Annotated in this window: 44 protein-coding genes, 2 pseudogenes and 1 CRISPR repeat array (1 of these 47 running past the window's edge); of the genes and pseudogenes, 29 read left to right on the top strand and 17 right to left on the bottom strand. The window is 39.4% G+C overall.

The genetic code is table 11. From position 1 onward, the window contains the following. The 7 genes and pseudogenes from A7A69_RS05815 to A7A69_RS05785 form a co-directional block, all read left to right on the top strand. A pseudogene (locus A7A69_RS05815) lies at positions 1-875 on the top strand (lysine N(6)-hydroxylase/L-ornithine N(5)-oxygenase family protein) (its annotated part extends 427 nt beyond the left edge of the window); the annotation flags it as partial. 173 nt (positions 876-1,048) lie between these two features. After that, a complete protein-coding gene (locus A7A69_RS05810) occupies positions 1,049-2,875 on the top strand; it encodes an IucA/IucC family protein (protein ID WP_152876571.1) in 1,827 nt (608 codons plus the stop codon). A gap of 13 nt (positions 2,876-2,888) precedes the next feature. Beyond that, complete coding sequence (locus tag A7A69_RS05805; protein WP_152876570.1) at positions 2,889-3,524, top strand: GNAT family N-acetyltransferase; 636 nt, start codon at positions 2,889-2,891, stop codon at positions 3,522-3,524. Continuing rightward, a complete protein-coding gene (locus A7A69_RS05800) occupies positions 3,521-3,910 on the top strand; it encodes a hypothetical protein (RefSeq protein ID WP_152876569.1) in 390 nt (129 codons plus the stop codon). The genes A7A69_RS05805 and A7A69_RS05800 overlap by 4 nt, the downstream gene beginning before the upstream one ends. After that, positions 3,889-5,136 (top strand): MFS transporter, encoded by a 1,248-nt coding sequence (locus tag A7A69_RS05795; protein ID WP_152876568.1) that lies wholly within the window; start codon positions 3,889-3,891, stop codon positions 5,134-5,136. The genes A7A69_RS05800 and A7A69_RS05795 overlap by 22 nt, the downstream gene beginning before the upstream one ends. An 8-nt stretch (positions 5,137-5,144) precedes the next feature. Then, positions 5,145-7,415: a TonB-dependent receptor gene (locus tag A7A69_RS05790; protein WP_152876567.1), complete on the top strand. Its 2,271-nt coding sequence runs from the start codon at positions 5,145-5,147 to the stop codon at positions 7,413-7,415. 121 nt (positions 7,416-7,536) lie between these two features. Beyond that, positions 7,537-7,953 carry a GFA family protein gene (locus tag A7A69_RS05785; RefSeq protein ID WP_171500787.1) on the top strand — a complete coding sequence of 139 codons (417 nt, stop codon included), beginning with the start codon at positions 7,537-7,539 and terminating at the stop codon, positions 7,951-7,953. Here the strand turns inward: A7A69_RS05785 and A7A69_RS05780 are convergent. Further along, entirely contained in the window at positions 7,942-8,871 is a 930-nt protein-coding gene (locus A7A69_RS05780; RefSeq protein WP_152876566.1) for a LysR substrate-binding domain-containing protein, read from the bottom strand. The two genes, A7A69_RS05785 and A7A69_RS05780, sit on opposite strands and share 12 nt — an antisense overlap. 176 nt (positions 8,872-9,047) lie before the next feature. On the opposite strand from A7A69_RS05780, the gene A7A69_RS05775 reads away from it, so the two are divergent. From A7A69_RS05775 to A7A69_RS05765, 3 genes are all read left to right on the top strand, one after another. Further along, positions 9,048-9,836 (top strand): alpha/beta fold hydrolase, encoded by a 789-nt coding sequence (locus A7A69_RS05775; RefSeq protein WP_152876565.1) that lies wholly within the window; start codon positions 9,048-9,050, stop codon positions 9,834-9,836. Between the two features lie 53 nt (positions 9,837-9,889). Continuing rightward, positions 9,890-11,116 (top strand): MFS transporter, encoded by a 1,227-nt coding sequence (locus tag A7A69_RS05770; protein ID WP_152876564.1) that lies wholly within the window; start codon positions 9,890-9,892, stop codon positions 11,114-11,116. Between the two features lie 237 nt (positions 11,117-11,353). Beyond that, a complete protein-coding gene (locus A7A69_RS05765) occupies positions 11,354-11,638 on the top strand; it encodes a helix-turn-helix domain-containing protein (protein ID WP_120369402.1) in 285 nt (94 codons plus the stop codon). A 214-nt stretch (positions 11,639-11,852) separates the two neighbouring features. On the opposite strand, the gene A7A69_RS05760 is transcribed toward A7A69_RS05765, so the two are convergent. The 5 genes from A7A69_RS05760 to A7A69_RS05740 form a co-directional block, all read right to left on the bottom strand. After that, entirely contained in the window at positions 11,853-14,660 is a 2,808-nt protein-coding gene (locus tag A7A69_RS05760; RefSeq protein ID WP_187349187.1) for a 2-oxoglutarate dehydrogenase E1 component, read from the bottom strand. Between the two features lie 432 nt (positions 14,661-15,092). Beyond that, positions 15,093-16,280, bottom strand: coding sequence for a CaiB/BaiF CoA transferase family protein (locus A7A69_RS05755; protein WP_151980962.1), 1,188 nt, complete (start codon positions 16,278-16,280; stop codon positions 15,093-15,095). Between the two features lie 12 nt (positions 16,281-16,292). After that, entirely contained in the window at positions 16,293-17,156 is an 864-nt protein-coding gene (locus A7A69_RS05750; protein ID WP_152876562.1) for an HTD2 family dehydratase, read from the bottom strand. Positions 17,157-17,181: 25 nt separating this feature from the next. Continuing rightward, positions 17,182-17,985, bottom strand: a complete 804-nt coding sequence (locus A7A69_RS05745; RefSeq protein ID WP_152876561.1) for an HpcH/HpaI aldolase/citrate lyase family protein — start codon at positions 17,983-17,985, stop codon at positions 17,182-17,184. Positions 17,986-18,003: 18 nt separating this feature from the next. Next, complete coding sequence (locus tag A7A69_RS05740; RefSeq protein WP_044434458.1) at positions 18,004-19,164, bottom strand: acyl-CoA dehydrogenase family protein; 1,161 nt, start codon at positions 19,162-19,164, stop codon at positions 18,004-18,006. A 105-nt stretch (positions 19,165-19,269) separates the two neighbouring features. Between A7A69_RS05740 and A7A69_RS05735 the strand changes: the two genes are divergently transcribed. The 5 genes from A7A69_RS05735 to A7A69_RS05715 all read left to right on the top strand — a co-directional run bounded on the left by A7A69_RS05735 (position 19,270) and on the right by A7A69_RS05715 (position 26,294). Next, a complete protein-coding gene (locus A7A69_RS05735; protein ID WP_004987227.1) occupies positions 19,270-20,205 on the top strand; it encodes a LysR substrate-binding domain-containing protein in 936 nt (311 codons plus the stop codon). A 242-nt stretch (positions 20,206-20,447) separates the two neighbouring features. Continuing rightward, positions 20,448-21,761 (top strand): MFS transporter, encoded by a 1,314-nt coding sequence (locus A7A69_RS05730; protein WP_152876560.1) that lies wholly within the window; start codon positions 20,448-20,450, stop codon positions 21,759-21,761. Positions 21,762-21,857: 96 nt separating this feature from the next. Further along, complete coding sequence (locus tag A7A69_RS05725; protein WP_152876559.1) at positions 21,858-23,252, top strand: FAD-binding oxidoreductase; 1,395 nt, start codon at positions 21,858-21,860, stop codon at positions 23,250-23,252. Positions 23,253-23,720: 468 nt separating this feature from the next. Next, on the top strand, positions 23,721-25,031 hold the full coding sequence (locus A7A69_RS05720; RefSeq protein WP_152876558.1) for an MFS transporter: 1,311 nt from the start codon (positions 23,721-23,723) through the stop codon (positions 25,029-25,031). A gap of 159 nt (positions 25,032-25,190) precedes the next feature. Beyond that, positions 25,191-26,294 (top strand): FUSC family protein, encoded by a 1,104-nt coding sequence (locus A7A69_RS05715; protein ID WP_152876557.1) that lies wholly within the window; start codon positions 25,191-25,193, stop codon positions 26,292-26,294. Between the two features lie 111 nt (positions 26,295-26,405). Here the strand turns inward: A7A69_RS05715 and A7A69_RS05710 are convergent, their stop codons facing one another. The 4 genes from A7A69_RS05710 to A7A69_RS05695 form a co-directional block, all read right to left on the bottom strand. Further along, positions 26,406-27,677 carry a Glu/Leu/Phe/Val family dehydrogenase gene (locus tag A7A69_RS05710; RefSeq protein ID WP_120369412.1) on the bottom strand — a complete coding sequence of 424 codons (1,272 nt, stop codon included), beginning with the start codon at positions 27,675-27,677 and terminating at the stop codon, positions 26,406-26,408. Positions 27,678-27,687: 10 nt separating this feature from the next. Beyond that, entirely contained in the window at positions 27,688-29,001 is a 1,314-nt protein-coding gene (locus A7A69_RS05705) for a cation:dicarboxylate symporter family transporter (RefSeq protein WP_241675217.1), read from the bottom strand. A gap of 138 nt (positions 29,002-29,139) precedes the next feature. Then, positions 29,140-30,351 (bottom strand): pyridoxal phosphate-dependent aminotransferase, encoded by a 1,212-nt coding sequence (locus A7A69_RS05700; RefSeq protein ID WP_152876556.1) that lies wholly within the window; start codon positions 30,349-30,351, stop codon positions 29,140-29,142. Continuing rightward, complete coding sequence (locus A7A69_RS05695; RefSeq protein ID WP_120369414.1) at positions 30,351-31,013, bottom strand: RraA family protein; 663 nt, start codon at positions 31,011-31,013, stop codon at positions 30,351-30,353. The genes A7A69_RS05700 and A7A69_RS05695 overlap by 1 nt, the downstream gene beginning before the upstream one ends. A gap of 256 nt (positions 31,014-31,269) precedes the next feature. On the opposite strand from A7A69_RS05695, the gene A7A69_RS05690 reads away from it, so the two are divergent. Beyond that, a complete protein-coding gene (locus A7A69_RS05690; protein WP_120369415.1) occupies positions 31,270-32,175 on the top strand; it encodes a LysR family transcriptional regulator in 906 nt (301 codons plus the stop codon). Positions 32,176-32,301: 126 nt separating this feature from the next. Then, positions 32,302-32,646, top strand: a complete 345-nt coding sequence (locus A7A69_RS05685; protein ID WP_152876555.1) for a hypothetical protein — start codon at positions 32,302-32,304, stop codon at positions 32,644-32,646. A gap of 67 nt (positions 32,647-32,713) precedes the next feature. Here the strand turns inward: A7A69_RS05685 and A7A69_RS05680 are convergent, their stop codons facing one another. After that, a complete protein-coding gene (locus A7A69_RS05680) occupies positions 32,714-34,543 on the bottom strand; it encodes a monovalent cation:proton antiporter-2 (CPA2) family protein (RefSeq protein ID WP_152876554.1) in 1,830 nt (609 codons plus the stop codon). A gap of 573 nt (positions 34,544-35,116) precedes the next feature. Here A7A69_RS05680 and cas1f point away from each other — a divergent pair. Genes cas1f through cas6f form a run of 6 tightly spaced genes read left to right on the top strand, consistent with a single transcriptional unit; the run spans position 35,117 to position 43,259 of the window. Continuing rightward, positions 35,117-36,082: a type I-F CRISPR-associated endonuclease Cas1f gene (gene cas1f, locus A7A69_RS05675; RefSeq protein ID WP_152876553.1), complete on the top strand. Its 966-nt coding sequence runs from the start codon at positions 35,117-35,119 to the stop codon at positions 36,080-36,082. Then, on the top strand, positions 36,079-39,468 hold the full coding sequence (gene cas3f / locus A7A69_RS05670; protein WP_152876552.1) for a type I-F CRISPR-associated helicase Cas3f: 3,390 nt from the start codon (positions 36,079-36,081) through the stop codon (positions 39,466-39,468). The genes cas1f and cas3f overlap by 4 nt, the downstream gene beginning before the upstream one ends. 23 nt (positions 39,469-39,491) lie before the next feature. Further along, the gene (gene csy1, locus A7A69_RS05665; protein ID WP_152876551.1) at positions 39,492-40,742 is read left to right on the top strand and encodes a type I-F CRISPR-associated protein Csy1; all 1,251 of its coding nucleotides are present in this window, start codon (positions 39,492-39,494) and stop codon (positions 40,740-40,742) included. Then, positions 40,742-41,626 carry a type I-F CRISPR-associated protein Csy2 gene (gene csy2 / locus A7A69_RS05660; RefSeq protein ID WP_152876550.1) on the top strand — a complete coding sequence of 295 codons (885 nt, stop codon included), beginning with the start codon at positions 40,742-40,744 and terminating at the stop codon, positions 41,624-41,626. The genes csy1 and csy2 overlap by 1 nt, the downstream gene beginning before the upstream one ends. Positions 41,627-41,649: 23 nt before the next feature. Beyond that, positions 41,650-42,663 carry a type I-F CRISPR-associated protein Csy3 gene (gene csy3 / locus A7A69_RS05655; protein ID WP_152876549.1) on the top strand — a complete coding sequence of 338 codons (1,014 nt, stop codon included), beginning with the start codon at positions 41,650-41,652 and terminating at the stop codon, positions 42,661-42,663. Positions 42,664-42,665: 2 nt separating this feature from the next. Then, complete coding sequence (gene cas6f / locus A7A69_RS05650; protein WP_152876548.1) at positions 42,666-43,259, top strand: type I-F CRISPR-associated endoribonuclease Cas6/Csy4; 594 nt, start codon at positions 42,666-42,668, stop codon at positions 43,257-43,259. A 132-nt stretch (positions 43,260-43,391) separates the two neighbouring features. Beyond that, a CRISPR array of direct repeats spans positions 43,392-43,899; the repeat unit is 28 nt; unit sequence GTTCATGGCGGCATACGCCATTTAGAAA. A 144-nt stretch (positions 43,900-44,043) separates the two neighbouring features. On the opposite strand, the gene A7A69_RS05645 is transcribed toward cas6f, so the two are convergent. Beyond that, positions 44,044-44,733 (bottom strand): pirin family protein, encoded by a 690-nt coding sequence (locus A7A69_RS05645; protein WP_152876547.1) that lies wholly within the window; start codon positions 44,731-44,733, stop codon positions 44,044-44,046. A gap of 235 nt (positions 44,734-44,968) precedes the next feature. After that, the gene (locus tag A7A69_RS05640; RefSeq protein ID WP_152876546.1) at positions 44,969-46,303 is read right to left on the bottom strand and encodes a L,D-transpeptidase family protein; all 1,335 of its coding nucleotides are present in this window, start codon (positions 46,301-46,303) and stop codon (positions 44,969-44,971) included. Between the two features lie 204 nt (positions 46,304-46,507). On the opposite strand from A7A69_RS05640, the gene hemE reads away from it, so the two are divergent. Then, positions 46,508-47,581 (top strand): uroporphyrinogen decarboxylase, encoded by a 1,074-nt coding sequence (hemE, locus tag A7A69_RS05635; protein ID WP_120369427.1) that lies wholly within the window; start codon positions 46,508-46,510, stop codon positions 47,579-47,581. A 7-nt stretch (positions 47,582-47,588) separates the two neighbouring features. Next, entirely contained in the window at positions 47,589-48,392 is an 804-nt protein-coding gene (locus tag A7A69_RS05630) for a DUF817 family protein (protein ID WP_187349178.1), read from the top strand. A gap of 83 nt (positions 48,393-48,475) precedes the next feature. Here the strand turns inward: A7A69_RS05630 and A7A69_RS05625 are convergent, their stop codons facing one another. The 3 genes from A7A69_RS05625 to folE all read right to left on the bottom strand — a co-directional run bounded on the left by A7A69_RS05625 (position 48,476) and on the right by folE (position 51,137). Beyond that, positions 48,476-49,690 carry an MFS transporter gene (locus tag A7A69_RS05625; RefSeq protein WP_152876545.1) on the bottom strand — a complete coding sequence of 405 codons (1,215 nt, stop codon included), beginning with the start codon at positions 49,688-49,690 and terminating at the stop codon, positions 48,476-48,478. A 192-nt stretch (positions 49,691-49,882) separates the two neighbouring features. Further along, the gene (locus tag A7A69_RS05620; RefSeq protein WP_187349177.1) at positions 49,883-50,434 is read right to left on the bottom strand and encodes a VTT domain-containing protein; all 552 of its coding nucleotides are present in this window, start codon (positions 50,432-50,434) and stop codon (positions 49,883-49,885) included. Between the two features lie 154 nt (positions 50,435-50,588). Beyond that, on the bottom strand, positions 50,589-51,137 hold the full coding sequence (gene folE / locus A7A69_RS05615; RefSeq protein WP_171063284.1) for a GTP cyclohydrolase I FolE: 549 nt from the start codon (positions 51,135-51,137) through the stop codon (positions 50,589-50,591). Positions 51,138-51,499: 362 nt separating this feature from the next. Between folE and xdhA the strand changes: the two genes are divergently transcribed. The 3 genes from xdhA to xdhC are packed head-to-tail and all read left to right on the top strand — an operon-like array spanning position 51,500 to position 56,390. Next, positions 51,500-52,999, top strand: a complete 1,500-nt coding sequence (gene xdhA / locus A7A69_RS05610; protein WP_152876544.1) for a xanthine dehydrogenase small subunit — start codon at positions 51,500-51,502, stop codon at positions 52,997-52,999. 1 nt (position 53,000) lies between these two features. Further along, complete coding sequence (gene xdhB, locus A7A69_RS05605) at positions 53,001-55,379, top strand: xanthine dehydrogenase molybdopterin binding subunit (RefSeq protein ID WP_152876543.1); 2,379 nt, start codon at positions 53,001-53,003, stop codon at positions 55,377-55,379. A gap of 12 nt (positions 55,380-55,391) precedes the next feature. Beyond that, positions 55,392-56,390 (top strand): xanthine dehydrogenase accessory protein XdhC, encoded by a 999-nt coding sequence (xdhC, locus tag A7A69_RS05600; RefSeq protein ID WP_152876542.1) that lies wholly within the window; start codon positions 55,392-55,394, stop codon positions 56,388-56,390. 127 nt (positions 56,391-56,517) lie between these two features. Here the strand turns inward: xdhC and A7A69_RS05595 are convergent, their stop codons facing one another. Beyond that, entirely contained in the window at positions 56,518-57,225 is a 708-nt protein-coding gene (locus A7A69_RS05595; RefSeq protein ID WP_120369434.1) for a Smr/MutS family protein, read from the bottom strand. A gap of 54 nt (positions 57,226-57,279) precedes the next feature. Between A7A69_RS05595 and A7A69_RS16995 the strand changes: the two are divergent. Next, positions 57,280-57,414: pseudogene (locus tag A7A69_RS16995) on the top strand (IS256 family transposase); the annotation flags it as partial. Positions 57,415-57,671: the final 257 nt, after the last annotated feature.

Genomic DNA, 57,671 nt, shown 5'->3' with positions numbered 1-57,671 from the left:
AACTCGTGCTTGGAACAGGTCATGTTCCTCACTTACCGGCTTGCTTATCAGCCATTGCTGAAATTCGTCCTGAACAATGCTTACATTCGGCGCATTATCTTTTTAAAAATAAAGCAGATTTGAATGGCAATGTGGTGGTCTTAGGTTCTGGACAGTCTGCGGCTGAAGTATTTCTGGATTTATTTGAGCTGCAAAATAATCGGCCAGATCAAGATATTGAATTGCATTGGTTTACCCGTTCCAGTGGTTTTTTTCCAATGGAATATGCACCGTTGGGTCTGGAGCATTTCAGTCCAGATTATCTGCAACATTTTTATCAACTCGATGAAAAAGTGAAGAGCAGTCAATTGGCTCAACAAGCTCTGCTTTATAAAGGCATTAGTGCCAAAACCATTCGTGAGATTTATCACAAACTCTATCAGCGCAGCATTTCTGGACAGGCTCTTGCGACTCATTTGCATAGTTGCTGTGAGTTAATGGATGCAACTCTTTTACAGAATGAGCAAGTCCGTTTACATTTTGTACATAAGACCACTCAGCAGGCTTTTTATCTGGATGCCGACAGTGTGATTGCAGCAACAGGTTATCGCACACCTCAGTTGAGCTTTATGGAAAAAATTTCTCCTTTGATTGAACGAGATTTGAAACATCGCTGGCAGATTACTCAGGATTACCAGCTTGTACATTCAGCCAAGGGAAATATTTTTGTGCAAAATCTGGAAATGCATAGTCATGGTGTGGGAACACCTGACTTGGGCTTGGGTGCTTATCGTGCCGCAGTCATTGCCAATCAACTTGCAAGCGAAACGATTTATGAGTTGGGAGATCAGCCGCAAACTTTCCAACATTTTCACTTAAATCAAAATCCAAATATTCAATTTACCCCCTCTGTTACAAACACGGTTGAGACTTGTCAGGACAAATCAGATCACAGAGGAGTGGAGGTGAGTCAGTATCATCGCCCCATAAACCATCTGCTGCATCTTCAAAGAAATAAATCCAAGCTGAAACAAGTCTTGTCCCATGTTTTTCAGTACGAGAAATCCCTATGAGTTTTGCACAGTTACAAATTAACCAGCAGCAATGGAGAGCGGCTGGACAGCGTTTAATTGAAATGGCGATTGCCGAATTTTTATATGAAGAAATTATAGAAGTTCAGGCATTAGGCAATGGATTGTATCAATTACAGTTGGCAGATCGAACCTATCAATTTAATGGTTATCGTTATTTATTGGGTCATTGGTATATTCAGGCTGGTTCTGTAAGAGATTTAAGTCAGGTCGAAACCCATCAAGCGGCGTGGAACTTACATGAATTTATTGTTGCGGCAGCGCAAGCGACTCAGGTTAAGCCATTCACCCAAGCTTATCTGATCAAGGAAATGAACAATACTTGGTTGGCAGAAGCACATCTTTTCGATGAAAATCGTTTAAATAGCGAAGCCGTTTTAACTGAATCGCATCATCGAATTGAAGGAATGTTGCGTGGACATCCGTGGCTCATCATGAGTAAAGGTCGTATGGGCTTTGGTTATGATGACTATCTCAATGCCGCGCCTGAATTGTCGCCTGAAGTGAAAGTATTGTGGTTGGCGGTACACCGCGATCTTGCCAATTATCGATTTAGCGAACACTGGAATGCTAAAGCACTTTATCAACATGAATTTGATGCTAAGGAACTTGAGCACTTTGCACAGAAGTTGTCCGAAAAAGATTTGAATGTAGAGGATTATTACCTTATCCCTGTACATGCATGGCAGTGGCATCAATGGTTAGTTGCAACTTATGCCAATGAAATTGTCGATCAAAAGATTATTGAACTGGATATAAGCTCAGACAGTTTTGTACCGATGCAATCGATTAGAACCCTATGTAATATTTCTAACCCGAAACGGCATTATATCAAGCTTCCAGTCAGTATTTTTAATACGGCAGTTTATCGAGGCTTACCTTCAAAACGAAATTTGGCTGCACCTGCTGTTACTGGTTGGCTTAAAAGTATTTTGGCCAACGATTCAGACTTGCAAGCAAGCGGTGTCGTGTTTTTGGGAGAAGTTGCCACTTTAACTATTCATCAGCCATGTTTCGATCGTATAGAAGGTGTGCCATATCAATTTAAAGAATTGTTTGGCTGTTTATGGCGAGAAAGTATTGATCCGTATATTTCTTCCGATCAGCAAGTATTGTCACAAGCCGCATTATTGCACCGCGATTTATCTGGTCGTTCTATCCTTCAAACCTTAATTGAAGCGTCTCATTTAAAACCGCTAGACTGGTTGGCGCAGTTCGCAAAGGTATGTTTGACGCCGCTTCTGATCTGTCTTTATCGTTATGGATTGGCGTTTTCCCCACATGGTGAAAATACCATGTTGATACATGAAAATGGTGTTCCAAAAGCTTTAGTTCTTAAAGATTTTATTGATGATGTGAATTTGGTTGATGAAGATTTCCCTGAGCTTGACGCTTTACCTGAAGAAGGAAATATTTTATTACGTCACAGTGCATTAGAGCTGAGTCATTTTATCTTTACTGGCTTATTCATGGTGCATTACCGCTATATCTGTAATGTGTTTTTAGAGGATTTTTCAGAATATAGCGAACTAGATTTCTGGCAAACCATCCAAAACAGTATTCTTGATTTGCATCAATCGCATCCAGAATTATCAGAAAGAATTGAAAAGTTTTCCATGCTTCGTCCTGAGTTCGAAAAAATTTGTCTTAATCGGGTGCGCTTATTTACGACCAGTTATAACGATGAGGCAGAACGTCCTGTTCCAGTTTTTCTTGATCCTATTCCAAATCCTGTCAGTAAAGAAACTTTGGCAAACTGGCAACATCAGTTAAATGCTGAATCTAGACACATTCATATTGCTTAGAGATGAGATAAAAATGAATACGATTTCAAAAAAACTTCCTGATTATTATGAATATTTTGAAGAAGGTACTCAGTATTATTTGCGTCAGGTGCAATATCCACAGGATATAGCATTGCTACATAAATGGATGCATGAACCGCATGTGATTCCACAATGGCAACTCAATAAAACTGAATTAGAGCTACATGTTTATTTTGACAAAATGCTGGCTGATGATCATCAACGCTTATTAATTGTTGGAATTGATGGGCAGGATGTCGGTTATACCGAAATTTATGAAGGCAAGCGTGATCGTTTGGGACGCTATTATGATGGTCACGAGCATGATTTGGGTTGGCATTTGCTATTTGGTGAAAAATCAGCTTTTGGTAAAGGATATTTACGTCCGACCATTCGATTATTAAGTTTTTATATTTTTGAAAATGCTCAATCGATCAAGATCGTGGGTGAACCTGATCATACCGTTAAACCCTATGCGGCTGTTGTAGAGGAACTGTGTTATGAAGCGCAGGGTCTAATTCCAATGGCTGAAAAAACAGCGATGCTGTATTACTGCTATCGCGATAAATTTTATCAGAAATTTAAAGATGAACTGATTCGCTCGCAATCATTTAAAAAACAAAATCTGGCGGCAGAATATAGCTCATGACCTTAAGTAGTCATTATATCCAGATCCTTGATATGCAGTTTTCAGGTCATGTTTCGAGTCGCGAATTTGAAGATTGGCTGTCGCAGATACAGTTTTTTCTGGATCAGGGACGTGCTTTTGTCCTCATTATGCAAACTTTACCACAGACTGAATTTCCCGAGGATTATCGGGAAATTCAGTCACGTTGGTACAAAAGCTATAAGTCACTTTTTTTCCAATATTGTTTGGGACTGGCTCGTATTGCACAGGATGAAGATGATCGTATTCGTCTGGATACACCAGCTTTGCAGCAGGCTTGGCGAGTGCCTTATTTTGTAAGTTTATCTAAAACAGATGCACTGGATTGGGCCGTGCAGAGGTCATTATGCAAGACGCAAATCACATGACAAACCAAAAACAAATAACAGCAGTCTCGGCATTGGGACTGGGCGTAATTGTCATTTTATATCTAGCGCATGCTTTACCATTGTATTTTTACAATGTGGCATTACCTGCCATTTTGAGACATCAAGGTGTAGATTTACGATGGATTGGGATGTTGTCACTGCTCTATATTCCGTGGGCTTTTAAATTTTTCTGGGCACCAGTACTGGATCGTTTTTATCTGAAAAAACTGGGTAAACGCAAAACATGGTTGTTGTTTACGCAACTTGCATTGGTTGCAGGAGTGATCATGCTCGCGATGACTCAGTTTAATTATGGTATCTGGGTCTTTGTAATCATTGGTCTGTGGATTTCTACTTTTGCTGCCACACAGGACATTGCGATAGATGGCTATACCGTAGAAACGCTAGCTGAGTCTGAGTATCGTTTGGGCAGTATGGCACAAAGTATCGGCGTGGCTTTAGGCAGTATGATTGGTGGTGCTGCAACTTTATGGCTCTATCAACATTATGGCTGGCAAGTTGCCTTGCTTACTTTGGCGGTATTAACCGCGCTCACCATGTTGGCTATATCGCAAATTAAAGAACGTCCACAGCAGACGACATTCAAACAACCGCCAAGTTTAAAAAATGCTTTTAAGCGATCCGAAATTCGGTGGGCCTTGTTACTGATTCTATGTTATCGCTTTGTTGAAGCACCTGCCATGGCCATGCTCAATCCTATGCTGATAGATCAGCAATGGTCTTTGACTGAAATTGGGGTGTTGATGTCGGTGTTCGGCGCATTAGTCGGATTGTTGGCTGCGGTAACGGCGGCATTTTTACTCAAAAAATTGGCAGCAACCCAACTGTTAATATGGGCGGGTTGGTTAAGAACTTTTGTCTATGCCGTCATTGGCATAGCTATTTTACTCAGTTGGTTTGAAGTCTGGCACGGCTTATTGGGTTTATTTGTGATTGTCATCTTGGCGATTCGTTATATCGCCATGACGGCTCTCTATGCTTATTTCATGCAGAACAGCTCGAAACAGCAGGCGGGTACTGACTTTACCATTCTGGTGTGTTTTGAGTTGCTAGTTTATTTCTTAGGAGGTGCTTTTTCTGGCTTTTTAGCCAAAGGATTGGGTTATGGCAATTTTTATATCGTGCTTGCTATTGCTTCAGTCTTAAGTGTCATTTTGTCTCAGATGATTGTTAGAAAATCAAAAACGAACCCCACTATTATTTAGGGATTATCATGAAACATCGTTCATTTGCTACATCTATTACTGTATTAAGTCTTGCTGTAAGCGGTCAGCTTTATGCTGATACACAAGTATCGGGGGATACACAGCAGTCTGTACAGACCACCAAACAGTTAGCACCAATCGTGACAACAGCCACACGTTCCGCACAAAGTATTGCTGAAATTGCAGGGACAGTGCAATCTATCGATCAAGCTCAAATCCAGCAACAGGCGGCGGCAGGACGAAAAATTGCGGATATTTTGGCACAACTAATTCCGTCATTGGGCGCGAGTAGTGGAACCACCAGTAACTATGGACAAACCATGCGTGGTCGCCAGATTCTGGTCATGATTGATGGTGTACCACAAACTGGCTCGCGTGATTTGTCACGCCAGTTTAATAGTATCAGTCCAGATATGATCGAACGTATCGAAGTGGTTTCGGGTGCAACCAGTATTTATGGTTCTGGGGCAACTGGCGGTATTATTAATATTATTACCAAACGTGCCAGTGACAAGCCTTTAAGCTTTGAAACCAAACTCGGCGTGACTTCTGGCAATGATTTTAATCATGATGCTTTAGCCTATGAAGCCATGCAAAGTATGTCTTTTAATCAGGGCGCACTCAGTGGTTTTTTAGGCGCGACTTATACCAAGCGCGGTGAAATTCAGGACAGTCGTGGTGATCGTATTGCACCTGAACCTGCACAAACAGATCGTTCAGACACTGAAACAATCGATGTAAATGGTCGTATCACCTTTAAACTGACTGATCAGCAATCTTTGAGTGTAGGCGCTCAGTATTATAATGATGAACAAGACAGTGACTATGGCCCAGATTATGGGAAAAATGTGGCTGTGTTATTTGGTGCCAAGCCATCACTTAAAGCGGTGAAAGGTTTACAATTGGATGATCAGCCATTTACAGAGCGTTATGGGGTTAATGCACAATACCGTAATGAAAATCTGTTGGGTCAGATATTAAATATTGAAACCTACTATCGAAATGAAAAAGCGCGTTTCTACCCATTTGCCGCAGCGTATACCCGTGCAGCACCTGTCTATGCAGTTCTCCAATCTGAAAATGAGTCCAAAGTGGCAGGTATTCGTGCCGCAATGGAGTCTAATCTAAATGTGGCGAACCGCAATTTAAAACTCACTTACGGGGTTGATTATGATCACGAAGAAGGCAGTCAGGAAGCAGATCGTTATAATCTAAATACATTTGTTGCTAGTAATGGCTTAAATATCAAATCGACAGGAACCAATATTGCCTATGGCCCCGAAGTAACTGTTGAAAATCTGGGTGCTTTTTTGCAGGGGGATTACACATTAACTGATCGTTTAAATGTGCAAGCGGGGATTCGCTATCAACATATTAAAAGTGACAGTGATGCATTTTCACCGACGACAGAATTGTTAATTGCTGATGACCGTGCTTCGGCAGGTCAAAGCTATAACCCTGCGGTGATTGCGGCAGGTTCAGTCAAACACAATGCTACGCTATTTAATATTGGTCCAGTATTTAAATTGACTGACCAACAGCAGATTTTTGCCAATTTTTCACAAGGCTTCAGTTTACCTGATATGCAGCGTGTATTACGTGATGTGCAGGCGGGATTTGTAGTGCAATCTAGCAATGTTGAACCGATTAAGGTCAACAGCTATGAGTTGGGTTGGCGTTTACAGGGCGATGAAGGCCTGAATTTAGGGGTAACTGGTTTTTATAATACCTCCGATAAAGTGGTTCAGTTTAAATCTGACCGTAGTGTCAATGTCGCAGATACTGACCAACGTATTTATGGTGCGGAAGCCAATGTGAGTGTTCCTGTACTGGAACGATTTACTGTAGGCGGTACGCTAGGTTATACCCGTGGTGAATTTAAAGATGCGAGCGGAGAATGGCGTGAGCTGAATGCCTTACAAATATCACCAATCAAAGGAACGGTATTTGGTGAGTGGCAAGATGGCAATGGCAATAGCCTACGAGTACAAACCCTTGCAATCAAAGGCACCGACAAAGCGTATAAAGATTCACTTCAAGCCGTTTATGATGCCAATGTCCAGCCCAATGCTGCAGCCAAAGTTAAAGGCTATGCGGTTATGGATGTAATCGCAAATGCTAAAGTTGGGCCAGGAACTTTGGGCTTTGGGGTTTATAACGTGTGGAATACCGACTATAAAACCGTGTATAGCCAAGCGGTTGTACCTGTTTATGGCGCTATTTCAAGCTTACCCGCACAGGGACGTACTTACGGTCTGAGTTATAGCGTTAAATATTAAAAGGCATATTGGTTTTTAATATCAACCGCTCTAAGTAATTTGAAGTCGAGTTAAGCAATTAGCTCGATTTTTTTTTCTAATCATGCAATATTTTGATAAATTTCTGATCAGGGAAAGTTAAATGATGTTTACAGCGTCTTGTTTGTGCGGCGGCATTCAATTGAAACTATTGGCTCCTTTAAATCCAATCAATGTCTGTCACTGTAAACAGTGCCAAAAAGCCCAAGGCAGTGCATTTGCTGCGATTACTCAAGTTGAAACCAAAGATCTGGAAATTGTGCAGGGAGAAGAACTTTTACAGGCGTATTTTGCAACGCCAGATAAAAAGCGGGTATTTTGTAAACAATGTGGCTCACCAATTTATAGCGCACGTTTAGATAAACCCGAAATCATTCGTTTACGTGCAGGACTGATCAATGAACCAGTCGATGTAAATGTTGTCTCACATGCATATGTCAATTCCAAAGCAATGTGGCACGTGATTGGCGATCAGGCTCCGCAATATCCAGAAGCTTTGCCATCTACATTAGTTAAATAAAGGTGTTTCTGGGTCGATAACTTGGTTGTGATCCAGATCTAAACTTTCCAGTAATGATTCGAGTAAATGATTATCGCGGTCATTACGCCACGCCATTGCTGTAGTAATAAATTCTAAATTTTCTGCCAAAGGTAAAATGACAACATTTGGATATGAAAAACGTGTAATAGAGTAGGGAACCAACGCGATTCCTTGACCACACCCTACAAATGCAATTTGTGAAGTCACCGAGCGAACTTCATGAATGACTTTAGGGAAAAAACCTTGCTTGCGGCACATACCTGTCAAAATATCATAGGATAATGGACTGATCTTTCGAGCAAACATAATAAATTGTTCTTGGCTCAATTGAGAAAGAGAGACTTCCTGATATGTTGCCAAAGGATGCTTTTCAGGCAGTGCGACCGCAAGATGTTCACGAATGAGGGGACGAGATGCAATATGAGGTCCTAAGTCACCTTCCAGACGGGCGAACGCCAAGTCAATATCACCATTTTCTAAGGCTGGAATTGCCTCAATGGTATCAATCTCTTTGACATGAATGGTCAGATTGGGAAAATGCAGTTTGGCGTGTTCAATAAATTTAGGTAAAACTTCAATAATAGAAGCACTAATTGCGCCAATGGTAATCGTTCCAATTTGACCTTGCGCTGCCTCCCGAACTGCAATTTCCAGATTTTCAAGTTGATCCGCGAGTTTTTTCACAGCAGGCAGAATAGCGCGACCTGCGGGAGTAAGTTTAGTACCCCGTCTTGAGCGTTCAAATAGCTGTAGATTTAAAGAATGCTCTAGTACTTTAATTTGTTCAGTTAAGGGTGGTTGTGACATGCCGAGTTTTTTTGCGGCACGACCAAAATGCTGTTCTTCTGCAACTGTTAAAAATAACCATAAATGTCGGATCAAACGAAAATTAATCATATAGATAGTAAAATGATATGACAGTGATCTTAAAATTATATTTTACCTATCAGAGAAAGAACAGTACATTGATCATCTGCTTTAGGATGCTATCGATATATAACTGATAAAGACTGGTTTTTATTGAACCAATCTTCTGTTGGATATAAGCCAAGATTGAATAGGGACTCAACACCATGATTTTAAATGCTGAATATCACGCTTCACCGAACCCAGTGAATGAAATACCCGTTGTGGTACTACACGGTTTATTTGGTAGCCTTTCTAATTTAGGCATGATTGCGAGAAAATTGAATCAGAATCATCACGTGATTCAGATGGATTTGCGCAACCATGGTGGGTCGCCGCATGCAGCAGATATGAGTTATGAGTTGATGGCGCAGGATGTGGTCGAAACACTCGATCATTTACAGGTCAATCATTTTTCTTTGGTTGGGCATTCTATGGGTGGAAAAACCTCGATGAAAATCGTCGGTTTATTTCCTGAACGCGTTGAACAACTGGTCATATTGGATGTTGCACCTGTGCCTTATGCGGGAGAACGTCATGATGGTATGTTTGGCGCGATCGATGCTGTGATTGAACAGCAAAATCCGAATTTAAGCCGTACTCAGGCGGCAGAAATCATGAGAAAATATCTACCGCATGAGATGATTGTGCAGTTTTTACTTAAATCCTTTGTAAAAGGTCAATGGCTATATAATGTAGATGCATTTAAAGCCAATTATGGAAATCTTGTGGGATGGAATCCAATCCAGCCATGGAATAAACCGTGTTTGTTTATCCGGGGTGGAAATTCGGAGTACATTTTGCCTCAATATCAAGCCGAAATTGAACAGCAATTTCCGCAAGCACGCATTGAAACTGTTGAAGGAACAGGGCATTGGTTGCATGCAGAAAAGCCAGATATCATTTTAGGTTTAATTCAAAATTATTTGAATCATGAGGTTGAAGCGAATGTATAAGCTGCAACTGCGATTGTTAAAGTCAATCGCCGCAAAATCCTATGGATTATTAGATGTTATCTCCCCGGTTAAAGGCGTTCTTCAAACCTGCTGATCAAGATAAACCTTCGTTTTTTTCAATCCTTCTCATCGGGATCGCACAGATCATCGTATGGGGAGGATCTTTCTTTTTATTGGCAGTCATGGCACGACCAATTATGTCCGAAATGGGCTGGGGGCGTGAACTGGTCTATGGTGCCTTATCTTTAAGTATCTTAGTTTCTGCTTTTGCCTTACCGTATATTGGTCGTTTAATTACACGTCATGGTGGTAAAGAAATTCTTGCCATGAGCGGTGTCATTACCGCTTTAGGCTTATTGATACTGGCATTTAGCTATCATATCGCAATTTTTTTTCTGGCATGGATTGTGATTGGTTTGGGAATGTCTATCGGATTATATGACACGTTATTTGCAGTCTTGGGCAATCTCTTTGGATTAAATGCCAAAGTTGCCATTACCAGTGTGACACTCATTTCTGGCTTTTGTACTACGATAGTCTGGCCTGTTCAAGCTTACGGAGTTTCCTTATTTGGTTGGCGTGCAACCTGCGTATTTGGCGCTGTGGTGATGATTATTGTGATCTGGCCGATTTATCATTACGCATTGCCTAAGCCTAAAAAGATTGCAGAACAACCGTCGCTAAAACAGAAGAAAAAAGCCAACTCGATTAGCATCCCTAAATCTATGTATCACCTGATCTCAGTTATTTTTATGATTACTTCAATTATCATGACAGTGATGACAGTACAGTTGATTGATATTCTACAAGAAAATGGTCTGGCTTTAGCCAGTGCCATTGCGATTAGTGCTTTGATCGGGCCAAGTCAAGTTGCGTCACGTATGCTAGATTTGGTGATTAAGTTTGATCATCCGATTAAATCCTTATTGGTATCGGTAATTTTGGTGGTCTTAGGAATTGCTTTACTGTGTATTGCACCCAAATATGCTGCACTTGCAATGATCATCTATGGCGCAGGCAATGGCTTACGTTCCATTGTGCGTGGTACTTTGCCCTTGACCTTGGTCAAAAAAGAAGAATATGCCTATCTTATGGGGAAATTGGCTCGTCCATCACTCATCGCACAAGCTATGACGCCATTGATTGCAGGCTATATGATTGATACTTTAGGTGCGAATACAGTGCTTTATAGTATTGCGTTCTTGGCGCTTTTAAATGTTATTTTCTCGATGATATTAATGAAAGAAATTCGACAGAAAAAAGTAATTACCCAAAGTTAAGGTTTCAAAGCTAAATTAAAAAAATAGAATAAAAAAATCCAACCCGACCCAGGGTTGGATTATAAAGCTGGCGTCGTTTAAACCAGAGCTTTATATTAACCTTAATTGTCTAAGATTTAAATTATTATTTATTAAAAAATGATCATATTATTTTATTGTTCTTATAAAAATAAATAATCGGATATATGTGGTATTCTTTGTTAAAATATACTTGTGATTATAGCTGAGTTTTCAAAAATGGATTTGGAACAATTATCGATACATGATCATTTTTCTGGGAAAGATGTTTTGCTTGCTGATGTCGTTCGAGCGCATGTCTATCAATTGCTTAGACATATGGAAATACAGGATACATCCACAGATAGTAAGCTATATCCTTATTTTTTAAAAGAAATGGAAAAAGGCGTATTCTCTGCTGTGCTCATTAATACACGAGGTAATCAGGCACAGGCATGTCAGTTTTTGGGGATTAGCCGTTTATGTTTATATAAGAAATTAAAGAAATATAAGCGTTTGAGCTAGATATTGTTAAACGAATAAAACGACTAAACATGATATTGGTGATAGATTATTTTTATATTTTATTTCTATGGTTGTTGTTGTTTTAATTTTTTTCATGACTTTTATTAATTATGTAATATGAATTATTTTCCAAGATTATTTTTTAAATAAAAAACCGAATAATTTAATTATTCGGTTTTTTATTTTGAGGATATAAGTAGTAATAATAAATTACTTATAATCCTAATGCCTGTTGCACTAATTCAGCTTGTTGTTTGGCATGTAAGTAAGGTGAACCACATGCGGGTGCAGCAGCAGTTTCTCTGCCTGCGTACTGTACATCAACCGTTTTGCCTAGTTTTGCCATGAGCTTATAGAGGCGTAAAACCATAAATAACCATGCACCCTGATTTTCTGGTTCTTCTTGTGCCCAAATCAATTGTTGCAGATTTGGATATTGGCTCAAGATTTCAGTTAAACGTGCTTCTGGATACGGATAAAGTTGTTCAATCCGCACCAGAGCGACATGCTCAAGCTGCTGCTCACGACGTTTTTCTACTAAATCGTAATAGACTTTACCTGCGCAGAGCACGACACGTGTAACCTGTTCAGTCTTGATCTGATCAATTTCATCGATCACAGTTTGGAATGAGCCAGTTGCCAATTCATCTAATGATGAGGTAGCAAGTTTATGTCTTAACAATGATTTTGGTGACATCACAATCATTGGTTTACGGACTTGGCGTAAAGCTTGACGACGTAGTGCATGAAAAATCTGGGCAGGTGTGGTCGGTGTGATCACTTGCATATTATCTTCTCCACAAAGCTGCAAGAAACGCTCGAGACGTGCAGAAGAATGTTCAGGCCCTTGACCTTCAAAACCGTGTGGAAGCAATAGCGTGAGTCCGCAGTTACGTTCCCATTTAGTTTCGCTTGAGGCGATAAATTGGTCGATGATGACCTGAGCGCAGTTCACGAAGTCACCAAATTGTGCTTCCCAAATCACTAGACTATTTGGTGTGGTCGTCGCATAGCCAAATTCAAATGCAAGTACAGCTTCTTCTGTGAGTAATGAATCATACAGAGCGAAATGAGGTTGATTTGGTTTAATGTGGCAATGCGGAATATATGTTGTGCCATCGACCTGATTGTGTAATTTCGCATGACGATGTGAAAATGTACCACGACCCACATCTTCACCAGTAATACGCACCAAATAATCTTGATCAATTAATGTAGCATAAGCCAGATTTTCAGCAGCGCCCCAGTTTAAGGCGAGTTCACCTGTTTGCATCGCCAATCGGTCATCCACGGCTTTTTGAACTTGACGTTGCAACACAAAACCTTCAGGTACTGTATTTAAAATCACGCCCAATTGTTTGAGTCGATTGAGATCAAATGTGCTATCACACTCATCGCTATAACTTAGACCAATATACGGAGCCCAGTCGACATACATGCTTTGATCAGGGTCGAGCACCAGATTATCTGTGACATGCTGACCTGCATCCAAGCGATCTCGATATTGCAATAACATGTGATCCGCTTCGATTTGAGTCAGAACTTTTTCATTGATCAACTGATTTAAGTAAAGGTTCCGCGTGGTTGGTAATTGGTTCACCACTTGGTACATAAGCGGTTGAGTACCTGACGGTTCATCTGCTTCATTATGACCGCGACGGCGGTAGCAATAGAGATCGACCACGATATCTTTACGAAATTCTTTACGATAATCATGCGCCAGTTGAATCGCATAAATTGCTGCTTCTGGGTCATCAGCATTCACATGTAAAATTGGTGCCTGAACAGTTTTTGCTACATCTGTGCAGTATTCAGTCGAACGTGTATCCAAAATATTGGATGTGGTAAATCCGACCTGATTATTGACAATCACATGCAGTGTTCCACCAACATAATAGGCGCGAGTTTGTGACATCTGAAATGCTTCCATCACTACACCCTGACCTGCAAATGCAGCATCACCATGTACACTCACAGACAATACTTCATCGACATTTTGACGACGATCTTGACGGGCACGGGCAGACCCAACTGCAACAGGGGAAACGATTTCCAAATGAGATGGATTCGGTTGAAGTGCTAAATGAACTTCGCCACCATCCGTCATGACATTAGATGAATAACCTTGATGGTATTTCACATCGCCTGAGCCTGAATTGGTAAATAATTTACCTTCAAATTCGGCAAACATTTCATTGGGATGCTTACCAAAAATATTGACCAGTTGATTTAATCGACCGCGATGACACATGCCAAGCGCAATTTCTTTAGTGCCCGTTGCACCTGCGCGTTGAATAATTTCGTGCATCAAAGGGACTAAGGTTTCGGCACCTTCAGCACCGAAACGTTTGGCACCTACAAATTTGTTAGCCAGATATTTTTCCAGACCTTCAGCTTTATTGAGTAAATTAAAAATCTGTTTTTTCTTTTCAACACTAAAGTTAAAACGATTTTGAGTCTGCTCTAAGCGGCGTTGTAACCAGCGTTGTTCCTGAGTATTGATAAGATGAGTAAATTCAGCACCAATACTTTGGCAATAGGTATTTTCAAGGTGCTGAATGATCTCTTTTAAGCTTGCTTGTGGCTTGCCAATGGCCAGATCATCCGTAAAAAAAAATGTAGCCAAGTCTGCTTGGGTTAAACCATGCGTGGCCAATTCTAGCTCAGCAACATGTTCACGTTTGGCCAAACCTAATGGGTCTAGTTTGGCTTTTTGATGACCACGATGACGATAAGCCGCGATCAGTTTAATTACTGCAATTTGACGCAGTTGTTGTTCTGGGCTGACCTCAGTTTTTTCGATGTTTTGAACACGATGTGCATTACGTGCCAGATCCTTAAACTGTTGCTTGATCGGGCCGTGTGGCTGATCGCCTTGAGGAAATTGACCAAAATAAAGTTGCCAATCTTCACTCACCGTTTCAGGTGCAAGCAGATATTGTTCATACAGCTCTTCAATGTATGTGGCACTGTCGGCAGAAAGCGTCAGATCTGTACTGATTTTGCCGATCACCTCTTGCATCTGTGCTTTCATATCCTTTTGTATATACATAATCTGATGTCCTGCGATAAATAAAGATTATTGATGTTCATAATCTTTGTTTTTTAATACGGTGTTGAAAGGACATTGACGATCTAATATGTACTCATGCCACAGACCTGTGAAGCTCAAATATGCCATGTTAAAGAGTAGGTCGAAATCATGGCAGGATCAGTTGAGGCAACATGGACAGGATTGTGATCTAAATGATGATGATGTCCTTTCATCAATGATTTGAATAAACATCGCACTTTGCTGCGGTGTTGTTTCTATTTTGATCATAAGAACAAAATACTGATTTTTAAAATACTAAGATTTAATAGCTGTGATACGAAAAGCATATAAGTGAAAAACGTGTATAAAAAAGGATTGCATTAAAAAAATACAATCCATTTTTATTTATGAAAGTACGATTTAAATCACATGCTGTTGTTTAAGCAAATCAATCTCGTGTTGTGAATAATGAAGCTCAGTTAAAATATCAGCACTGTTTTCACCGAGATCTGGCACTGCTTTAATTATAAAATCCTGATCATCACTTAAACCGACGGGCTTGAGAGTTGGAACTTTACCAATCGGCGTTTCGACTTCTGTCCAGCGATGACGCGCTTGAAGTTGAGGGTGATGCCAGACATCCTGCATTTCATTGACACTGGCATTGGCAATTTTAGCTTTTTCCAGACGCTCAATCACTTGATCACGAGTCAGTTGACCGAAACATTCAATAATAATCTGTTTGAGTGCTTCACGGTTTTTAACACGCAAGGTATTGTTGATAAATTCTGGCTGATTTGCCGTTTCTGGCTGTTCCAGCACGATCTGACAAAATGCTTGCCATTCACGTTCATTTTGAATACCAAGCATGACTTGACCATCTTGAGCAGGAAAAGGCCCATAAGGATAAATCGTGGCATGAGCCGAACCTGTACGCGGCGGTGGGGTATCGCCACGTAGCGTGTAATACAAAGGATAGCCCATCCATTCTGTCATACTTTCGAGCATCGAAACATCGATACGTTTGCCTTTACCTGTTTGGCTGCGTTCAAGCAAAGCCGCTAAAATGTTGCTATAGGCATACATGCCCGCAGCAATATCGGCAATTGAACAGCCTGCTTTGACATAATCATCAGGTGTACCTGTAATGGATAAAAAGCCAGATTCACTTTGAATCAATAAGTCATAGGCTTTTTTATTGCGATAAGGACCTGGATGGTCATGATCATCGCCATAACCAGAGATATCACAGACGATAATTTTAGGGTTAATCTTTGAAAGTTCTTCATAGGACAAACCTAAACGCGCCGCTGCACCAGGTGCCAGATTTTGTACCAATACATCGGCTTGCATAATCAGCTTATGTAAAATATCTTTGGCAGGATCTGCTTTGACATCTAGTGTTAAACTTTCTTTAGAGCGATTTGTCCAGACAAAATGTGAAGACATTCCATCCACACGTTCATCGTATTTGCGGGCAAAGTCACCGACATTGGGACGTTCAACCTTGATTACCCGAGCGCCTAGATCTGCCAACTGACGCGTACAAAACGGTGCAGCAATGGCGTGTTCAAGGGTAATGACCGTAATTCCTTCTAATGGTCGCATGAGATAACTCCCTTATTTAAAACTGACTTTTGCCTGCATGGCAGTTTGGCCATCGACATGTTCAATCCAGAGTTCACCGTCTTGCTCTTGAATATCGCCACAGACATAAAACTCATTAAAATCAAAAACAGGTTTAACTGCACGGAATTCGAAACTCTCGACCTGTTTGTCTGGGTATTCCTGTGTCAGGAAATGTAACAGCAGAGTAGCGAGTAAAGGTCCATGTACCACTAGACCTGGATAACCTTCTATTTGGGTACAATAAGAACGATCGTAGTGAATCTTGTGACCATTAAATGTCAATGCTGAATAACGGAATAAAGTCGGGGTGGTCACGGGATAGCTTTTTTTATAGCTATAGTTTTTGGCAGGCAGCTCAGACTTTTCAGGCGCTTTTGGCTTTTCCGATGCTTGTGTAGAACCTTTGTTTTGCAGATTACTGGTTGCTTCACGGTAGACAATATCGTGTTCTTCCACAATTGCGAGCACATCATCGGCAAAAATTGAATGCTGCACAGTCACAAAATATAAATCACCACTACGACCTTGCTTAAATTCAACGTTTAAAATTTCAGATTCGCGACGCAGTTGTTGATTGACACAAATGGGTGCGTGAAATTTTAAACGACCACCTGCCCACATCCGTTTTGGAAAAGGAATTGGCGGTAAAAAACTGCCTTTGTGTGGATGTCCATCTTCGGCAAGTTCAGACTGGTTGACGACAGGCAAGAAATATAACCAATGAAATAAAAGCGGAAGCTCATCAATTGGTTGTCCATATTGATTGAGTAACGCTTGCATCATGCCTATCGGTTTATCATTACAAACATCATGATAGACTTCTTTTTTACCAATCCATGCTTCAAAATTATTCATTTTATTGATCCTGTAAAGTCCTGTACTAAACTACAGCCTGTAAGACTTGCTCGGCACGACGAATCACGGGCAAATCAATCATTTTGCCATCCAGACTAATCGCTTGACCTTGCGCTGCATTCACTGCATCAATCACACGTTTGGCCCAGTCAACTTCTGCTTCACTTGGACGAAAAACTCGATTTACCATCTCAACTTGTAAGGGATGGATACAGAGCTTAGCTGCAAACCCTAAATTCTTGGCTTGAGTGGTTTCAAGATTTAATAGTTCATCATTTTTAATATCGACTGTGACACCATCAATCGGTGCTTCGATATTGGCCAGTTTAGACGCCAACACAATTTCATTACGGAAGTACACCAGTTCTGTATAGCCACCGTTCATACCCATTTCGAGTTGGAAATCGATTGAGCCAAACATCAAGGCTTTGACATATGCCGTTTTAGCAATGTCACGAACTTGCGCCAAACCAAGCGGCGTTTCAATGAGAGGGTAAACATCCACTGCTTTCACTTGTGTTACGGCTTCAACATCGGCTGGTGCCTCAGTTTTAGGCAGCACAATGGCAGAAACATTTGCATATTTGAGTAAATTTAAGTCATCGGCAAACCATTGGGTTTGTCGAGAATTGACACGTAACATAACGACTTGATCAGGATGAGCTGCAAGCCAATCTGACAATAACTCACGTGCCTGAATTTTAAGCTCGACTGGAACAGCATCTTCCAGATCAATAATCACCGCATCACTGCCTGCATTAAGCGCTTTTTCAAAGCGCTCAACACGGTTAGCAGGAACAAACAGAAATGAATGAGGTGTAGTTTTCATCAATTGTTCCCCTTGATCTTAGAATGAACGAGGTAAACCTAATAAATGTTCAGACACATAACTTAAAATGAGGTTGGTCGAAATTGGAGCAACTTGATACAAACGGGTTTCGCGGAATTTACGTTCAATATCATATTCGTTGGCAAAACCGAAACCACCATGCGTTTGTAAGCAGGCATTGGCTGCTTCCCAACTGGCTTTAGCCGCAAGATATTTCGCCATATTGGCTTCTGCACCACATTTTTGATGCGCATCAAACAATTCGCATGCACGGAAACGCATAAGGTTGGCTGCTTCAATTTCAACAAAAGATTCAGCAAGTGGGAATTGTACACCCTGATTTTGACCAATCGGACGCCCGAATACCACGCGGTCATTGGCATATTTCACAGCACGATCCATAAACCAGTAACCATCACCGATACATTCGGCTGCAATCAAGGTACGTTCTGCATTTAAACCATCTAGAATGTATTTAAAACCTTTGCCTTCTTCACCAATCAGGTTTTCTTCAGGAATTTCCAGATTTTCAAAGAACAATTCGTTGGTTTCATGGTTGACCATATTGGGAATTGGACGAACAGTCATACCGTGTTTGACCGCTTCTTTCACATCGACCATGAAAATAGACATCCCCTCAGATTTCTTCTGAACCTCTGCAAGAGGGGTAGTACGTGCCAATAAAATCATCCAGTCACTATGTTGGATACGTGAGATCCAGACTTTTTGACCATTGACGACATATTTATCGCCTTTTTTAACTGCTGTAGTGCGAATCTTGGTGGTGTCTGTTCCTGCTGTTGGCTCAGTCACACCCATAGATTGTAAACGCCATTCACCACTAGCAATCTTTGGTAAATACAATTCTTTTTGCGCTTTTGAACCATGACGCAGCAAAGTTCCCATGTTATACATCTGACCATGACAGGCGCCTGCATTACCGCCCGAACGGTTAATTTCTTCCATAACGACAGTGGCTTCGGCTAAACCTAAACCAGAACCGCCGTATTCTTCTGGAATCATGGCAGCTAACCAACCTGCATGGGTGAGGGCATCCACAAATTCTTCTGGGTAGCCTTTTTCCTCATCGATTTTACGATGATACTCATCAGGAAACTGTGCACATAAAGCACGAACGGCTTCACGAATTTCAGAAAAATTATCAATAGTCGATTTCATGAGATGTCCTTATCAAACTTGGAAGGTTTTAATGATCATATATTGTTATTGTCGAATTATTAAAATAGAATAATTTGATGGGTGTAATCTCAAAAGAGCATTGATATGGATATTAAACAACTGCGGGCATTTCTGACTATTTCAGAAACACGCAATATTACCAAAGCCGCAGCGATGCTGAATATTGTTCAACCTGCGGTTTCTCGTCAAATTCATTTACTTGAAGAAGAATTGGGTGTCGAGTTGTTCGAGCGTGGGCGGCATGGCATGAGTTTGACACAGGAAGGTAAAGTTCTAGAAGACTATGCTCGACGTGCCTTAAAAGAAATTGAAGCCGCGAAAATGGAACTGACTTCAAAAGATGGAGCGCTTAAAGGCACGGTACATATTGGGATCTTAGCCAGTTTAAGTGAATTACTTTCTGTGGCTTTAATGCGTGTCATGAAAAAGAAGTTTCCTGACGTAAATCTAAAAATATCGGTGGGTTACTCAGGACATTTAAAAGAATGGCTAGAGGCAGGAGAGATTGATTTAGCCTTACTTTATGATTCTGTACCATCAAAGTTTATTGATAGTCATCAGATTGTGGCAGAACAATTATGGTTAATCGGGCCTTATTCCTCTGATTTACATCAGTCTAAAGCTGTTGAGTTAGCTGAAATTTCAGAATTACCTTTAATTTTGCCTTATTCACCACATCAACTGCGGTTTTTAATTGATCATGGTTTTCAAATTGAGAAATTAGATTTAAAAATAGCGGCTGAAATTAATGATCTCAATGTACAAAAACAATTGGTGAAAGAGGGACTGGGTTATACCATTTTACCTTTGGTCGCTGTAAAAAGTGATTTGCAACAAAAGACCATCAAAGTCGCACCTATCCAACATACAGAATTTTCAAGAAATATCGCAATTGCATTACCCAACACTCGACATATTTCTAAGCTCGTGCATGTAATTGCAGGAGAAACATTTAATTGCTGCAAAATCGCGATTGAAACAAAAGCATGGTTAGGTGGTTCATGGATTTCTGATCGTTAAATTTTTTCAATATTTTTTTGGCATGGGTTGCATCAAATTTTATGATGCAACTTTAAGTGAAATAAATAATTAAAAATCAAATAAATAATAAGAATAGAAAAGTTAAATAATTAAATATTTGTTTTTTTAATTTGTTCTTAATTTTCCTATTTGTTACCTCTTTATGGGTGGATAAGCATTAATGCAAAAAACTCAACTCAAGTGATTTGAGGAAAACGATAAAAAATGGCAAGGAGCCAAAAATGGGAATAAATGAATCTCTGAGTGTGGTAAACGCACAAAAAAAAATGGATCAAAAAACACGTCGAAAATCAATTTTTGGCGGTGTGGCAGGTAACTTGGTCGAATGGTATGACTGGTTTGCCTACAGTATGTTTACGCTTTATTTCGCAAAGTCTTTTTTCCCAGCAGGGAATCAAACTGTCGAGTTGTTACAGGCTGCGGCAGTATTTGCGGTGGGCTTTTTAATGCGTCCAATCGGTGCATGGATCATGGGTGTATATGCTGATCGAAAGGGAAGAAAAGCAGGTTTAACCTTATCTGTGACTTTAATGTGCGGTGGTTCATTTCTGATTGCTTTGGCACCCACTTATGCACAAATTGGTTTATTAGCACCCATGATTTTACTGATAGCACGCTTAATACAGGGTTTAAGTGTGGGAGGAGAATATGGAGCAAGTGCAACGTATTTGACCGAAATGGCAGGCAAAAAACGTCGTGGTTTTTACTCAAGTATTCAATACGTGACGATTCTGTCGGGTCAGCTTTTGGCATTGTTCACCTTGATTTTGCTGCAAAATGTATTAAGTAATGAGCAATTACACGCGTGGGGCTGGCGTATTCCATTTTTTATCGGTGGCTTTTTGGCTTTAACAGTATTTTATATTCGCCGTAACATGGTGGAAACAGAGTCCTTCAAAAATGCGGATACCGAAGAAAAATCTGGTTTGGTTGCATTGCTAAAGCAATATCCAAAAGAGACGATTGGTGTGGTACTGATTACCGTTGCTGGAACTTTATTGTTTTATTCATATACCAACTATATGCAAAAGTTTCTGGTCAATACTTCAGGGTTTAGCAAAGAAACAGCCACGTTTATCTCGACATGTACTATTTTTGTGTTCCTTTGCATGCAACCGATTATGGGGAGTTTGTCTGACAAAATTGGTCGTAAGAAAATGATGATTCTATTTGGCATAGGCGGGGTATTATTAACTTATCCAATTTTTTCTGCGATTTCAGTAGTGACGAGTCCAGTCACAGCAGGATTACTTATTATCGCGGGGATGATTCCATTATCTTGCTATACCTCCATTAGTGCAGTCATTAAATCTGAAATGTTTCCATCCCATATTCGAGCTTTAGGTGTAGCTTTACCTTATGCATTGGCTGCGGCTTTATTTGGAGGAACGGCTGAACTTGTTGCTTTAAAGTTTAAACAAATGGGACATGAACAATATTATTTTATCTATCTGGCTACGATGAGTGCAATCTGCTTGATTTATTTCATTTTTATGCGAGATCAGCAAAAACACAGCAAAATTATAGAAGACTAAATACGATATACGATTTTTAAAAATTGAGTTTTGGATCATGCGTTCTAAACGTTAGATTTACCAAAACTTTAAATGATGTGAAAGGGATAATGTGCTATGGGAAGTTATGTTGAAATTATTGAAAATCTAACCTTGATATTAGGCGAAAATCGAATCAAAACGGATTTAGAAAGCTTAGAAATTTGGGGTTGTGATCGAACACGTCATTTTGATCCGAAACCTCAGGCAATTTTATTTCCACAGACCACTGAACAAGTCCAACAAATTGTACGCTTAGCCAATCAACTCAAATTTGCAATTACACCATCTGGAGGTAGAACAGGGCTTTCTGCTGGCGCTGTTGCGGCTAACGGAGAATTTGTGATTAGTCTTGATAAAATGAATCAGGTTATTTCCTTCTTTCCAGCAGATCGAATGGTTCGCGTACAGGCAGGAATGATTACGGAAGATTTACAAAATTACGCTTTGCAACAGAACTTATTTTTTCCAGTAGATTTGGCAGCATCAGGTTCAAGCCAAATTGGCGGCAATATTAGTACGAATGCGGGAGGAATTAAAGTTATCCGCTATGGTATGACCCGCAACTGGGTGTTGGGGTTAACCGTAGTCACGGGGAATGGGGACATTCTAAGATTAAACAAAGGCATGGTGAAAAATGCGACAGGCTATGCCATGCAACATTTGTTTATTGGGGGAGAAGGTACACTTGGTTTAATTACAGAAGCTGATATTCGTTTAGATCGCGTTCCAAAAAATTTGCAGGTATTGGTTTTTGGTGTACCTGAATTTGCTGCAATTATGCCAATTTTAAGTAAATTTCAGGCAGAAATTGATTTAACTGCGTTTGAATTTTTTGATCAACGCGTCATGGAGATTGTAATGGCACATAGCCAGCTTCAACCTCCATTAGCAGCGCCCTGTCCTTATTATGTCCTGATTGAATTTGAAGCGCCCTATGAAATTATATTAGAAAAAGCCATGCAAATTTTTGAATCTTGTATGGAACAAGGTTTCATTTTAGATGGTGTGATTAGCCAGAGTATTGAACAAGCAAAAAATTTATGGCGTTTAAGAGAAGATATCTCTGAATCATGCGCACCTTATTTGCCGTACAAAGTCGATGTGTCGGTTTTGATCTCTTATATTGATGATTTTATTAAAGATGTTGAAAAAGTATTAAAACAACATCACCCAGAATTTAAAATTTGTTGGTTTGGGCATATTGGTGATGGTAATTTGCATTTAAATATTCTTAAACCTCAAAATTTGGATAAGGATGAATTTTATGCACAATGTAAACATGCGATGAAATATGTGTTTGATATCGTTGAAAAATATGATGGGGCAATCTCTGCCGAACATGGTATAGGTATGACCAAGAAGGCTTATCTCGGTTACAGCCGAAGCGATGAAGAGATAGTGTATATGAAGCGTATTAAATCTATTTTTGATCATAACCTTTTGATTAATCCAGGTAAGATATTCGATTAACTTCATATATTTAAGAAATAGGTGCGAGTTTTGAATTGTTCCTATTTCTATATAAATTCAATTTAAACTGTAGTGATATGTTTCAAATATGAAAACTTTTATCAAGGATTAACAGTTAATTCAGTCATTTTTTTTCATAAATATCGCTCATTCCATACAAAGAAAAGATAAAATCAAGTAGCACATTTACAATTAAACTCTCCTTAAAAGGAGAGTTTTTTTATTGGTTATATTTTATTCTGATCAGTTCCATCACTTAAAATGATCGAATAATGAATAAATTTAATAAAAATAAATTAATAAAAAACAATAAATTAATTAAATTTAAATAGCTCTTATTTTCACACTGACTTTTTTTCGCATTGTTTAATCAAACTGGCTTTGTTAACTATTACCAAAAGTGATGGTTTAGCTGGAACCAAGTTAGGCGAACTGGTTCTAAAAATTTAATGGCTAAGGAGAAGCCTAATGAGTATCGATCAGGTGGTTGATAAAAAACTAAATGCGAATCTGGATCAGAAAACACGCATTAAATCTATTTTAGGTGGTTCAGCAGGTAACTTAGTCGAATGGTATGACTGGTTTGCCTACAGTATGTTTACCCTTTACTTCGCAAAGTCATTTTTCCCAGCAGGAAATCAAACTGTCGAGTTGTTACAAGCTGCGGCTGTCTTTGCAGTAGGTTTCTTAATGCGTCCAATTGGCGCATGGATGATGGGAATTTTCGCAGATCGGAAAGGGCGCAAAGCAGGTTTGACCCTGTCTGTTACGTTGATGTGTATTGGCTCAATGTTGATCGCGATTGCACCGACGTATCAACAGATTGGAGTCATGGCACCTGTTATTCTGATTATCGCCCGATTGATTCAGGGCTTGAGTGTCGGTGGCGAGTATGGAGCGAGTGCGACATATTTAAGTGAAATGGCGGGTAAAAATCGTCGCGGGTTTTTCTCAAGCTTCCAATATATGACCATTATGGCTGGTCAGCTTTTGGCACTTGCAACATTGATTATTTTGCAACAAGTGTTAACTGATGCTCAATTGTATGAATGGGGCTGGCGCGTTCCGTTCTTTGTGGGTTCAATTTTAGCTTTATCTGTCTTTATTATCCGTCGTGGTATGGTTGAGACACAATCTTTTAAAAATGCGACTCAGGAAGTTAAATCTAGTGCGTTTGCATTATTTAAACATCATCCTAAAGAAGCATTAGGTGTTTTATTTTTAACTGCTGGTGGTACGATTTCATTCTATGCATATACCACCTATATGCAAAAATTCATGGTCAATACCACAGGATTTTCTAAAGAAGTTGCAACGATAGTTTCTGCTGTCACCATCTTTATCTTTATGTTGGCGCAACCTGTTATGGGTTCTATTTCCGATAAAGTTGGTCGTAGAGCAGTGATGATTTTCTTTGGTATTGGTGGGGTGCTATTTACTTATCCAATCTTTAGTACAATTGCGACAACTTCGAGTCCAGTCATCGCAGGTTTATTAATTTTGTTTGGTATGATGTTTTTATCTGGCTATACCTCAACCAGTGCGGTCATCAAATCTGAAATGTTCCCTGCACATATTCGTGCGCTTGGTGTGGCATTACCTTATGCGATTGCAAACACTATTTTTGGTGGTACCTCAGAACTTGTTGCATTACAGTTTAAAAATGTCGGTCATGAAAACTTCTATTTTATCTATGTAACGATGATGTGTGCGATCTGTCTGGTGTATTTCTTCCGCATGAAAGATCAACAGAAACACAGTCGTATTTTGGAAGACTAAATCTGTTTGATGGGTCATCTATAAAAGCAAATGAGGCGGAAGTTATTTTCCGCCTCATTTTTATGTAGTTCATAAAGCCTAGATATAAATCACAAGAATATAAATCTTCATTTTTCACTATCCGCTACAATAAAAGCAGTACCTTATTCAATTATCTCTATGCAAGTATTTGAATCAGCAAAAAGTTTATGGTCTGCAATCTTGCAACAATTCCGTTGGGACAGTCATAGCCTGAAACGGAATATGGATGAACTTGAAGTTTTATTTTCAGTTTTCCTTGCGATCTGGGTCGCGCATTGTCTAAATGTAGAAAATATTGGCTGGGCTGCATTTAGTGGTTATATGGTCTTGCGCTCACATATTGTCGATACCTGTATTCGTGGCACACTCAGAATTTTGGGGACGCTAGCAGGTGCTTTACTGGCCTGTTGGATTGAGCTACATATTTCCAAAACGCTCTGGCTCAATAGTTTAGTATTGGCTTTTTTCTCGGCCTTTTCATTGTACTTTGCTATGACCAGTCGTTATGGTTATGCATGGCTGTTTTTTGGTCTGACCTTTGCGATGGTGATTATTGATGGATTGATGTATCCCTTTGTAGATATGAGTCTATTTGCCAAAACCCGAAGTATTGAAGTGATTGCAGGTACGTTGGCATGTATGGTAGTGAGTTTATTTTTCAGCTATATCGTTCGACCACGTTTTTCTTTGACTGCCAATAGAACTGGTTTGGCAGAAATCTCAAAATTTGCAGGTTATCGAAAACTAACGTTGATTCATACGGCTCAGGCTGCATTGGCAATTGCTGTTGTGCCTTTTCTAATTCAGTTCTTTTCAGTGGATTTACTGACTCAAACCGCTATCACGATATTAGCGGTTCTTATGATTCCTTTACCGGGTTTAAATAATAAAAAATTGGTCTCTACAAGAAATTTATATCGATTATTTGGTTGTCTATTGGGGGCTGCACTGGCTTTTATTTTGTTACCGTTGGGTGGTTTAAACTATATTTGTGCGGCATTGGTGATTGCATTGGGCATTATTATTGGTCGCCATATTGAAAATAGTGGACAAGCTTTTGCCTATGTAGGAACGCAACTTTCTTTGGTTTACATTGTAGTCATGGTGCCCGATCAACTGAATTTACTCAGTATGGAAAATGGCTGGATACGGTTAGCAGGCATTGTACTTGGTATTATTTTGATTGAGCTAACGCGATTGGTATTTATGCCATTGCAACATTTTTTAGCAGAGCAAAAGTAACTATTGCCAAGTAACTATTTTAGTAACATTCAAAGATACATGGTAAAAAGCATCTTTATCAGTCAACTCATAAAGATGCTTTTAACGGTTTAAACCTGATCAGAAGTTGTTTTAAATAATTAAACCCCGATCACGACGTGCCAACAAAATACGCTCACAAGCAACGATATAAGCGGCGGTTCTCAGTGAACAGTTCGCATTTTGCGCACGATCCCAGACATCATGAATGGCTTTACGCATAATTACATCCATACGATGATTAATTTCATCTTCCGTCCAGAAATAACTGGCTAAATCCTGAACCCATTCAAAATAACTGACGGTCACACCACCAGCATTACAAATGACATCTGGAACAATGATGATTCCACGTTCATTTAATACATCATCTGCGGCTGGGTCTGTTGGGCCATTTGCACCTTCCAAAATCAGCTTGGTTTGAAGTTTTTGGGCAATCTCTTTATTAATTACACCTTCGAGTGCAGCAGGGATAAAAATATCTGCTTCGATATTCCAAAGTTCGTTTTTATCAATATCATGCAGCATATCAAAGCCCTTAATCGAACCTTGCTGTTTCTGATAAGCCAATAAATCTGGAATATTAATTCCTTCAGGATGATAAAGTGTAGCGGTGTGATCTTGTACCGCAATCACTTTTGCACCAGATTCATAAAATAACAATGCTGCTTCAGCACCAACATTACCAAAGCCTTGAACACATACAGTTGCATGGGCAATGTCTAAACCAATTTTTTGTGCAGCTTCCAGACCTGTGATGAATACTCCACGTCCTGTTGCTCTGGAACGACCAAGTGAACCACCTAAATGTACTGGTTTTCCTGTAACGACACCTGTGACTGTAGAACCAGCATTCATGGAATAGGTATCCATCATCCACGCCATGACTTGTGGTGTAGTACCCACATCAGGTGCGGGAATATCTTTTTGTGGCCCAATAATAAGATTGATTTCCGTGGTATAACGACGGGTCAAACGTTCTAGTTCATTTGTAGATAAAATGGTTGGGTCTACTCGAACACCACCTTTTGCACCACCAAAAGGCAAGTTTAAAGCTGCACATTTAATGGTCATCCAGCCAGCGAGTGCCATGACTTCGTTCAGGTTGACATCAGGGTGAAAACGGACACCCCCTTTACCAGGACCACGAGTAATACTGTGTTGAACACGATAACCTTCAAAGTGACGTACAGTGCCATCATCCATTTTGACTGGAATATTTACAATGAGTGAGCGTTTCGGGCGACGTAAATGATCCAGATTTTCTTTAAGATCGCCTAAATATGGTTCTACGCGATCGAGCTGTTCTAAAAAATTGAGCCAAGCTTGACCTTCGTTTTCATCAACATATGATAAATTTTGCATGGGGTTTACCTCAAGATTCCGAAGAAGGCTGAGCAACAGAAGGATTTGAATGTTTCATGCTGAGTAACGCTTGTTGATGACGCTCTTCGCTGAATTTTCCTTCCCATTTAGAAATTACTAACGGTGCTAGCGTGTTACCCAAGACATTTAGAGCTGTATTTGGCATATCCATCAATCGATAAACCCCTGCAATAAATGCAATACCTTCGAGTGGAATCCCTGCACTTGATAAAGTCGCAGATAAAATCACAAACATAAAACCTGGTACGCCTGCTGCGCCTTTAGATGTAATGACCATCGTTACCACCAGCATGATTTGATCTGCAAGTGTTAAATGAATGCCATAAATCTGGGCAATAAATAGCGTTCCTAAACCAAGGAAGAGTGATGCACCATCGAGATTAAACGAATAGCCTGTTGGAACTACAAAACTTGAAATGCCGCGATCAGAACCAAAGCGTTCAGTTTTTTGGATCACCTGCGGTAATACCGTTGTAGAGCTAGCGCTTGAAAATGCCAGTACCAGTTCAGCTTTCATAAAACGAATAAGCTGAAAAATATTTAGACCAATAAAACGAGCAATTAAACCAAAGACAATGATGACGAATAAAATCGCAGTCACATACGTCGTACCAATCAATTTAAGCAGTGGCAACATGGATTCCATGCCAAAGTTAGTCACCGTCACTGCGATCATGCCAAAGATACCAATTGGAGAATACGCCATGATCATATGGGTAACTTTAAACATGGCTTCTGAAACAGACGAGAAGAAAGAAACCACAATGTCTTTTTTCTCATGGGGTAAAGACGCGACGCCTAAACCAAACATCACTGCGAAGAAAATTACAGGAAGCAAGCTGCCTTTTGCCATTGCATCGACAATATTATCTGGAATGATGTTTAAGATAATATGGCCTAAACCATGATTAGTTTCGGTGGTTGGCAGGGTATTCACATGCGCTGCAACCATAGAAGAAAGGTCAGCACCCGCACCCGGTTTCACTACATTTCCGACAACTAGACCAATAATAATGGCTGTTGTGGTCACACACAGGAAATAAAAAATTGTTTTAGCACCAATGCGTCCCATGGATTTGCCATCGGAATGCCCAGCGATGCCAACGACCAGACAAGAAAAAACAATAGGGATTACAATCATTTTCATCAATTTAATGAAAATGTCTCCCATTGGTTGAAAGACTTGTTCGATTAACCATTTATTATCGGAAGGATGAGTATTGAGGTAAAAACCCACTAAAATACCCAGTACCAAACCGATCATGATTTGCCAGACTAATGAAATTCTAGGCTTCTTGTTCATAAATCACCCCAAAAGGAGTAGGGGTGAGAGCATAAAATATTGCGCTGTCATCCGTGACGGCCAGTTCATAAGTTGGTCGGCTCGATTAGTTTGACATCGGGGTTATGCTCTCAACATCGTTAATAATAAAGAATACAATTAAGCGAGTTTTTCAACTGCATTCTTGATCCGTTGACATCCTTCTTCGATCACTTCGATTGAGCTTGCAAAAGAAAGACGAATAAATGGGGACATGCCATAAGCTTGACCACTGACCGTGGCAACACCGCCTTCACGCAATAAATACTCAACGACATCAGCATCGGACTGGATCACTTGCCCTTGAGGTGTTGTTTTACCGATCAGACCTGCAACATTGGCGAAGACATAAAAAGCGCCTTGTGGTGGCTCAAAGTCAAAACCAGAAACCTGCTGTAATCGTTCAACTACACGCTGACGACGTGTTTTATAAATTTCAAGCATGTCATAAATGGGCTGTTGATCTCCCACAAATGCAGCAACTGCGGCTGCCTGACTGACAGAGCTAGGGCAAGTCGTAGTTTGTGAGATCAGTTTCGTCATGGCTTTGATTAACCATTCTGGCCCAGCCGCATAACCAATGCGCCAGCCTGTCATGGCATAACCTTTTGAAGCGCCATTAATAATCAAAATACGATCTTTTAAATCAGGTGCAATTTGAGCAAGCGAAATATGCTGATGATCGTCATAAACGAAAAATTCATAAATTTCATCTAGCATAATGAGGACATGAGGATGCTGTCTAAGCAGTTCTGCTAAAGCCTCAAGTTCCTGTTTTGAATAAACAGCACCTGTTGGGTTGTTTGGATAATTCAACACCACCCAACGGGTTTTTTCGGTGATTGCTGGTGCAAGATCTTCGGCTGTAAGCTTGAAACCATTGTCCTGACGACCTTGAATCACGACAGGCGTTGCGTCATTTAATGTTGCCAAATCTGGATAGGAAACCCAGTAAGGCGCATGAATAACCACTTCATCCTGTACATCTAGCGTTGCTGCAAAAGCATGAAAAATAAGCGGCTTACCACCACTTCCACACACGATTTCATTGATACCATAATCAAGTTGATTATCGCGTTTGAGTTTTTGGCTGATTGCCTGACGTACCGCTACAGTGCCTGCCGCATTGGTATAGTGGGTTTCACCTTTACGCATGGCTTCAATCGCTGCCTGCATAATATGCTCGGGCGTATCAAAATCAGGCTCACCAATGGTGAAGTTGACAATGTCTTTACCTTCTGCACGTAGTTTGTTCACAAGATCATTTGCAGCAATACTTGGTGATGGTTTGATCATCTGTAAACGCTGAGAAATAAAATTCATGGCATTCATTAGAGGTATCCTTTTTCACGAAGTAAATCCATGTACCACGACTGATTTTCGGCTCCAGAAGCAATCATTTCTTTCACTTTGTTTTCCTTGTCCGCATGTTTAGCTGCTAAAGCAAGCAACTCATCTTTATGGGCATAAGGAAAAGACACCACACCATCTTCATCGCCTACAATAATGTCACCTGGATTGACAATTTGACCACCAACGATGACGGGGACATTAATTTCGCCTGGACCTGTTTTGAATGGACCACGATGCGTTATTGATCGGGCATAGCATGGCGTATCTTCAAAACTAGCAACATCACGAATTGCACCATCAATAATGAAGCCTACACAACCGCGACGAAGGCAGTCTAATTTGATTAGCTCGCCAATAATGGCGTTATTTTCATCACCTTGAGCGTCAATCACCAAAACATGACCGTCTTGTAACATGGTCATGGCTTTGTACACCAAAAGATTATCACCGCCACGAACTTTCACGGTCAGAGCAGTTCCAATAAGCTTTCCTGTTTTATTAAAGCGTTGCAAACCGTGAATACCGACATTGCGGTTCATGTTATCGCTAAGATGAGGAGTAACCACGTCTGAAAATTGTTGACGTTCTTGTTGAGTGAGTGGGGTCGCTGCTGGGTGAATAATACTGCCGGGTAATGACATCATCGTATCCTCTAATTCTCAAAATCCATTGAAGGTGATTTGACCTCTTGAGTTGATACTAGCAATGCTTAAACAATATTTTTAGCGATATTTATGTATGCAATTAAATTACTTTTTTTCATATTTATTTATTTTAGAAAAATATTATCGATATATTTAATTGATTTTTATATTTTTATTTTTTTTGAATGATATTTGATGATTTGCCATATTTTATAAATAGCTTTATGTTAGGAAATAGTTTGAGGAAATAAATATGATCACTTTTAAGCAAATGGAAGCGTTGACGTGGATATGTAAGCTTGGCAGTTTTGAAGCTGCGGCAGATAAATTACATATGTCACAATCTGCGATTTCAAAACGCATTCATGAACTTGAAAGTTCGTTTGATATAGAAATTTTTGACCGAAGTAATCGTAATGCCAAACTCACGGAACAGGGAAGGGAGCTATTAATTTACTGTCAGGAAATTCTTGAACGCCGTGATGTTATGCTTGAAAAAGTGAGTGATAAAAAAGTGCTGATTAGTCGCTTACGCTTAGGTGTAACGGAACTAACCGCAATGACATGGCTCCCTGATTTTATTGAAAAAATTCGACAAATTTATCCAAAAGTACATATAGAACCTACGGTTGAGGTCAGTCGGGTTTTATTTGAGCAAATTATTAATGATCAGCTTGATATTATTATTGCGCCCGATATGTATGATGATGTTCGATTAAAATCACTTCCATTGAAAAGTGTTGAAAATGTCTGGATGTGTTCACCCAAACTTATCGCAAAAAATAAAAATATTGATTTTGAACAAGCCAGCCGTGAAAAATTTTCTTTTTTTGTACAGGGCGCAACGTCGGGTACGGGTTTAATTTATGAACGCTATTTTTTATCGCAGAAAATTACTTTAAATAAAAATATCATCTGTAATAGTTTAATGGCGCAATTAGGATTGACGATTTCTGGAATGGGGATTACCTATTTGCCGTTAAAACCATTAGAAAATTTAATTAATCAGGATAAATTAAGAGTATTAAACTTTAATCCAAGATTACCTATGATCAAATATAGTGCAATCTATCGTTCTGATCGTGATTCTGGAATTGTTCCTGAAATTGCAGAAATTGCCCAAAGAACCAGTAATTTTGAAAAGTTTTTAATTGGATAAGCTTTATTTTCATTGGATAACAGATGTAACATTTTCGACCAATGCTGTTAAATCTTGTGTTATTCACTATGCCTTTAGCTGAGTTTATTTCATGATGGTTTCAGAAAAATAGCTTGAGGTTTCCTTATGAAACAGCAGACAGATAAGACATCAGTTTTTTTAAAGATCTCATTGGTTGTATGTAGCATTGTTGCTGGAATGACTCATGCCAGCTCAGATCAGGCTTGGAAGCAGCATGATCAGGCAATCACAACTGCATGTATCAAAGCCAGTACTTTAAAAAATGCCAAAGCAGTGAGCGACATTATGTTGTTTGATGATCGTGTTGGTTATTCCGCGTTGGTGTTACAAGGCAATTATCCTCAAACGCACATGAAAAATAAAAAGGGACGTGAACTTTGTCTGTATCAAAGACAACAGAAAAAGGCAGTTATAACATCAGCCGATAGCCTTTTAAATGTGAAAAAATAAAACCGAATGATGGTGAATTCGGTTTTATTTAATCAGATATCCATATTTGATTTATAGTTTTAAATCATTATTTTACATCGGTATTGTTTGAGTCATTTAAAAGCTGACTATGCGTTTTAGGTTTAACCAATGGTGATGTTGGCCGTGGTTGATGTTCAGTATTTGAAAACTGGAAACCGATCCCTGCTTCTACATCATCTGCCGCAATTTCTGTTTCGAAACGTTCTTTATCCAACTCGCGGATTTCTTTGGTAATATTTCGGATTTCCTCTGCATCGACACCCAAAGCATCTAATGTCGCTCCACCAAATAATAGTGCAGACTCAAAAGTTTCACGAATCTGATAATCTACATCGTGTTTAACCAAAGACAAGGAGTGTTCACGGTCATAAGACCGTACTAAAAGTTTGGCCAATGGAAATTCATGTTTAACCAATTCTACAATTTTATTGGTCATGTTTTTATCATCCACACAGACCATAATTGCCTGTGCATGAGCGGCTCCTGAGGCATGTAAAATGTCCAGACGTGTCCCATCACCATAATAAATTTTAAAACCAAATTTGGTGGCATTTTGAATCATATTAATGTCAGTATCGATGAGCGTCACATCAACACCACGCGCCAATAAAAGCTGGCTGGCAACTTGTCCAAAGCGTCCAAACCCAATGAGTAATACACGTCCGTGTAAATCGTTGGCTATTTCGACATCGTCGAGTGAGACTGTTTTATTGGATTTAATTAAGCGCTTCACCACGATTCCGAGTAATGGAGTCAAAATCATGGATAAAACGACAATTGCGGTCAGGTTGGATTTAATTGTTTCATCAATCACTTGCGCGCTTGCTGCTGCCGTAAAAAGTACAAATGCAAATTCACCGCCTTGCGCCATAATCACTGCACGATCTAAGGCTACAGCATGTGGACTCTTGGTGAACCGAGCGACGACATAGATCAAAATTGCTTTAGTTAGCATTAATGCAATAACACTACTGACAATGAGTTGCCAATTATTTTGTACCACGGATAAATTTAGCGACATGCCTACGCTAAGGAAAAATAAACCTAATAAAATGCCACGGAACGGCTCAATATCGGCTTCAATCTGATGACGAAAGGTTGATTGAGAAAGTAAAACTCCAGCAAGGAATGCCCCCATTGCCATAGATAAACCACTAATTTGCATTAAATGTGCGGCACCAAGTACCACCAGTAAGGCAGCAGCGGTCATCACCTCACGTGCTTTCGCCGCAGCAAGTATCTTAAACAGTGGATTGAGTAGCCAACAGCCTGCTGCAATCAATCCTGCAATGGCTGCTAATGCGATTCCAATATCTTTAAGGTGATCTGGAGTACTTTCTACCACTTGATAGGGAGACATAAATGCTACGATGGCAAGCAAAGGCACAATGAGTAGATCTTCAAACAGTAAAATAGCAACAATTTTTTGACCATTGGGCTGACTTAAATCCCCACGATCTCCTAATATTTGCATGACAATAGCAGTTGAAGTTAGTACGAAACCTGCTGCTCCAATAAAAGCGATTTGCCAAGGGAATCCATAAAGTAGTCCAATGCTCGTCAACCCGATAGTACAAAAAGTGATTTGTAATGTACCCAAACCAAAAATATCTCGTCGCATATTCCATAAATGTGAGGGCTGCATCTCCATTCCAATAATAAAGAGATACATCACAATGCCAAGTTCGGCGATATGCAAAATAGAGGCAGGATCATGAATAAATGCAAAACCAAAAGGACCAATAATTAAACCTGCAACCAGATAGCCAAGGACTGAGCCTAATCCCAATTTTTTAAATATTGGAACGGCAATTACTGCCGCAGCAAGTAAAATAACTGGACTAAGTAATCCAAGAGAATGTGCTTCTGCTGCCATGAAAATGTGTCCAAAGAACTAAAATGGTGTTAAAAAAGAGATCATAGTTGTTTATATGTCAGATAGATCATAGCAATGTTTTACTATTTTATAGAGAAAACTTGAGTTTTTAACTCAAGTTTTTCTGAAAATTTGCTTAAATTTATTGAAAAATCAGTGAAAATAATAAAAAGACTTTGGAAGATTTGAAAATTGAAATCATTAAAAATCATAAAAAGTTCAAAATGTTGTACTAACACGGCTTGATCTAATCATCTTACTTGATTCATTTATCATCATAAAAATTAGAGGTTGATGGCGGTATTGCTTGATTGCATTACCAGTTAGATCGATCTGTAATAATAAAATGTATTTTAACCTGATATGTGTTGGATAAAGGGAAATTTGATCAATATGAAAGTGATTTTATGCTTGATTTAAAGCAAATAGTGATGATCGAAAATAAAAATATTTGTTGTCTGTAAAGATAAATATACACGACATTTTATGACGTTTAACAGAAAAAATGATGTAAAACAAAAAACGGAGGTATGTTAATTTAGTTAATAACATCAAAGCAATACGATTATAAAAATGGAACAACTTTCACCATCAGACTTAAAAGCGATATTACATTCTAAGCGAGCCAATCTTTATTATCTTGAACATTGCCGAGTCATGCAAAAAGATGGTCGCGTTTTATATTTAACTGAGGCCAAAAACGAAAACCAATACTGGAATATTCCGATTGCCAATACCACAGTAATTTTATTGGGGACAGGCACATCGATTACGCAAGCAGCCATGCGTATGCTAGCCAGTGCAGGGGTATTGGTTGGATTTACAGGCGGTGGTGGGACGCCACTGTTTATGGGATCAGAAATTGAATGGATGATGCCGCAAAATGAATATCGACCAACGGAATATATGCAAGGTTGGATGAGTTTCTGGTTTGACGATGATAAACGGTTGGACGTCGCAAAGCAGTTCCAATTTGCTCGCATCGAATTTATTCGTAAAATTTGGTCAAAAGATAAAGACCTAAAAGATGAGGGCTTTTATCTGGATGATGCAGATATTCAACAAGCTTTAATTGGTTTTGAAAAGAAAATTCCACAGCAAACCAAAGTCGGTGATTTGTTGCTTGCTGAAGCACAGATGACCAAGCAACTTTATAAAATCGCAGCGACGCGTTGCAAACTCAGTTTTGAGCGCAATCCTGAGCAGGGCGATTTAGCCAATGACTTTTTGAATCATGGCAATTATTTGGCTTATGGACTAGCAGCAACCACACTTTGGGTGTTAGGTATTTCACATAGTTTTGCAGTCATGCATGGCAAAACCCGCCGTGGAGCTTTGGTGTTTGATGTGGCTGATTTAATTAAGGATGCTGTGGTTTTACCATGGGCATTTATTTGTGCAAAAGAGGGGATGTCTGAGCAAGAGTTCCGTCAACAGCTGTTGCAGAAATTTACAGATTACCGTTGTCTGGATTGGATGTTTGATCAGGTGAAATTACAGGCTTGTAAAAGTTTTGTAGGCGAGGACGGCACATTATGATTGTGACATTTATCTCCCAATGCGAAAAGAAAGCAATCCCTCGAACTCGTCGTGTGTTAGATGCATTTGCTGATCGTATTGGGGATAACACATGGCAGACTGTCATTACCGAAGATGGATTATTGGCAGTTAAGCGTTTACTTAAAAAGACAGTGACGAAGAATATCGCTGTTTCGTGTCATTGGATACGCGGGCGGCGTAGAAGTGAGTTGATGTGGATTGTGGGTAATCGGAATAAGTTTAATAGCGAAGGTATTGTGCCTGTAAATACCACACAGAAAAAATTAGATCAAAATAAATGGGAAAATGATTGGCATTATTTGCCGTTAATTAAAGCGTTAGTCGCGGTTTCTGCTTTATTGCATGATTGGGGCAAAGCCACGGTTCTATTTCAAGAAAAACTACAGTACAAAAGTAAAAATGCAAAGAAGGGGGATCCATTACGACATGAGTGGATTTCTTGTTTATTACTCAATGCCTTGGTGCAATCATCAGGAAATAATCAGTCTGATGAAGCATGGTTAAATTTACTCATGCAACACAGTTGGGATGAACAAACGCTCAAAAATACGCTGTTACAGAATACAGATCAATCGAAAGTACTTGATCAGCTCCCACCATTGGCGCAATTGGTAGCATGGTTGATCGTGTCGCATCATCGGTTGCCTAATATTCGGGATGATAAAGAACTAAAGTCATATATAGATGAACCTGCCAAAAATTTAACAGATTTATTTGATTTCATTGAGGTGAATTGGGGCTATCAAAATAAACAGGATGAAACAGAGTATAAGCAGCGTTTAAAGTTATGCTTCGAATTTGAACAAGGACTATTAAGTCAATCGGTTGAATGGACAAAACAATTAAAAAAATGGGCGGGACGTTTAGTCCAAGAGTTAAGCTCCTTTGAGCAAATTTTTAACGATGGCAGTTGGCGAGTCGTTTTACATCATGCTCGACTCTGCTTAATGTTAGGCGATCATTATTATTCATCTTGTAATGCCGACCAATCTTGGAAAACTAGTTTATCGCTCATAGCGAATACCGATCCAAAAACGAAACAGGGCAAACAAAAGCTTGATGAGCATTTGGTGCGTGTCAGTGATAATGCTATGCGAGTTGCGCAGTCTTTAAGTCGTTTGGCTGATGAAATGGAGCCTGCCTATGATTTGAAAAAGCTAAAAAAGAAAAGCCCAGAAGGTTTTGAATGGCAAGATCAAGCGGTTAAAGGCATTCAGCAATTTATCCAGAAAAATGAAATTGCAGCCGATCAAGGCTGGTTTATTGTCAATATGGCCAGTACAGGTAAAGGCAAAACCATTGCCAATGCCAAAATTATGCAGGCTCTTTCGAAAGATGCGCAATCATTACGCTATATTTTGGCACTAGGGTTAAGAACTTTAACTTTACAAACGGGTGATTCTTATCAACATGATATTGGTTTAGCTAAAGATGAGTTGGCAATTTTAATTGGTTCAAAAGCAGTGCAGGAATTACATCAACAAAAAAATAAATCGAGTCATGAATATGAAGAAGCAGATATTGAGGAATTAGGTTCGGAGTCTTTAGAAGAATTATTAGGCAATGAACTGATTTATGAAAATATGCCACAAGCTGATTTTATGGCTGCATTATTCCCTCAAAATCAAGCCGAGCGCAATAAAGCTTTTTTATATAAACCTGTTTTAGTGTGCACGATTGATCATATTATCTCGGCAACTGAAACTAAACGAGGTGGAAAATATATTTTACCGAGCTTGCGATTATCATCATCCGATTTAGTGATTGATGAAGTGGATGATTTTAATGGACAAGATTTAATTGCGATTGCCCGACTGGTGCATTTGGCAGGTATACTTGGACGTAAAGTCATGATTTCATCGGCGACCATCCCACCTGCTTTAGCAGAAGGTTTTTTTAACGCGTACCAACAAGGATGGCAATTGTACTGTGCATTTAAAAAAATAAAAAATACAGATATGCAGTGTATGTGGGTCGACGAGTTTAAAACGCAAATTCAATCAATTGAGTTACTTGAGCCAAAAAATAGTATTCAAAATTATCAAACGGCACATGCTCAATTTGTGAAAATCCGTGCAGATGCCTTAAATCAGCAAATCATTAAGCACAAAGCTTACATTATTGAGTGTAAGGATTTGGTGGCTGAAAAAGAACAACCACGCTTAGGGGAAAGTATTCAACAGCAATATTTCGAACGAATTAAAATTGAAGCTGAAAAGCTGCATCAAGCACATCATAGTATCGATGCTAAAACTGGGAAAAAAGTTTCTTTTGGCGTGATACGTGTTGCCAATATTTCGCCTTGTGTTGCACTAACCCGATATTTACTCAATGCTGAATGGTCAGCAAATGTTGCGCCACGAGTAATGGCTTACCATAGTCGGCAAGTGCTGTTATTGCGTAGTAAACAAGAGCAGCATTTAGATGAAACGCTAAAACGTAAAGAAAAACAGGGCGAACAACCTAAGGCATTTTTAGAAACAGGCAATGATGGGGTTGTTCGTCAACATTTAGATACGACAAATGGTGATGATGTAATTTTTATTCTCGTTGCGACACCAGTTGAAGAAGTCGGACGAGACCATGATTTTGATTGGGCGATTATCGAGCCGTCATCTTATCGTTCAATAATTCAGTTAGCAGGGCGTGTTTTACGGCATCGTAAATTAGAACAAGATATTCAGCAGCCGAATATTGCACTGATGCAATATAATTTAAAAGGTCTTCGTGGAGCGAAAGTTGCTTTTGAAAAACCAGGGTCTGAGGTTGATTCTGCTAAAGCGAATTTTATTTTGGAAACAAAAGATTTATCTAAATTGATTGATATTGAAAATTTAGTTCGAGTTAATGCCATTCCAAGAATTCGAGCCAATGAGCCTTTGCAGGCAATTAAAAAATTGGCAGATCTTGAGCATGCGGTCATGATTGATGCGCTTACATCATATCAAAAACAAGGTGCTAAACCCTTGAATGCATGGTTGACGCAAAACTGGTTTTTAACAGCATTGCCACAACAATTTACGCCATTTCGACAGAGTACCGCCAACATTCAACTTTTTGCTGTGTTGAAAAATGGCAAGCTTACATTTTGTGAACGAGATGATTTTGGTGAGTATATTGATCGTAGTGGTCTCTACAAAATTAAGCCCTATGAGTTAAATGCCATTGAACAACAACGGTTATGGTTAAATCGTGATTATCACGACATTTTAAGTCGTAAGGCACTTGATAAATTAAATGAGAATGAGGATATTAATGAAAAGATTGAAAAATTATCAAGGCGTTATGGGGAAGTTATGTTGCCCAAGTACGATGAAGATAAGCAGTTAAATTATTCAGAACAATTCGGACTAATCATTTTATAGTAATAACAATATAGGGGGAAAGTATGACTGAGAGTATTCATACTTTTTTAAACGAGCGTAAAGAATTGTGGTTAAAAGATCGTTTAAAAAAGGCAGAAACAGAAACTGTAATTGCAGAATTAAATCAGCAGGCAGATGATAAATTTAGCTTGAATGAATGGTTGCCTGATGCGGCAAAGCGTGTTTCTCAGCTTTCAATGGTAAGTCATCCAAGTAAATTCAGTCATCCAAGTGCCAAAACATCAAGTGTAATTACAACATCGAATAAGATGAGGGATGGTTATCTGCGTAGTGGTAATGTTGATTATAGTTTGGATGTTTTTGGTAATGCGGCTGCAATGGATGTTTTTAAATTTTTATCTTTACCTTTGACGGATCAATCAACAGTGTTAGATGGCTTTGAGCAGCAAAATGAAGATTTAAAAAAACTTTTAGTTCAAAATAAGCTTGATTTTGAACAATTGAGTTTTGAGTTTTTAAAAATAAAAACAACGGATTCTTCTGTGAAAACAGATCATTTGGTGAAACAGGTGTATTTTCCAATAGCAGAGGGTGAATACCATTTATTGTCGCTGTTAACGCCATCAGGATTAATTACGAAGTTAAAACAAACCATTGATCAAATTCGTTTTTCGGAAGAAACTAAACAAGCCAAAGAAAATCGTAAGAAAAATGAATTAGATGGGATTGGTTATTCTGATATTTATGAGTTAACAGTTACAGCCTATGGCGGAACTCAACCACAAAATGTGAGTGTCTTAAATAGTCAAAATGCAGGGCGAGCTTATTTACTTTCAAGCTGTCCACCTGTAATTGAAAAAAGAGCGATTCGGTTACCAAAAACGGACTTCTTCGCCCAATGTTTATATCGAAAAAATTATCAGGAGAGTTTTGTTCAATTGCATAAATTTATGCAAGTAGATCTTAATAATATTGATATTCGTACAGCGATTCGAAATATTATTCAATTTGTCATTGATCAAGTTCTCTTACAGGCTCTAAAAACACGAGAATATGCCGAAAGTGGATGGTCAAATCAGGACTATTATGTTGGATTGCCCAAATTACAACGCATTTGGTTGGATCAAATTTATAAAGAAGAACGTGAAGAAAATGCAGAATGGCGAGATGAGCTGAGTCGAGAAATTGCACGGTGGATTATTCGTAGCTATGAAAAAGTGATTAGCGATGCTTATATATTGGGAACTGGTGAGTTATTAAATGTAAAACAGCGTGTTGAGAAATCGTTACAACAGATCAAGGAGTTTTTTTAATGCGCCGCTTTATTTTAATTCCGCATCTTAAAATCCATAATGCCAACGCCATGAGTAGCCCATATAGTATTGGTTTTCCTGCAATGACGGCATGGCTAGGGGCAATGCATGCCTTACAGCGTAAATTAAATGCCAAAGGGCATGATATTGAATTGACGCGACTTGCTGTGAGTTGTCATGACTTCAACTTGCAAACACATAAAGGACAAAATGATTTTGTTCATTCCATTATTGGTACAGCAAACCCACTAGATAAGGATGGTAGCCGACCTGCATTTATTGAAGAAGCACGTTGTCATTTAGAGGTTTCTCTTTTAATTGAAGTAGAAAATCTTGGGAAAAAACAAAGAGGGGGGCTTTTAACTATTCTGCCTGAAATTTTAAATAGTATGAAGTTTGCGGGTGGGGATGTTTTGGCTGTGTACGATCAGCAAATTTTAGATTTTGATGAAGACGGTCAAAAAGATCAAGAGCTCAAGCCAATTTTAAATAAACTTATGCTTGGTCATGTATTGATCGAGCGTCGTGATTTAGTCATTCAAAGTATGCAAGAAGGGCAAGATGCTTTGGAGGCAATTTGGGATTATTTAAAGGTCACACATAGTTCTCAAATAGATGATGATGGAAAAATCACGTGGTCAAGCAGCCGAAAAGAAAAGGGGTGGCTTGTACCCATTGCGGTGGGTTTTCAGGGAATTTCTGAATTAGGTATTGCTAAAAATCAACGTGATTCCGATACACCGCACCGTTTTGCGGAAGCTGTTTTGACGCTTGGGGAGTTTGTTATGCCTTATCGTATTGAAAGTATCGATCAACTACTATGGCAATATCATGTTGATTTAGAAAATAATCTTTATCTTTGCCAAAACTTAACAACAAACTAATTTAATCGTTAAAAGGAAAAATCATGGCTAAAAATGACAAAGTAGTTGCAAGTGTACTTGCATTTGAAAAAAAATTGGTTCCATCTGACGGTTATTTATATGGAACAAATTGGGATAAACGAAATGAACAAAGCGCTTTAAAACTGATTGAAAAATCTGTGCGTGGTACGATCTCAAACCGTTTAAAACCTGCGGTTGCAGGTGATCCATTAAAGCTGAATGCAGAAGTTGAAAAGGCTAATTTACAAAAAGTTGATGCTTGTGCTTTAGGCGAAAATCAGGATACTTTAAAAGTTGGATTTACCTTAAAAGTATTGGGTGGGGTTGAAAACCCATCTTCTTGTAATAATGAAATTTTCTTAAAATCATATAATGACGTTGCTAAAAATTATATTACTACGTATGGCTTTAGTGAGCTTGCAAAACGTTATGCACTCAATATCGCCAATGCACGTTTTTTATGGCGTAACCGCGTTGGCGCTGAAAAAGTAGAAGTGGTTGTGACTGTGAATGATCAAGCAGCAGTGACATTTAATGCTTTAAATTACCCATTGCATAATTTTGATGCTAAAGATGAAAATATACAAAATCTAGCTCATCAAATTGCAAGTGCTTTAAAAGGAGAAATTCCCTATTTACTGATTAAAGTTGAAGCTTATGCTCTGGTGGGTAAAGGTCAAGAAGTCTATCCAAGTGAAGAACTTGTATTAGATAAAGGTAAAGGTGAAAAAAGTAAAATTCTTTACCATGTAAATGATGTTGCAGCAATGCATTCACAAAAGTTAGGTAATGCTTTGCGTACTATAGATACTTGGTATCCAGAATTTGATGAGAAAAAAACAGCAATTGCGATTGAGCCATATGGTGCTGTGACTAACCTTGGCAAAGCCTATCGTACCCCGAAAGATAAAAAAGACTTTTTTACTTTATTTGATAAATATGCTTTGGGTGAATCACTTGAAAATCCTGAACAAGAGCATTATGTCATGGCAGTTTTAGTACGGGGTGGTGTCTTTGGTCAAAGTAGCAAGGATTAACTATGCTCTATTATTTAGAAATTACTTTATTAGAGCAGGAGGAAATACCTCTGCATTTAATTTGGTCAAAAGTTTATACCCAATTACACATTGCCTTTGCTGAACAAGCCGATGAAGAGGGAAAGATTAGTTACGGCGTATCTTTTCCTAAATATCGCTTAATTCAGCAGAAAAAATTGGGCTATTTAGGCGATAAAATTCGTATTTTTGCGGATTCAGTCGAAGCATTGGAGCAACTGAATCTAACTCATTGGTTAGCAAGGCTGCAAGATTATGTACATGTATTATCTGCTCGTAAAGTTCCTGCGGATAAGATTAACGGCTATGCTACTTATTTTAAAGTTAATCCAAAATTGACAGTTGAGCAGCGTGTTGTTCATCAGGCAGAACGCCGTGGAATCTCAATTGAAGAAGCACAGGAACACTTTAAAGCATTGGATCTGACGGAGACTTTTGAACCTTATATCAATATGAAAAGCCAAACCAATGATATGAACTTCCGTTTGATTATTGGAAAAAAATGTATTGATGAAGCAAATATTGGAAAATTTGGAAGCTATGGATTAAGCCGTACATCCACAGTACCAGAGTTTTAACCCAATATTTTTTACACTCTTTAACAACTTAATAAAATCAATAAGTTGTAACTTTGCTTTAAAACTTTGGGTATTTCATACTTTTTAGGGATAAAGCACTGTTATAACTTTATTTTTTGCTTTATTCTTACTGTTCATGGCGGCATACGCCATTTAGAAAGAAAAATCATGTCTGGTGATCGACCATTCAACGTTCATGGCGGCATACGCCATTTAGAAATGTTTGGTGTAGTAGGCAATAAAGGCAGCACCGTTCATGGCGGCATACGCCATTTAGAAATTGAGCCAAGGCTTCAAAAGATAGCTTTAAGTGTTCATGGCGGCATACGCCATTTAGAAAATCATGGCAATATAGAAATTATAGGTAAAACAGTTCATGGCGGCATACGCCATTTAGAAATTGTGTTTTGGGGTCGTTGGCTGTCAGACATAGTTCATGGCGGCATACGCCATTTAGAAAATCCTCCCAACAATAAACATCATCAAGTGACTGTTCATGGCGGTATACGCCATTTAGAAAAAAACCTTTAACGCAAACTCCTGAAGAAGTACGTTCATGGCGGTATACGCTATTTAGAAAGATCCATCGCATCAAGAGCAGCCCATGCTCCAGTTCATGGCGACATAAGTCATTTACAAATACAAACTATTTATAACAAGCTAAGTTGATTGGTTCATGAGGGTAGAATATGGAATCTAACCGATCGTAAAATGATTTAAAAAAGAAATTATATAAACAAAAAACGCACTGCTTCTGGCGAAACAGTGCGTTTATTTGATGAGATTATGCTGGTAAATCGAACCAGATCATTTCACTATCTTCAAGTGCTTTGATTGAAGTTTTTTCATCAAACAACAAAGCATCACCTGCTTTAACAATTTGATTTTCAATCATAATTTGACCTTTGATCACATGCACATAATTGTGCTTTTGAGTCTTGGTCATTTCTAGCTCTTTACCAGTTTCCAATACGGCAGCTTTCACTTCCGCATTTTGACGAATATGCATCGGCGCATTTTCGTTTGGCCCAGCAATCAAATGCCATTCATTCGGTTGATCACGTGGATTCAGTTTAATTTGTTGATACGTTGGTTCAGCATCACGTACATTGGGTTGAATCCAGATTTGAAACAGATGCACAGGCTCGTCGGTATTATTGAACTCACTGTGTGCAACACCTGTCCCAGCACTCATCAACTGCCATTCACCTGCGGTAATATGTTCTTCATTACCCATTGTATCTCGGTGGCTTAAACGGCCATCGGTCACATAGGTTAAGATTTCCATATTGTCATGTGGATGTGTACCAAACCCATTATGTGCGGCAATGGTATCATCGTTAATCACACGGAGAGGACCAAAACCCATATACTTAGGGTCGTACCAACTACCAAATGAAAAGCTATGATAGGTGTTTAACCAACCTGCTTTGACATGACCACGGTTTTCACTACGATGTAGATATACATTCATTCTGCACCTCCCAAATTCTTATGTTTTACTGCATGAACACATAGTAGCAATCCCTCAGCAAAGTAAAAACACCAGTATTGGAACAAATTGTTCTATTTATGAAATGATTTTATATTATTTTTATAATTACTAAAAATAATAGAACAATAAAAAGCATCAAAATAATTGATAAACATAAAATTGGAATATAAAAAAGCCCACATTTACATGCAGGCTTTAAACGGGCTAATTGATTTTATTCAAGGAATTTGACTGTGACACCGCTGCTAACTTTATTACCTAAATCATTGGCATCCCAGTTTGTTAAACGAATACAACCATGCGATGCAGTTTTAGAAATAGCAGATGGGTTCGGTGTACCATGAATACCAAATGATTTTTTGCTTAAACCAATCCAGATATTACCTACAGGTGCATTTGGACCAGGCGGTAATGAAAGTGGTTTTAAGTTATTACCTTGTACAAAATTACTTGGTGAATAGCTATACCAAGGATTACGCGCAACACCCACTACTTTATAGGTTCCTTTTGGAGATGGAGTATCACTACTGCCAATCGTCGCAGGGAAAGACGCGATCATCTGGTTACGACTATTAAATAGATACAATTGACGCGCACCTTTATGCGCAATAATCAAATGAATATCTTCTGGAAGGTCATTACGCACATTGGCAACAATGATCTTTTCACCTGCTTTTTTAAAGGTGGCTTTTGGATTCAACTTTTTCAAAAAGTCTTCGTCCATATGGAACTTTTCACCTAACATTTCTGTAACACGGGTGTAATACAAGCCTTTCATTTTGGCTTGTAAGGCATAGTCGTGTGGAATAGATGCGGCATAAGGACCTTTGAGGTCATCTTCGGTCAATGTGTATTCAACATAAGCAGATTTATTCTGCTTTGCCACTAATGCATCCCATGTTTCTTTGGTCAATTCACCAGTCGGCTTTAAACCATTCATTTGCTGGAAAGATGAAAGGGCTTTCAATGTGTTCATACCACTGGTGCCATCAATTGCGCCAGGAGATGCATGTGCATTATTGAGCATGACTTGCGCGCGTGCATACACTGGAAATTGACCACGCCCGATATTTTCATACCAATCTGCAGCATTTAAACCATCAAGAGTCCATGATGCTTTGCCACCTTGTGTTTTGGCTGTAGCTGTAGTCTGGGCAGTTTTTTGCGCAGGAGTTGGTGCAATACCAGTATCTGCGTTTTTGGTTTCACTATTTTCCAGATTTTGCAAAGTAGCAGATGCCTGATTCAGGTCATGTTCTTCCTGAGTGCTAATTTGTGCCTGATCTGAGCTAGCAGAGCTAGATGCAGCAGCAACATTTGCAGCAGGACTAGACGCTGCATTTGAAACAGGTGAAGATACAGGACTAGATGCAGAAGATGAACTTTGAGAAAGAGGCTTATGTTCTATGGCAAGTGGATCAATCGGATCTTGAACAGATTGAGTGTGAATCACTTTGGGATTTAACGGTTGCTCGGCCGTAGGTGCAGCAAACGCTGTGCCAGTCATAATACAGGTTAGACTCAAAGCGAGCAAAGAGCGAACAAACATGTAATTCAACCTTAAGAATTATTCATATAGTTAGGACAGAAAACTTGGCAAGTATTACAGAAAATACATCACGATGCAGTAGTTCTTTTGTGTAGTTATCCATTTTTATCTTGCTCAATCTGAATTTTATCCTACTTAGAAGTTATTAAATAGCAAACCTTTTTGTTATGATGCATGCAATAAAAATTGAGATAGAGAAAGTAAATGACGACCTTAAAAAATGATCGTTTTCTACGTGCTTTATTGCGTGAACCTGTGGATACCACACCTGTATGGATGATGCGACAAGCGGGTCGTTATTTACCAGAATATCGTGAAACACGGGGTAAAGCAGGTGACTTTTTATCTTTATGTAAAAACACAGACTTTGCTTGTGAAGTGACGTTACAACCTTTACGCCGATATGATTTAGATGCTGCCATTTTATTTTCAGATATTTTAACCGTGCCAGATGCATTGGGTTTAGGACTTTATTTTGAAGCAGGCGAAGGGCCAAAGTTTAAAAAGACCATTCGTACAGAACAAGATGTTTTAAATTTACCTAACTTCAATGCCAAGTCTGATCTGGACTATGTCATGAATGCGGTATCGACCATTCGTTCTGCGTTGGGTGGTCAAGTTCCCTTGATTGGTTTTTCTGGAAGTCCATGGACACTTGCAACGTATATGATTGAAGGTGGTTCGAGTAAAGATTTTCGTCATACCAAACATATGCTGTATGCGCAGCCAGAAGTTTTACATGCCTTGTTAGATCGACTTGCTGTCGCTGTCATTGATTATTTAAATGCACAGATTGACGCAGGTGCCCAAGCGATTCAAATTTTTGATAGTTGGGGTGGGGCTTTGGCGCATCGTGAATATATTGAATTTTCACTGAACTATATGCAAAAAATCATTGCAGGTTTGCAACGTGAAAAAGAGGGGCGCCGTATTCCTGTAATTTTATTTACCAAAGGTGGTGGTCAATGGTTGGAGCCAATGATCGCAACAGGTGCAGATGCTTTTGGTCTGGACTGGACAACACCATTAAATGTTGCACGTCAAACTATTGCTGGACGTGCAGCAGTGCAGGGGAATCTGGATCCTGCGGTGTTGTATGGCTCTAGAGCATCCATTGAAAAGTCTGTCAAAGCCATGCTGGATGATGCTTATGCCAATGGTGAAACAACAGGTTATATCGCTAACTTAGGACATGGTATCACACAATGGGTTGATCCAACCCAACCGAAAATTTTTGTTGATACCGTACATGAATATAGCGCCAAATACTTAAAATAGGTTTTCTGTGCACGTCCTGAGTCTCGTTTTTAATTTTTGTTTTAAGGCAGCTTCGGCTGCCTTGTTTGGTATTTTATTACTGCTCGCATTTGTGCTTACTGCACCGATGGGGAGTCATGATTATCTTGGCTTTTATCGCTATGATTATCTGCTTTTTTATGCCTTGGTTATTCAGGCATGTTTACTTTATCTAAAGCTTGAATCTTGGGCTGAAGCCAAAGTCATCGCTTTGTTTCATATCATGGCAATGGTGATGGAAATTTTTCTCACGCATCCTTCGATTGCTTCATGGCAATATCCACAACCTGCCATATTTAAACTTTGGACAGTTCCACTTTTTGCTGGCTTTATGTATTCAGCAGTGGGAAGTTTTTTTGCTCGTTCCTTACGTTTATATCAAATGTCATTTGAGGCTTTGCCACGTTTTGGCAATATGTTGGCATTGGCATTGTGTTCATATGTTAACTTTATGAGCAAATTTTTTATTCCAGATCTGCGCTATAGCTTGTTTGTCTGGAGTGTCATTATTTTCTGGAAAACCAGATTAAATTTTTATTTATCTGGAAAAACATATCAATTGCCAATGCTTCCCGTACTTTTAGTTTTGGCATTTATCATCTGGATTGCAGAAAATATTAGTACTTTTTATAAAATTTGGCTCTATCCAAGTCAGGTCAATGCTTGGCATATGGTGGGATGGGGCAAACTTGGTTCATGGTATTTATTATTATTGCTGAGTTTGGTTTTGGTGCTGAAAATACTGGGAAGTCGAAGTCATAATGGTCATTGGAAGTTGAATAACTTTCAATAAAATTCAACATTATCTTGAGTCTTTTTAAAAGAATTTTTATCATACTTTCAATGAAAATTATAGGGCACTTGAGTGCCCCTATTTTATGGATTGATTTGTGTTTGCTGGGCAAACTTTCGGGTGTAGATATTAATCAGACAACCTAAAAGTGCGCAAAATGCAGCGACAATAAAGACGAATGGATAGCCCAGATAAAGTGCGACTAAGCCAAATATAGGCGCATAAATCGCATAGGCAATATCCTGACAGGCAGAAAATACCCCCATTGCGGTACCGCGAATTTGAGCGGGTGCGCCTTTAATCAGTTCTACGCCTAATGCAGGATAAATTAAAGAACACCCTGCACCTGTAACTACTGCGCCTAGCAATGCAACTTCTACGCGTGGCGATACAAATAATAAAAATAGGCCAATGGCTTCAATCATCAATGAATATTTAACCAGTTTAAATCCTGAAACTTTATCTGTTAAATGCCCACAGAAAATACGCACCGCCACAAAAGCCAGACCAAAAAAGGTCAGTGCATAACCTGCATATGCCCATTGCTGTTGTTTAAAATACAGTGCGACAAATGTTCCAATACAAGCAAAGCCTACGCCTTGTAATGCCAAAACCAGACCAAAACGCCACACGTATTGAATGACTTGTTTGAGTGGCGGATAAGTACCTGTGTGTGGTTGTGTTGCACGAATAAATAGATCAATCACTAAAGAAATGAGGGGTAAAGCTACAATAAGCAGTGCAACGGCATAAAACCCATAACTTTCGTACAGCCATAATCCTAAAGGTGCACCTGCTGCGAGTGCTCCAAACATGGACATTCCAGTGAAAGAAAGTAGTTTGCCTGCTTTTTTTTGTCCTACTAATCCAAGTCCCCAAGTTAAATGTCCACTGACCAATAAACTTTCAGCATAACCATGAACTAAACGCCCCACTAACAGCAATATAAATTTAAAAACGATGGGTAACGGAAGAAAAAAAACGATGATATAAATCACCCCCGCCACAAGTAGAGAAACCATTCCTTGTAAAGTTGCACGTTTTGCACTGATCTGATCGGCAATGCGACCTGCATAGGGGCGTGTTAAAACTGTGGCTACAAATTGAGTGCCCACTGCAATACCGACCCAAAAATTATTTAGATTAAGTTGGTCATGAACATAAAGTGGAATCACCGCAAGAGGTGCTGAAATCGTTAAATATGAGAAAAAAAGCGCAATGACTAAAGGATAAAGTGTTTTCTTTTCATTCTCCAAAGTGGAGACTGTCATTGTAATGGGATGATCAATTTGTGTCATTAGATACTCCGTAGAAGGGATACCGTATAGACACATGCACCCACTTCCACTATTTAAAAATATTGGAACAGATGCGTTGGTTAACGTGAACGCTTACGATTTTAGTCAAACGATAAATTGCTTAACTAATGCTTTGGCAGAATATCCCATGTTTTGTGGCAATGATCAAGCTGATTTTATAACACATCAGAATTATTCTATATCACCAATAAACATAACGGTATGACCTAGCAAATACCCAGCGGTTACAAGTAATGCAATCCAGACAAAAGCGCCAATAATGTTATACATTGAAAAAACAGTATAATTCATCACGCTAGAACCCGCAGCGAAGGGCGCAAAAGAACGCACAAAAGGAATAAATCGAGCGACCAAAATGGTAATAGCGCCGTGACGTTTAAAGTAAGCATGGGTTTTTAGTAAATGTTCATGTTTAATAAAACGTGACTTGATTTCAAAAACACGTACACCCATGCGACGGCCAATATGATAATTCACCATATAGCCGAGTGTCGCGGCGATAGAAAGCAAAATGATGACAAAACCCAGATTCATCATCGGTACGGTTGCGCAAAGTGCTCCAACAGCAAGAAGTAGACTATCTCCGGGTAAAAAAAACATGAAAATAAAAGCAGTTTCGCAAAAAATAATTAGAAACAGAATGGCATAAATCCATAACCCATATTCTTGAATCAAAATAGGCAGGTAATGTTCAAAACCAAGTAAAAAATTGAAAAACTCCACTAACGATCTACCTTTATCATTACTTCGTTAATGTAGGGTCTTAAAGCTTATCTCTTGATCCTTATACAAGTTTCTATAAGAGATTCAAAGACCCAATAAATGACCAGAATATATGATAAATTCTGGCTTCTTCTTTATAAAATATTGAAACAAATTAATAACTTTCTGGTACAGCGCTTAAAAACTCACGTCGAACTTCTTTATCAGTTTTAAAATCACCTAAGAAAGAAACAGTACGTGTGGTAGATTCCTGTTTGCCAACACCACGCATCATCATACACATATGTGCTGAATCAATCATGACAGCAACACCGCGTGCTTGTGTCACTTCAAGAACCGCTTCTGCAATTTGCTGAGTCAGATTTTCCTGAATTTGCAAACGACGAGCAAACATTTCTGTAATTCGGGCGAATTTAGATAAACCTAATACTTTGCCTTCAGGCAAATAGGCAATATGGACACGACCATAGAAAGGTAGAAGATGATGTTCACATAGCGAATAAAATTCAATATTTTTCACCAGCACCATTTCATGGTTATCTGATGGAAAAACGGCGCTATTGGTCACTTCTTCCAGTGTTTTACCATAGCCAGAGGTCAAAAAAGAAAATGCCTTGGCAGCTCGAATAGGCGTATCTTTAAGCCCAGGACGATTTAAATCCTCACCAACTGCGGTCAGAATATTTGCGTAGGATTGCTGCATTGACATAAGACGTATTGGCTTACTCTATTAAACAAGCTCGGCATTGTATCAGAAAATGCAGAAATGGGTCATGCAACTTTGCAGGATATTTATTCCAATGACGGTTCATTTGAATAAGCTGAATAAAATTCATTACTGGTACGGTTAGTATTTCAGCTAATACGAAATTTTTATGCATTTTTAGCCTAAAAGTCTGTTAAAACTAAGTATGGAATTATCTGATTTCAATTGATTATTCAGTTATATGTAAAGCCTTATACACACTATTAAAATAGACTGAAATCGAGCAGTAACAAGGGAGATGGCATTTAATTTGCTGCCTAAATGTATCGTCAGGATGTTTTAAATTAATGGGATCGAAAATGTCAGCACGTCCAATCACGTTCTATTTTAGAGGACAACGCCAGCAAGTTGAAGCAGTCTCTCCAACGACTACGGTTTTGCAATATTTACGTGAATATATTTCTGCTGAAAAAATTCGTCAAACAGGGACTAAAGAAGGCTGTGCCGAAGGTGACTGTGGTGCATGTACGGTTGTGATTGGTGAACTGATTAAAGGTCAATTACAACTTCGCAGTGTCAATGCCTGTATTCAATTTTTACCAACACTTGATGGCAAGGCACTGTATACAGTAGAAGATTTACAGCAATTATTGCCAGTACAAACGGGACAATTACATCCTGTACAGCAGGCAATGGTTGAACAGCATGGTTCACAGTGCGGCTTTTGTACCCCAGGTTTTATAATGTCGCTATGGTCGATGTATGAAAATGAAACACAAGCACCAAGTAAAGACAAAATTAGCGACTATGTTTCAGGTAATTTGTGTCGCTGTACGGGTTATCGACCAATTTTAGATGCAGTGCAAAGGGCTTATGCATACCCACGTGTGCAATTGGAACGTCAAAAAGTTATTGACGTATTGAACGAAATTCATGCCTTAGCTTCCTTAAGATTGAATTATCAGGGGCAGCAGTTTTTTGCTCCTAAAACCTTGCAGGAATTTGCTGCATTGCGTCAGCAATATCCACAAGCGCGAATTATTGCAGGCAGTACCGATGTTGGGTTGTGGATCACTAAGCTTGGTCGACAATTGGGCGATATGTTGTATATCGGTCAGGTTGAAGAATTAAAGCACATCAAAATAGAGAATAATATTTTGCAGATTGGTGCAAATGTGAACTTAAGCGACGCACTTGCTAAGATATCTGAAATTTATCCAGATTTTACTGAATTACAACGCCGTTTTGCTTCAATGCCGATCAAAAATGCAGGGACTTTAGGCGGTAATATTGCCAATGGTTCTCCTATTGGCGATTCAATGCCAGCTTTAATCACACTCGATACCAAGTTGCGTCTGCGAAATGGTGATCAAACACGTGAATTAACTTTGGCTGATTATTATTTGGATTATCAAAAGACTGCTTTGCAAGTGGGTGAATTTGTCGAAACGATTTTAGTGCCAGTTCGTGAGCCATCTGAAACTTTTAAATTTGCGAGTTATAAAATTTCTAAGCGTTTTGAGCAGGATATTTCAGCCGTTTGTGCGGCTTTGAGTTGTGAATTGGATGAGCGTAAAATCGTTCAATCGATCAAAATTGCATTTGGCGGTATGGCAGCCATTCCAAAACGGGCGTTCAATACCGAAAAAGTTTTATTGGGTCAGGTCATGACACCTGAGTTGATAAAGCAAGCACAAATCGCATTGGCACAGGATTATCAGCCTTTGAGTGATGGGCGAGCCAGCAGTGCGTATCGTCTGCAAGTGGCTCAAAATTGCCTACAGCGGTTTTATTTGGAAAAAATTGAGGCTCAAACACTCACTCGTGTCGAAAACCTAATTGCATTGGTGGAGGTGTAATATGAATCAGTCTATCAAGTTGAATGGTTTAAAAGCATCAGCCAAAGCTGGTCAATCGATTCCACATGAAAGCGCACATTTACACGTGACTGGACAGGCGACTTATATTGATGATTTGCCTGAACTTGAGAATACCTTGCATCTGGTGGTCGGTTTTTCTCAATGCGCTAAAGGTAAAATGAGTAAATTTGATCTGGATACTGTGCGTCAGGCTGAAGGGGTTTTTGCGGTTTATACGGCAGATGATGTCAGCATTGAAAATAACTGGGGGCCGATTGTTAAAGATGACCCGATTTTTGCCAAAGATCAGGTTGAGTTTTATGGTCAGGCATTGTTTGTCGTTGCGGCTAAAAGTTATCAGCAGGCACGCCGTGCGGTACGTTTGGCGCAGATCGAATATATACCCGAAACCCCAATTCTCAGCATTGAGGAAGCCATTAAACAACAGTCATGGGTATTGCCTCCCGTTGATTTTAGTCACGGTGAAGTTGAACAGGCATTTGAAACTGCACCGCATCAACTTTCTGGTTCAATTGAACTGGGTGGACAAGAGCATTTTTATTTAGAAGGGCAGATTTCGTATGCTGTTCCACAAGAAGATCAAACTTTAAAAGTTTATTGTTCGACCCAGCATCCGACTGAAATGCAATTACTAATTTGTCATGCGTTGGGTTTTAATATGCATCAAGTGAGTGTTGAAGCGCGTCGTATGGGTGGAGGCTTTGGCGGCAAAGAGTCGCAGTCGGCACAATGGGCGTGTATTGCCTCTCTTGCGGCACAGAAATCTGGTCGTCCATGCAAACTTCGTTTAGACCGCGATGACGATATGAGTTCGACAGGTAAACGCCATGGTTTTGCCTATGAATGGTCGGTGGCTTTTGATGATTCGGGTGTCTTACAGGGTTTAAAAGTTCAGTTGGCATCGAATTGTGGTTTTTCTGCCGATTTATCTGGCCCAGTCAATGAACGTGCGATTTGTCATATCGGCAATGCATATTATTTGAATGCTGTGCAATTGCGTAATTTACGATGTAAAACCAATACGGTATCCAATACAGCCTATCGTGGCTTTGGTGGACCTCAAGGCATGTTTGTCATTGAAAATATTATTGATGATATTGCTCGTCATCTAAAGTGCGATCCTGTATTGGTGCGGCAGCGTAACTTTTTTGCAGAAAAGCCGGGTCAAGGTCGTGATCATATGCATTATGGTGCAGAAGTGCGCGATAATGTTGCACCCAAAATGGTCGAAGAACTTTTACACAGCAGCGACTACTTTAAGCGTAAACAAGCGATTGAAGAATTTAATCGGCTTAATCCGATTGTCAAACGTGGCATTGCTCTAACCCCCTTGATGTTTGGTATTTCGTTTAATGCTGTTCATTTTAATCAGGCGGGTGCGCTGGTTTATATCTATATGGATGGTACAGTTGCCATTACTCATGGTGGCACCGAAATGGGGCAAGGCTTATATACCAAAGTACGTCAGGTTGCGGCACATGAATTAGGACTGCCAATAGACAGCGTTCGTTTAATTGCAACGGATACGTCACGTGTACCGAATACCTCTGCGACCGCTGCATCAAGTGGTGCAGATTTAAATGGTAAAGCTGTACAAAATGCCTGTATTAAAATTCGTGAACGTTTAGCCAAACTTGCTGCCGAGATTAGTCAAAGCGATGTAGAAAATATTCACTTTGAAAATAATATGGTGACCACAAGTAACGGGCAATCATGGACATTTTCTGACTTGGTGAATCGCGCATATATGGCGCGGGTGCAGCTTTGGGATAGCGGTTTTTATAAAACCCCAGAAATTCATTATGATCAGGTTAATCACTTAGGTCGTCCTTTTTTCTACTATGCCTACGGTGCAGCAGTCAGTGAAGTCGCGATCGATACTTTAACGGGTGAAATGAAAGTATTGCGTGCTGATATTTTGCATGATGTTGGACGTTCGATTAATCCTGCGATTGATATTGGACAGATCGAAGGTGGTTTCATACAAGGTATGGGGTGGTTAACCACGGAGGAATTATACTGGCAACCACAGGGGCCGCATGCAGGACGTTTATTTACTCATGCGCCTTCGACCTACAAAATCCCGACCAGCGTCGATATTCCGCATGTATTTAATGTCAAACTATTTGATAACCAGAATACTGCTGATACGATTTATCGCTCTAAAGCTGTGGGTGAGCCGCCGTTTATGTTAGCACTTTCAGTATTTTCAGCGATTCGCCAAGCAGTACAAGCTGCCATTCCTGATGATGCGCCACTTGAACTCAATGCGCCTGCAACGGCTGAAGAAATTCTACGCGCTATTTCGATTGGGCAAGGTCATGCCTTAGCTGAGCGACCACAGCCTCACTTGCGCTAGCGATTCAGTAAGATGCAACATTTACAATGGTGGCGAGATTTCGTCAGTTGGCAGCAGCAGGGAAGCACTGTGGTATTGGTGACAGTCGTTCGTGCTGATGGTTCGACACCGCGAGAAGTGGGTGCAACCATGCTGCTGCGTCTCGATGCGCAACAACAGTTCCAACAGTCCGATACCATTGGTGGTGGACATCTGGAGTTTCAGGCGATTGATCTTGCTAAAAACATGTTATTGGATAGCGATCAACGGCAGCAGTTTGTTGAAAGATTTAATTTAAGTGCGCGTTTGGGGCAGTGCTGTGGCGGGGTGATGTGGCTATTATTTGAAAAAATTATAGCCACAGGTAATAATCAAAATTTTATCACTTGTCAAAAGGCATGGCAGAATGGGCAGCGCATCGTTCGCCAAATCTCTAGTCAAGAGCTTCCCAATAAGTCGCTATCCACTTGGTCTATCGTAGAAGAGCTCTCGCAGTCACTCAACTGTGATTTTCAACACACCGATACGGCTTGGCAATGGAAACAAACCGTTCAACCTTATGCCATGAAAGTGATGATTTTTGGTGCGGGTCATGTCGGCGAGTCTATTGTCCGTTGCCTATTGCCTATTGGTGTACAGATCACTTGGGTGGATAATCGGGACGATATTTTTCCGCGCGATTTAATCGATCAAATCAATTGTATTAGTACTGATGCGCCAGAAGCGGAAATTGCCCACTTTGATCGTTCTGGCGCAGTTTTAATTTTAACGCATGATCATCAGTTAGATTTGCAATTGTGTTTTGAGGCATTAAAACCTTCAAATCAGCCCTTTGCCTATGTCGGAATGATTGGCTCAAAAAGTAAAAGGGCGATATTTGAAAAAAGAATGCAGACAAGAGGCTATAGCCAAACAGAGCTACAGCGTTTAATTTGTCCAATTGGAATTGAGGGAATTGGTTCCAAGCAGCCCGCGATTATTGCAGTTTCAGTTGTGGCACAGTTACTACAGCTCTTTAATATAAAACGCTGATCTGGGCCTTTATCTGAATAAGAATGCGGAAAAGGCATTAACTATTGTGTTAGGCAACAGGAATGTTGCCTCATTGGACAATGTTATACGGCTGTGGCACTTTTAAAGTGATGGCTTTTCTCATGCTTTAACTATTTTTTTGCTCAAATTTCGGATTTTTCTCTGCACGTTTGAGTAAAACCAGAACAGCACCAGTACCTCCCTGATTTTCAGGCGCACTAACAAAAGCTAATACATCCCTATGTTGACGTAGCCAACCATTTACATAAGTTTTTAAAATCGCTTCTGGGCCTTTGCCATGTACGATTTTAATCACATTCTGATTTTCTGCTTTCGCAATCTGAATGATCTGTAAAACGGCGGAACGTGCTTGTTCAACGTTACAGCCATGTAAATCTACGGCTTCAAACCAGCGTAACTTTCCTGCTTTTAAATCTTCAAAGACTTTATGCTGTAAGGTGGCAATCCGATAGCTCAAGCTGGCTTGACTGGCGACAGGATTGAGTACAGCTTGAGTATCTGACAGTTCCGCATTTTCAGTTTCAGCGATACCTTCAGCTGCTGCACGTTTTGCCAATGTTTGTGCATCGACTTTCTTGGTACGGCTAGTTTTAATATCTGCAATATTGCCGTGTTCAATCGGTTTTACACCTTGTAGGGCTTTACTAAATAGCTGACTGTCATCATCAGGTTCAGTTTCAGGCCCATTGTAAATGGGTTGCTTGGTTGCAGTGTGCTTCTCGCTCACTTTTTCCTGACCATTCGAGATTTGTTTTTTAAACTGTTTTAATAAATCCTGTTGGGCTTTGGAAAGGGAGGTATCGTGTTTGCTCATGATTGAAATCGTAAATCACAATAAAAATGGTTGGGATCATTATAGTCGATCTTAAACTCAGTCCGTAAAGTCATTTATTTAGCGATTGAAGCAGAGCCAGAAAAATAGAATAAGCCAATTCGGAATTGGCATGCTGCTATGAGTCTGTTTATGATCGAATTTGAAGGTCGTTTAGAAGCATTCATTTAAATGGCATAAACAGAATTTTTTACAGCGTCGGATGTAGTATTTAATTTAAATAACATTTTAGAGAATTCCAGTCAGAACTGTATCTGTATTTGTATAGTTTAGCTGCAATTTTTCTCTTTAACGTAATTTGATTCTTGTCCATGATGCCATGTTTTTTGATATCGGCTATTAGTTCATCCTTGTCAAAACTATTCCAAATAATGGGAATAGTCTGTTCTATATTATCAGTGCATGCTTGTATTAGCCCCCATTAAAAC

Origin of the sequence: Acinetobacter guerrae (assembly GCF_009372255.1) — a bacterium.
GTDB classification, from domain to species: domain Bacteria; phylum Pseudomonadota; class Gammaproteobacteria; order Pseudomonadales; family Moraxellaceae; genus Acinetobacter; species Acinetobacter guerrae.
Note: the sequence above shows the minus strand (reverse complement) of the source record. Positions and strands in the feature narration are given on the sequence as shown.

What these genes read in the sequence shown, in the direction of transcription:
- A7A69_RS05730 (WP_152876560.1), top strand. Translation starts at nt 20,448, where the DNA reads ATGGGAATAAATGAATCTCTGAGTGTGGTAAACGCACAAAAAAAAATG.
- A7A69_RS05805 (WP_152876570.1), top strand. Translation starts at nt 2,889, where the DNA reads ATGAATACGATTTCAAAAAAACTTCCTGATTATTATGAATATTTTGAA.
- hemE (WP_120369427.1), top strand. Translation starts at nt 46,508, where the DNA reads ATGACGACCTTAAAAAATGATCGTTTTCTACGTGCTTTATTGCGTGAA.
- cas3f (WP_152876552.1), top strand. Translation starts at nt 36,079, where the DNA reads ATGATTGTGACATTTATCTCCCAATGCGAAAAGAAAGCAATCCCTCGA.
- csy3 (WP_152876549.1), top strand. Translation starts at nt 41,650, where the DNA reads ATGGCTAAAAATGACAAAGTAGTTGCAAGTGTACTTGCATTTGAAAAA.
- A7A69_RS05715 (WP_152876557.1), top strand. Translation starts at nt 25,191, where the DNA reads ATGCAAGTATTTGAATCAGCAAAAAGTTTATGGTCTGCAATCTTGCAA.
- A7A69_RS05680 (WP_152876554.1), bottom strand. Translation starts at nt 34,543, where the DNA reads ATGGCAGCAGAAGCACATTCTCTTGGATTACTTAGTCCAGTTATTTTA.
- A7A69_RS05735 (WP_004987227.1), top strand. Translation starts at nt 19,270, where the DNA reads ATGGATATTAAACAACTGCGGGCATTTCTGACTATTTCAGAAACACGC.
- folE (WP_171063284.1), bottom strand. Translation starts at nt 51,137, where the DNA reads ATGCAGCAATCCTACGCAAATATTCTGACCGCAGTTGGTGAGGATTTA.
- A7A69_RS05725 (WP_152876559.1), top strand. Translation starts at nt 21,858, where the DNA reads ATGGGAAGTTATGTTGAAATTATTGAAAATCTAACCTTGATATTAGGC.
- A7A69_RS05810 (WP_152876571.1), top strand. Translation starts at nt 1,049, where the DNA reads ATGAGTTTTGCACAGTTACAAATTAACCAGCAGCAATGGAGAGCGGCT.
- A7A69_RS05800 (WP_152876569.1), top strand. Translation starts at nt 3,521, where the DNA reads ATGACCTTAAGTAGTCATTATATCCAGATCCTTGATATGCAGTTTTCA.
- A7A69_RS05705 (WP_241675217.1), bottom strand. Translation starts at nt 29,001, where the DNA reads ATGAACAAGAAGCCTAGAATTTCATTAGTCTGGCAAATCATGATCGGT.
- A7A69_RS05790 (WP_152876567.1), top strand. Translation starts at nt 5,145, where the DNA reads ATGAAACATCGTTCATTTGCTACATCTATTACTGTATTAAGTCTTGCT.
- A7A69_RS05750 (WP_152876562.1), bottom strand. Translation starts at nt 17,156, where the DNA reads ATGAATAATTTTGAAGCATGGATTGGTAAAAAAGAAGTCTATCATGAT.
- A7A69_RS05755 (WP_151980962.1), bottom strand. Translation starts at nt 16,280, where the DNA reads ATGCGACCATTAGAAGGAATTACGGTCATTACCCTTGAACACGCCATT.
- A7A69_RS05700 (WP_152876556.1), bottom strand. Translation starts at nt 30,351, where the DNA reads ATGAATGCCATGAATTTTATTTCTCAGCGTTTACAGATGATCAAACCA.
- xdhC (WP_152876542.1), top strand. Translation starts at nt 55,392, where the DNA reads ATGCAACATTTACAATGGTGGCGAGATTTCGTCAGTTGGCAGCAGCAG.
- A7A69_RS05785 (WP_171500787.1), top strand. Translation starts at nt 7,537, where the DNA reads ATGATGTTTACAGCGTCTTGTTTGTGCGGCGGCATTCAATTGAAACTA.
- A7A69_RS05645 (WP_152876547.1), bottom strand. Translation starts at nt 44,733, where the DNA reads ATGAATGTATATCTACATCGTAGTGAAAACCGTGGTCATGTCAAAGCA.
- xdhA (WP_152876544.1), top strand. Translation starts at nt 51,500, where the DNA reads ATGTCAGCACGTCCAATCACGTTCTATTTTAGAGGACAACGCCAGCAA.
- A7A69_RS05745 (WP_152876561.1), bottom strand. Translation starts at nt 17,985, where the DNA reads ATGAAAACTACACCTCATTCATTTCTGTTTGTTCCTGCTAACCGTGTT.
- A7A69_RS05695 (WP_120369414.1), bottom strand. Translation starts at nt 31,013, where the DNA reads ATGTCATTACCCGGCAGTATTATTCACCCAGCAGCGACCCCACTCACT.
- A7A69_RS05640 (WP_152876546.1), bottom strand. Translation starts at nt 46,303, where the DNA reads ATGTTTGTTCGCTCTTTGCTCGCTTTGAGTCTAACCTGTATTATGACT.
- A7A69_RS05780 (WP_152876566.1), bottom strand. Translation starts at nt 8,871, where the DNA reads ATGATTAATTTTCGTTTGATCCGACATTTATGGTTATTTTTAACAGTT.
- A7A69_RS05690 (WP_120369415.1), top strand. Translation starts at nt 31,270, where the DNA reads ATGATCACTTTTAAGCAAATGGAAGCGTTGACGTGGATATGTAAGCTT.
- A7A69_RS05685 (WP_152876555.1), top strand. Translation starts at nt 32,302, where the DNA reads ATGAAACAGCAGACAGATAAGACATCAGTTTTTTTAAAGATCTCATTG.
- A7A69_RS05595 (WP_120369434.1), bottom strand. Translation starts at nt 57,225, where the DNA reads ATGAGCAAACACGATACCTCCCTTTCCAAAGCCCAACAGGATTTATTA.
- A7A69_RS05710 (WP_120369412.1), bottom strand. Translation starts at nt 27,677, where the DNA reads ATGCAAAATTTATCATATGTTGATGAAAACGAAGGTCAAGCTTGGCTC.
- A7A69_RS05770 (WP_152876564.1), top strand. Translation starts at nt 9,890, where the DNA reads ATGTTATCTCCCCGGTTAAAGGCGTTCTTCAAACCTGCTGATCAAGAT.
- A7A69_RS05760 (WP_187349187.1), bottom strand. Translation starts at nt 14,660, where the DNA reads ATGCAAGAGGTGATCGGCAAAATCAGTACAGATCTGACGCTTTCTGCC.
- A7A69_RS05765 (WP_120369402.1), top strand. Translation starts at nt 11,354, where the DNA reads ATGGATTTGGAACAATTATCGATACATGATCATTTTTCTGGGAAAGAT.
- csy2 (WP_152876550.1), top strand. Translation starts at nt 40,742, where the DNA reads ATGCGCCGCTTTATTTTAATTCCGCATCTTAAAATCCATAATGCCAAC.
- csy1 (WP_152876551.1), top strand. Translation starts at nt 39,492, where the DNA reads ATGACTGAGAGTATTCATACTTTTTTAAACGAGCGTAAAGAATTGTGG.
- A7A69_RS05775 (WP_152876565.1), top strand. Translation starts at nt 9,048, where the DNA reads ATGATTTTAAATGCTGAATATCACGCTTCACCGAACCCAGTGAATGAA.
- A7A69_RS05740 (WP_044434458.1), bottom strand. Translation starts at nt 19,164, where the DNA reads ATGAAATCGACTATTGATAATTTTTCTGAAATTCGTGAAGCCGTTCGT.
- cas6f (WP_152876548.1), top strand. Translation starts at nt 42,666, where the DNA reads ATGCTCTATTATTTAGAAATTACTTTATTAGAGCAGGAGGAAATACCT.
- A7A69_RS05720 (WP_152876558.1), top strand. Translation starts at nt 23,721, where the DNA reads ATGAGTATCGATCAGGTGGTTGATAAAAAACTAAATGCGAATCTGGAT.
- cas1f (WP_152876553.1), top strand. Translation starts at nt 35,117, where the DNA reads ATGGAACAACTTTCACCATCAGACTTAAAAGCGATATTACATTCTAAG.
- A7A69_RS05795 (WP_152876568.1), top strand. Translation starts at nt 3,889, where the DNA reads ATGCAAGACGCAAATCACATGACAAACCAAAAACAAATAACAGCAGTC.
- xdhB (WP_152876543.1), top strand. Translation starts at nt 53,001, where the DNA reads ATGAATCAGTCTATCAAGTTGAATGGTTTAAAAGCATCAGCCAAAGCT.
- A7A69_RS05625 (WP_152876545.1), bottom strand. Translation starts at nt 49,690, where the DNA reads ATGACACAAATTGATCATCCCATTACAATGACAGTCTCCACTTTGGAG.